Annotated in this window: 39 protein-coding genes and 2 pseudogenes (2 of these 41 only partly in view); 30 read left to right on the forward strand and 11 right to left on the reverse strand. The window is 44.7% G+C overall.

Features of this window, described 5'->3' with window-relative positions; translation table 11 throughout:
• From ACESPU_RS08070 to ACESPU_RS08095, 6 genes are all read left to right on the forward strand, one after another.
• Nucleotides 1-906, forward strand: the 3' portion of a protein-coding gene (locus ACESPU_RS08070) for a S28 family serine protease (protein WP_349194702.1). The gene continues 384 nt to the left of window position 1, outside the view; only the last 906 of its 1,290 coding nucleotides appear in the window; the start codon falls outside the window, past its left edge; its stop codon occupies nt 904-906.
• A gap of 139 nt (nt 907-1,045) precedes the next feature.
• The gene (locus ACESPU_RS08075) at nt 1,046-1,864 is read left to right on the forward strand and encodes an FkbM family methyltransferase (protein WP_227793785.1); all 819 of its coding nucleotides are present in this window, start codon (nt 1,046-1,048) and stop codon (nt 1,862-1,864) included.
• Between the two features lie 70 nt (nt 1,865-1,934).
• Nucleotides 1,935-2,819, forward strand: a complete 885-nt coding sequence (locus tag ACESPU_RS08080; protein ID WP_373133253.1) for a metal ABC transporter solute-binding protein, Zn/Mn family — start codon at nt 1,935-1,937, stop codon at nt 2,817-2,819.
• Nucleotides 2,803-3,564 (forward strand): metal ABC transporter ATP-binding protein, encoded by a 762-nt coding sequence (locus tag ACESPU_RS08085; protein WP_373133254.1) that lies wholly within the window; start codon nt 2,803-2,805, stop codon nt 3,562-3,564. Before ACESPU_RS08080 ends, ACESPU_RS08085 begins: the two co-directional genes overlap by 17 nt.
• A gap of 27 nt (nt 3,565-3,591) precedes the next feature.
• Nucleotides 3,592-3,798 (forward strand): hypothetical protein, encoded by a 207-nt coding sequence (locus ACESPU_RS08090; protein ID WP_005860253.1) that lies wholly within the window; start codon nt 3,592-3,594, stop codon nt 3,796-3,798.
• Nucleotides 3,795-4,811 (forward strand): NAD-dependent epimerase/dehydratase family protein, encoded by a 1,017-nt coding sequence (locus tag ACESPU_RS08095; protein WP_373133255.1) that lies wholly within the window; start codon nt 3,795-3,797, stop codon nt 4,809-4,811. Before ACESPU_RS08090 ends, ACESPU_RS08095 begins: the two co-directional genes overlap by 4 nt.
• A 3-nt stretch (nt 4,812-4,814) precedes the next feature.
• Here the strand turns inward: ACESPU_RS08095 and ACESPU_RS08100 are convergent, their stop codons facing one another.
• The 5 genes from ACESPU_RS08100 to ACESPU_RS08120 all read right to left on the reverse strand — a co-directional run bounded on the left by ACESPU_RS08100 (nt 4,815) and on the right by ACESPU_RS08120 (nt 10,498).
• Nucleotides 4,815-5,615: a head GIN domain-containing protein gene (locus ACESPU_RS08100; protein ID WP_368309076.1), complete on the reverse strand. Its 801-nt coding sequence runs from the start codon at nt 5,613-5,615 to the stop codon at nt 4,815-4,817.
• A complete protein-coding gene (locus tag ACESPU_RS08105) occupies nt 5,612-6,400 on the reverse strand; it encodes a head GIN domain-containing protein (RefSeq protein WP_048926976.1) in 789 nt (262 codons plus the stop codon). The genes ACESPU_RS08100 and ACESPU_RS08105 overlap by 4 nt, the downstream gene beginning before the upstream one ends.
• Before the next feature lie 151 nt (nt 6,401-6,551).
• Nucleotides 6,552-7,376, reverse strand: a complete 825-nt coding sequence (locus ACESPU_RS08110) for a head GIN domain-containing protein (RefSeq protein ID WP_005863610.1) — start codon at nt 7,374-7,376, stop codon at nt 6,552-6,554.
• A 20-nt stretch (nt 7,377-7,396) separates the two neighbouring features.
• Nucleotides 7,397-8,206 (reverse strand): head GIN domain-containing protein, encoded by an 810-nt coding sequence (locus ACESPU_RS08115; RefSeq protein ID WP_008773133.1) that lies wholly within the window; start codon nt 8,204-8,206, stop codon nt 7,397-7,399.
• 87 nt (nt 8,207-8,293) lie between these two features.
• Complete coding sequence (locus ACESPU_RS08120) at nt 8,294-10,498, reverse strand: alpha/beta hydrolase family protein (RefSeq protein WP_373133256.1); 2,205 nt, start codon at nt 10,496-10,498, stop codon at nt 8,294-8,296.
• Nucleotides 10,499-10,603: 105 nt separating this feature from the next.
• Here ACESPU_RS08120 and ACESPU_RS08125 point away from each other — a divergent pair, with 105 nt between their 5' ends.
• The 10 genes from ACESPU_RS08125 to ACESPU_RS08170 all read left to right on the forward strand — a co-directional run bounded on the left by ACESPU_RS08125 (nt 10,604) and on the right by ACESPU_RS08170 (nt 25,330).
• The gene (locus ACESPU_RS08125; RefSeq protein ID WP_005860241.1) at nt 10,604-11,083 is read left to right on the forward strand and encodes a pyridoxamine 5'-phosphate oxidase family protein; all 480 of its coding nucleotides are present in this window, start codon (nt 10,604-10,606) and stop codon (nt 11,081-11,083) included.
• 13 nt (nt 11,084-11,096) lie between these two features.
• Nucleotides 11,097-12,305 carry a hypothetical protein gene (locus ACESPU_RS08130; protein ID WP_034531731.1) on the forward strand — a complete coding sequence of 403 codons (1,209 nt, stop codon included), beginning with the start codon at nt 11,097-11,099 and terminating at the stop codon, nt 12,303-12,305.
• Nucleotides 12,306-12,774: 469 nt separating this feature from the next.
• Entirely contained in the window at nt 12,775-13,911 is a 1,137-nt protein-coding gene (locus tag ACESPU_RS08135) for a 6-bladed beta-propeller (protein WP_057317246.1), read from the forward strand.
• Nucleotides 13,908-14,903, forward strand: a complete 996-nt coding sequence (locus ACESPU_RS08140) for a hypothetical protein (RefSeq protein WP_036614523.1) — start codon at nt 13,908-13,910, stop codon at nt 14,901-14,903. Before ACESPU_RS08135 ends, ACESPU_RS08140 begins: the two co-directional genes overlap by 4 nt.
• Before the next feature lie 118 nt (nt 14,904-15,021).
• Nucleotides 15,022-16,584: an ATP-binding protein gene (locus ACESPU_RS08145; protein WP_373133257.1), complete on the forward strand. Its 1,563-nt coding sequence runs from the start codon at nt 15,022-15,024 to the stop codon at nt 16,582-16,584.
• A 69-nt stretch (nt 16,585-16,653) separates the two neighbouring features.
• Complete coding sequence (locus tag ACESPU_RS08150; RefSeq protein ID WP_122144854.1) at nt 16,654-17,553, forward strand: serine O-acetyltransferase; 900 nt, start codon at nt 16,654-16,656, stop codon at nt 17,551-17,553.
• A gap of 130 nt (nt 17,554-17,683) precedes the next feature.
• Nucleotides 17,684-19,234 (forward strand): class I SAM-dependent RNA methyltransferase, encoded by a 1,551-nt coding sequence (locus ACESPU_RS08155; protein ID WP_005863595.1) that lies wholly within the window; start codon nt 17,684-17,686, stop codon nt 19,232-19,234.
• Nucleotides 19,215-21,416 carry a S9 family peptidase gene (locus tag ACESPU_RS08160; protein ID WP_048926983.1) on the forward strand — a complete coding sequence of 734 codons (2,202 nt, stop codon included), beginning with the start codon at nt 19,215-19,217 and terminating at the stop codon, nt 21,414-21,416. The genes ACESPU_RS08155 and ACESPU_RS08160 overlap by 20 nt, the downstream gene beginning before the upstream one ends.
• 35 nt (nt 21,417-21,451) lie before the next feature.
• Nucleotides 21,452-22,723: a phosphoribosylamine--glycine ligase gene (gene purD / locus ACESPU_RS08165; protein ID WP_008773120.1), complete on the forward strand. Its 1,272-nt coding sequence runs from the start codon at nt 21,452-21,454 to the stop codon at nt 22,721-22,723.
• A 24-nt stretch (nt 22,724-22,747) separates the two neighbouring features.
• Nucleotides 22,748-25,330 carry a family 78 glycoside hydrolase catalytic domain gene (locus ACESPU_RS08170; protein WP_227154382.1) on the forward strand — a complete coding sequence of 861 codons (2,583 nt, stop codon included), beginning with the start codon at nt 22,748-22,750 and terminating at the stop codon, nt 25,328-25,330.
• 63 nt (nt 25,331-25,393) lie between these two features.
• Here the strand turns inward: ACESPU_RS08170 and ACESPU_RS08175 are convergent, their stop codons facing one another.
• The 3 genes from ACESPU_RS08175 to ACESPU_RS08185 all read right to left on the reverse strand — a co-directional run bounded on the left by ACESPU_RS08175 (nt 25,394) and on the right by ACESPU_RS08185 (nt 31,010).
• Nucleotides 25,394-26,371, reverse strand: a complete 978-nt coding sequence (locus ACESPU_RS08175; protein WP_005863587.1) for an endonuclease/exonuclease/phosphatase family protein — start codon at nt 26,369-26,371, stop codon at nt 25,394-25,396.
• Between the two features lie 74 nt (nt 26,372-26,445).
• On the reverse strand, nt 26,446-27,957 hold the full coding sequence (locus ACESPU_RS08180; protein WP_227154381.1) for a RagB/SusD family nutrient uptake outer membrane protein: 1,512 nt from the start codon (nt 27,955-27,957) through the stop codon (nt 26,446-26,448).
• Nucleotides 27,958-27,971: 14 nt separating this feature from the next.
• On the reverse strand, nt 27,972-31,010 hold the full coding sequence (locus ACESPU_RS08185; protein ID WP_005863583.1) for a TonB-dependent receptor: 3,039 nt from the start codon (nt 31,008-31,010) through the stop codon (nt 27,972-27,974).
• 896 nt (nt 31,011-31,906) lie between these two features.
• Between ACESPU_RS08185 and ACESPU_RS08190 the strand changes: the two genes are divergently transcribed.
• Nucleotides 31,907-32,923 carry a hypothetical protein gene (locus tag ACESPU_RS08190; protein ID WP_154397043.1) on the forward strand — a complete coding sequence of 339 codons (1,017 nt, stop codon included), beginning with the start codon at nt 31,907-31,909 and terminating at the stop codon, nt 32,921-32,923.
• Nucleotides 32,908-33,357 carry a YqaA family protein gene (locus ACESPU_RS08195; RefSeq protein ID WP_005863579.1) on the forward strand — a complete coding sequence of 150 codons (450 nt, stop codon included), beginning with the start codon at nt 32,908-32,910 and terminating at the stop codon, nt 33,355-33,357. Before ACESPU_RS08190 ends, ACESPU_RS08195 begins: the two co-directional genes overlap by 16 nt.
• Nucleotides 33,358-33,453: 96 nt before the next feature.
• Here ACESPU_RS08195 and ACESPU_RS08200 read toward each other — a convergent pair whose 3' ends face one another.
• From ACESPU_RS08200 to ribF, 3 genes are read right to left on the reverse strand one after another with little or no spacing between them, the layout of a single operon-like run.
• Nucleotides 33,454-34,728 (reverse strand): lipopolysaccharide biosynthesis protein, encoded by a 1,275-nt coding sequence (locus ACESPU_RS08200; protein ID WP_005863577.1) that lies wholly within the window; start codon nt 34,726-34,728, stop codon nt 33,454-33,456.
• A gap of 3 nt (nt 34,729-34,731) precedes the next feature.
• Nucleotides 34,732-35,787, reverse strand: a complete 1,056-nt coding sequence (locus ACESPU_RS08205; RefSeq protein WP_122268116.1) for a M20 family metallo-hydrolase — start codon at nt 35,785-35,787, stop codon at nt 34,732-34,734.
• Between the two features lies 1 nt (nt 35,788).
• Entirely contained in the window at nt 35,789-36,709 is a 921-nt protein-coding gene (ribF, locus tag ACESPU_RS08210; protein ID WP_005860214.1) for a riboflavin biosynthesis protein RibF, read from the reverse strand.
• 203 nt (nt 36,710-36,912) lie between these two features.
• On the opposite strand from ribF, the gene ACESPU_RS08215 reads away from it, so the two are divergent.
• The 12 genes and pseudogenes from ACESPU_RS08215 to ACESPU_RS08270 form a co-directional block, all read left to right on the forward strand.
• Nucleotides 36,913-40,992, forward strand: coding sequence for a two-component regulator propeller domain-containing protein (locus tag ACESPU_RS08215; RefSeq protein WP_195283776.1), 4,080 nt, complete (start codon nt 36,913-36,915; stop codon nt 40,990-40,992).
• Between the two features lie 230 nt (nt 40,993-41,222).
• A complete protein-coding gene (locus ACESPU_RS08220; protein WP_122144850.1) occupies nt 41,223-44,069 on the forward strand; it encodes a TIM-barrel domain-containing protein in 2,847 nt (948 codons plus the stop codon).
• Between the two features lie 107 nt (nt 44,070-44,176).
• A complete protein-coding gene (locus tag ACESPU_RS08225; protein ID WP_195283762.1) occupies nt 44,177-46,705 on the forward strand; it encodes a sugar-binding domain-containing protein in 2,529 nt (842 codons plus the stop codon).
• Between the two features lie 22 nt (nt 46,706-46,727).
• Nucleotides 46,728-48,926: a glycoside hydrolase family 3 C-terminal domain-containing protein gene (locus ACESPU_RS08230; protein ID WP_158532743.1), complete on the forward strand. Its 2,199-nt coding sequence runs from the start codon at nt 46,728-46,730 to the stop codon at nt 48,924-48,926.
• A gap of 148 nt (nt 48,927-49,074) precedes the next feature.
• Entirely contained in the window at nt 49,075-50,025 is a 951-nt protein-coding gene (locus tag ACESPU_RS08235) for a Dyp-type peroxidase (protein WP_005860205.1), read from the forward strand.
• A 1,054-nt stretch (nt 50,026-51,079) separates the two neighbouring features.
• A complete protein-coding gene (locus tag ACESPU_RS08240) occupies nt 51,080-51,985 on the forward strand; it encodes a transcriptional regulator (protein ID WP_121962567.1) in 906 nt (301 codons plus the stop codon).
• Between the two features lie 387 nt (nt 51,986-52,372).
• Nucleotides 52,373-52,936 (forward strand): annotated as a pseudogene (locus ACESPU_RS08245) (RNA polymerase sigma factor); the annotation flags it as partial.
• A 219-nt stretch (nt 52,937-53,155) separates the two neighbouring features.
• Nucleotides 53,156-53,971 (forward strand): annotated as a pseudogene (locus tag ACESPU_RS08250) (BF3164 family lipoprotein); the annotation flags it as partial.
• A gap of 18 nt (nt 53,972-53,989) precedes the next feature.
• On the forward strand, nt 53,990-54,415 hold the full coding sequence (locus ACESPU_RS08255) for a hypothetical protein (protein WP_227154506.1): 426 nt from the start codon (nt 53,990-53,992) through the stop codon (nt 54,413-54,415).
• Between the two features lie 136 nt (nt 54,416-54,551).
• Nucleotides 54,552-55,535, forward strand: coding sequence for a transglutaminase-like domain-containing protein (locus ACESPU_RS08260; protein ID WP_227154508.1), 984 nt, complete (start codon nt 54,552-54,554; stop codon nt 55,533-55,535).
• Nucleotides 55,536-55,610: 75 nt separating this feature from the next.
• The gene (locus tag ACESPU_RS08265; RefSeq protein ID WP_057328494.1) at nt 55,611-56,615 is read left to right on the forward strand and encodes a FecR family protein; all 1,005 of its coding nucleotides are present in this window, start codon (nt 55,611-55,613) and stop codon (nt 56,613-56,615) included.
• A 224-nt stretch (nt 56,616-56,839) separates the two neighbouring features.
• A protein-coding gene (locus ACESPU_RS08270) for a TonB-dependent receptor (protein WP_158532741.1) crosses the window boundary here: on the forward strand, nt 56,840-57,671 show its start. Its footprint extends 2,732 nt past the window's final position; 832 of the gene's 3,564 nt are visible here — the first part of the coding sequence; its start codon is at nt 56,840-56,842; the stop codon falls past the right edge of the window.

Genomic DNA, 57,671 nt, shown 5'->3' on the forward strand with positions numbered 1-57,671 from the left:
AACTGGGATTATCTGACCGCCGAGAACTCTGCGTACGATTTACATAACGTCCGCAATACATTCAAGCAGATCTATCCGGAAAAATGGATCAGTACCGGTATCAGTAAGGGGGGACAGACTACAATGCTTTACCGTGCCTTTTTCCCGGACGACGTGGATTTCTCCGTTCCTTATGTCGGTCCGTTATGTAAAGGCGTAGAGGATGGCCGCCACGAACCTTTCTTACGTAAGGTAGGTACGAAAGCGGAACGCAAGAAGATACAGGATTTTCAATTGGAAGTCTTGAAACGTAAGTCCGATATGCTCCCTTTATTGGAGAGCTATTGTAAGAATAAGAACTTGACATTCCGTATCCCGATGCCCGAGGTATTGGATTATTGCGTACTGGAATATTCATTCGCTCTTTGGCAGTGGGGAACTTCGGTAAGTACGATCCCTTCCAAGTCTGCCGACGATCAGGCGCTCTTCGATCATTTGATGGAAATCAGCGGTCCTGATTATTTCGCCGAGAACCAGCCGAATATCTCTTTCTTCGTACAAGCCGCCCGTGAGCTCGGTTATTATGGCTATGACGTAAAACCTTTCAAGAAATACCTTACGATCGATAGTGCCCACGGATACTTGAACCGTATCATGCTTCCCGGGGAACTAGTCGATAAAGTAGACTTCCGTCCGGCTCTGTACCATAAGATCTATAACTTCTTGAAAGACAACGATCCGAAAATGATCTTCATCTATGGCGAGATCGACCCGTGGAGTGCGGCCATGGTTCCCGCTTTCAAAGGCAAGAAGAACGAGCAAATCTATATCCAGCCCCGAGGTAGCCATCGTGCCCGTATCGGCAATATGCCGGAGGATATGAAGGAGCGGATCCTTACACAGATGAATAAATGGCTGGCCGAGTAAAAATAGAGTAGCCTATTTTTTCCCTATAAATCCCCGTATTATTACTTATCGGTTGTAATACGGGGATTTGTTATGTATATTAAGATATTTCTCGTATATTACGCCCTATTAAAAACTAGATGAAATGTTTACCGGTTCGATGATGAAGTTGAAAAGCATATTATATGGGACGTTACCTTTTTACTATACCAAGGTGTTTGAGCCCTCTTCTCCTAAATTAGCGTATTATGATTATTTTCGAAAAAGAGGATATACACGTTATCCTTATGATTTCGCTGCGGAATATCTGGAGATGTCGATTGCCGTTCTGTGGGATAAGGAGAAAGAATTGCCTTATGTGATGCACCGGGGAAGTAAACGATTATATTTTCCGAGAGAGTATAGCACATCTAAGATCGAGAAATGCTATCGGGCTTTGTTGATCGAGCAAGACGTGAGGCATCCCCATCATTATGCGGATTCCGTGGAGGAGTTTAGGGGAAAGACACTCTTGGATATTGGTTCCGCTGAGGGATTTACCGCTCTGGATACCATCGAGGTTACTCGTTTTGTTTATCTTTTTGAATATGAGGATAAATGGATCGAGGCGCTTCAGGCTACTTTTGAGCCGTGGAAAGAGAAAACGATGATCGTAAAGAAATATATCAGCGATCATGACGATGACGTTAATGCTGCTTTGGATAATTTCTTGAAAGACAAGTCTCGAAAAGATATCTTCTTAAAAATGGATATAGAAGGTGCGGAATGTATGGCTTTACAGGGCTGTATGGAATTATTCGCGAAAGCGGATCACTTGGATTTCGCGATCTGTACGTATCATAAAGAAACTGATGTCGTCCAAATCCCGGCTTTTCTGGACCGGTTTAACTGTTCCTATTCATTTACCGATGGCTATATGTTCGTAAAACATAGTTTACGCAAATGCCTTGTCCGGGGAAGTTGTCAAGCTAGTTCCTGATAACTTTGAATCGTCTCCTTGCTGCCTTATTACCCGATATTCGTTACCTTTGCGAAAATATATATGTGGTATGAAAGAATTTAAGGTATTGATATCGGCTCTTTTCGTCTTGATACTTATGGCCTGCGGCGATAAGCGGACAGATGAGAGGATCGTTTCCGTGACGATTGAGCCGCAACGGTATTTTGCGGAGAAGATAGCCGGAGATAAATTTAAGATTAATTGTGTGGTTCCGGCGGGGCAAAGTCCGGAGACGTATGATCCTACACCGCAGCAAATGGTGCAGGTGGGTAAAAGCCAAGGCTATTTAAGGATCGGATCGATCGGGTTCGAACAGGCTTGGATGGATAATATCTGGAATAATAATCCGGGACTCAAGATTTTTGACCTGTCCGAAGGAATAGATTTACTTAAAAGCCCCGAGGAAGAAGAGGAACATGATCACCACCACCATCATCATCCCGGAGGCGTCGATCCGCATACGTGGAGCTCTATCTCTGGAGCGAAGGTGATCGCCAAGAACACTTTGGATGCTTTTGTGTCTTTGGACCCGGAGAATAAGGAATATTACCAAGCGAATTATGAACAACTGACGAAAGAAATCGGAGAAACGGAAAAGACCGTTTCAGGTTTGTTACATTCTCTTGACAATAAGACATTTATTATTTACCATCCGGCCCTGACCTATTTGGCTAACGAATATGGCTTGACCCAGCTTTGCATCGAGATGGACGGAAAAGAACCGTCTCCCGCACAATTAAAGGAACTGGTCGAGACCGCACGGGAACATAATGCGAAAGTCGTGTTTATCCAACGGGAGTTTGACCAGAAGAACGCCGAGTTGATCGCGAAAGAAACAGGTTGCCGTCTGATCCCGATCAATCCGCTGGATTACGATTGGGGTAAGGAAATGATTCATATCGCAAAATCGTTAGCCGATGGACAAGCTGATTGAGTTGAGAGAGGTTACCGCCGGATACGGTAATAAGATCGCCTTACGTAACGTAACGCTGGATGTGTGGAAAAATGATTTCTTGGGAATTATCGGACCGAATGGCGGCGGGAAAACGACGCTTTTAAAGGTGATATTAGGTCTATTGCCTCCTATTTTCGGAACGATTCGTTTTTACGATGAAAATGTAGAGGTTCCTTCCTTGAAGATCGGTTATCTACCCCAAATGAGCCAGATCGATAAGAAGTTTCCGATCTCGGTACGGGAAGTGATCTCTTCCGGTTTATCCGCGGAGAAACCTTTGTTCCGTCCATTCAATAGATCCCAGAGAGAGCGTGTAGACGAGGTGATCGTACAGATGGGATTGGAGGAGTTGGCGGGCAGGGCCATCGGTGAGCTTTCCGGTGGCCAGTTGCAGCGGGTCTTATTGGGGCGTTCTATTGTCTCCCGTCCGCAGGTATTGATTTTGGATGAGCCTAATTCGTATGTGGATAAACGATTCGAGTCTCGTTTTTATCAGCTCTTGGAAGAGATCAATAAAGAGAGCGCTATCATTTTGGTTTCCCATGATATCGGTACGGTTTTGACGATGGTGAAAAATATCGCTTGCGTAAACGAGACTTTGCATTATCACCCGGGAGCGAATGTCTCCGAGGAATGGTTGGGCGAGAAATACGCTTGTCCGATCGAGTTGGTGGGGCATGGTGACTTGCCGCACCGAGTCTTGAGGAAACACCAACACGAATAATTCTTTTTCACGAATAACTCTATTTTTATGATACCACAAATCATTTGCTGGATAAGCTTGCCGGAGATCGGTTATATCGTAGGTATTGCCGTAATCCTGTTCGGATGTAAGGCCGTATCGCAAAACCCTTTCATCAGTAAGAAACAAAAGATTCTTTGGATGCTGACGATCCTGTTCTTGAATTGGATCGGGTTGTTGTGGTATTATTATACATTTTATATGAAAGAAAAATGAAGGACAGAAAGATATTGATAACCGGAGCGAGTGGTTTTATCGGCGGTTTCTTGGTAGAGGAGGCGCTTCGCCGTGGCTATGAAACGTGGGCGGGTATCCGTGCGGGTAGCAGTAAAGCGCATCTGCAAGATAAGCGGATTCATTTCATCGACTTGAAATATGGCGATCAGGAAGCGCTTACGGCTCAACTCTCGGACTTTGCCCGTGAGCATGGGGCATGGGATTATGTGATCCATAACGCCGGGTTGACAAAGACATTGGATAAGCGAAACTTTTTCCGTGTGAACGCTGAGAATACGCATCGATTTATCGAGGCTTTAGCCGCCGCCGGTTGCAAACCGAAGAAATTCCTCTTGATGAGCAGCCTAAGCAGCTATGGGCGAGGCGACGAGAAGACTTTCCGCCCGATACGCTTGGACGATCCGCAGCGGCCGGACACGGCTTATGGCCAAAGTAAGCTAGAGGGGGAGAACTACATCCGTAAACAAACCTATTTTCCTTACGTGATCTTGCGGCCTACAGGAGTATACGGGCCGGGTGAGAAGGATTATTTCATGGAAATACAAAGCGTAAAGTCGGGACTCGATTTCGCCGTAGGCGCTATTCCCCAGCGAATCACGTTTATCTATGTAAAAGATTTAGCGACCGTGGCCTTCCTTTCCCTTGAGAAAGAGGAGATAAAGAACCGGCATTATTTTGTAGCCGACGGAGATGTCTACACGGATGAGTCTTTTGCCCGTATGATACAAGATATCTTAGGAAAGAAGCGGGTATTGCATGCCCGTATACCGCTGGGATTGGTGCGTATCGCTTGCCACTGTTCAGAATGGATCGGTAAGTTGTTGAAGAAAAGTATGACGCTAAATAGTGATAAATACATCATCTTGAAGCAGCGTAACTGGATTTGCGATGTCACGCCTCTTCAAGATGATTTAGGTTTTATCCCGGCCTATCCTTTACGTAAAGGCTTGGAAGAAAGTATCGAATGGTATAAAAAGGAGGGGTGGTTGTAAGAATCACTCCACCTTCTCGATCTTACCGGAGCCCATTACCTTTTTTTGGATATCTTGGGGATCTCCTTTGTATTTTACGGAACCGCTACCGGCTATCTCTGCCTTGATTTTGTTTACGACAGAGGCTTCTATGTCTCCACTACCGGCAATCTTGCACTCAAGCTCATCCATGGTACAATCGAAAGCACGTACCGTACCGCTACCGGCGATCGAGAATTCAGCTATGCCTACGGTTCCCCCTAGAACGATCGTGTTGGATCCCGCCATATCCCCATTTAATTCCTCACAATAAATTTTACGGCCAACGAAATCTCCGCTACCGGCAATCTCTATCTTCAGGTTTGTAAAAGAGGCCGTATCGTGGAATTGGATAATCCCGCTACCGGCTAATCCTGCCTCGAACTCCTCGGCTTGTAGAGGGGAATTTATATTTACATGGGTACTGCCTGCCGCCGCTAGTTTCTTTAGATTGCGGGAGTTGGCCGTAACCATGAACTCGGTCGGACGGAAATTCGTATGTTTCCTGAATTCTTTTCTCGGACGGATCTTAAGCTTATGGTTCTCTACATTAAACTCATATTTCTCGAAGATATTCCGGTCTGTCTTTATTTCCAAACCTTCAGGAGCGTCGGATTGCGTGTAATTCACGACCATGCCTCCTCCCTCTAACTCAAGACAGTCATACTCGGAAACCGGGATGTTTTCCGTGGTGATATTGCCGTCTCCTTTTATGGTTTGTGTAGGGATACAGCCTGTCGTAGAAAAGATCACCAGCAGACATAGGTATATAATTCTTGTTTTCATTCTTTTACTTCTTCTACGGTACCTTTACCGATTATTCTCTGTTGAACTGCTGTCGGGCCTTTATAACGGATATTTCCTTTACCGATTACGTTGGCCTTTAAATTATCGGTAGCATGTACTTCCGCTAAGCCATTGCCTGTTACTTTGCAACTTAGCAGAGGAACCGCTAACCCAAAAGCGTGTATATCACCACTGCTGACGATACTGTAGTCTCCTTCTTTTGCGTTACCTTTCTTGATTGTTATAGAGCCGGAGCCATCGATATCACATTCGATCTTGTCGGCTTCCAGATGATTGACAACCATATTTGCGCTACCGGATACATTCAAATCCAGTTTACCGACCGTAACTGTCTCTTTCAGTTGCACCAAGCTATTGGCGTTCGCCTTAATAACGGTCTCGTCTCCGGTAAGCGGACTGTTTACCATGAAGTTGGCATTTCCGGAAACTTTTGCGGCGGCAAGCCATTTAGAATTCGTCTTTACGATAAACTTCGTGAAATGATCTACCTTCGCTCCTTTGAAAGCGATGGTTAAGACACGATCCTTCACCTCGATATTGACATAGGGATGAAGATTCTGGTCTACGGTAACCTCCACGGTGGAAGGATCATCGGATTGCTCGTAATTGAAATCAATTACGCCATCCACCTTAATCTCGTTATAATCGGCGACAGAAATCTTTTTCGAGGTCAATTTACCATCGCCTTTTACATGATCTGCGGCCCAACCGGTAGTGACCCATCCTAGGAAAAATACCATTAATAAGATAGCCTTTGTTTTCATAAGTATCGTTTTTTATGATTCGACTTTTAAGTTTAGACTCTATAAATAAAGAGTTGGTTACAAAAATAGCAAGAAAAAGCTACCGGATATCACATCTAGTAGCTTTTTTAAATTTGATAATGTGTGTATTGAAAAAAATGTGTGTGTTCGATCAATTCGCACCTTGAATGGATCCAGAGCCGGACTTTGATTTATTCACGTTCGCCGGGCCTTTATAGCGGATGTCTCCACTGCCTGAAACTGATAGATTCATGTTATCTTTGGCATAAACACGGGCATCTCCACTACCGCTTACCGAGCAACTCAAATCATTGACAGATAAGTCGTATGCTTTTATATCTCCACTACCAGATACGGAATAGCGGGCTTCGTCCGCCTTACCTTTCAAGGTGATGTCTCCAGAGCCTGAAACCTTGCTGGTAAGATTCTTGCAGTCCAAATCTTCAAAAACCAGATCGCCGGAGCCGGATACCGAGAACTCACCTAATCGTAATTTCACGTTATGTGGGAACTTTACGTCGCTGGAGCCGGAAATCTTGATTTCCAGTTGATCCTCGGAAAAAGCGTTCTGCGCCTCAAAATCCATCGGGCCGGAAGTCTTTAAATATTTCAGAGTCTTCGAGCTTCCTTCGATTACATACTGGGTCGGTTTGATACGGGTCCCGTCTTGTATGCGGATAGCTAACCGTCCGTTATTGGATTTGATCGAGAGGAGTGGGAATAGATTCTCGTCGATCGTAATTTTCAAGGAAGCGCTTCGTCCATGCGTATATTTGAATACCGGGAATTTCTTGTTGCTTCTATTTCCCCAAAAATTATTGCCGGAATATTCGATATTTCCACCCAGTTCGATCTCGCTATAGTTATCTACCGATATCTCTTTCGTAATTATATTCCCATTTCCTTCTACTTTACTAGCCTCTGCCATGAAGGCACAAAAGATGAGGGCTATTACCGCTACTAATTTTGTTTTCATCGTTCGTATGTATTAAATGTTTATTTGACTTTGTTGATCGAGCCGGAACCCATGATAGACTTACTGATCTCCGGATCTCCTTTATAATGGATCTCGCCACTACCTACGATATTGGCATCCAAGATTTGCGTGGCATATACGCTGATCTCGCCGCTGCTGGCGATATTACACTCCGCTTTACGTGCTTGGCAGTCAAAGGCTTTAATCTCACCACTTCCCGCTACATTGAATGAGGCACGATCTACGGTTCCTATTACCTCGATTTCCCCGCTGCTGGCGAGGCTGCAAGATAGGTTGTCCAGCTGTATATCCTTGGCGATGATATTTCCGCTACCGGCCATGTTACATTCAAGCTTGTAACCTTTTACGGGGCCTCTCAACTCAACGTTTCCACTACCGGCCATATTGATCTCCATCCGGTTTACTTTCGTCGGTTTGCTGATAATGAAACTGCCGGAACCTACCGTATTCAACTCTTTTAGTTCCTTGGAGTTGGATTTTATCTTGTAGACGGTCGGCCTCAAGTCGTAGGAGTTATTATTAAAACCTTTCTTGATAGATTTCGGATAGATCTTTAACGTACCGCCTTCTACTTCGGTCACGAGGTAATCAAATAAGTTCTCATCGATCGTTACGGATAGATAAGGCGCTTTATCCGACTGTTCATACTCGAAATCAGCGGAGCCAACGAACGTAATCTCGTCGTAATCGCTAATCTTTATCTCCCGGGTTTCCGGATTTCCATTTCCATCGATACGTCGGTCGGCGGCGAATCCGCAAACCGCGATCATCTGTATGCAGAATATAAAAAGTGATACTCTCGTCTTCATCGTCTTTAATTTTTTAGGTTCTTTTCTTAATAGACGAGCGAGTATCTGTAAGGGTTGCAGAAATAAGGGACTTTTTTCGAATAAGGATCAATTTATTCCGATTCTATCTAAAATGATTTCCCCTTTATCCTTTTTATTGAAGATAAAGCAGATTTCCTTCAGTTGGTCGATGGATAGGCTATCTCCTTGATTGAAGGAGGATAACGGAATCTCTACATACTGTAGTACTTTCTCAGAAACCTTCTCTTTTCCCAGCGAGAGTAAAGTACTACATTTCGTTAGCTCTGGTTTTAATAACGGAGGAAGCACATAGAATGAAGAGAAATCTTTTTTTACGCTTGTCTCGCCAAACGTTAATTCAAGCGTGAAATCTACCGTATCGATTGTATCCGAGTTATTCCCGATAAAGAAGAACAGATTCTTCACCGTGTAGATATCCAAAGAGGCTAAGGCCGCTGAATCTATTTGAAGCGTATATTCGGCCTGTTGGAGGGAATTCGTATCCTTTTTCTCCCATCCCAGATAAACAGCGGAGGTTAATTGGGATGTGCTCCCATCGTCCTTCAGTATTAAGGCATCTTCTTTCCACGTTTTTAAGTTTTGCCCATGAATGCTACAATCTTTCAATGTAGCTGTAGTTACATCCAGATCTTCTTCGTAATCGGCTATATATTTAAAACCGGAGTCTTCGTATTGGTTGAAATAATATCCTTTGGGAATGATAGCTTTCGCTAGGCGGTAATCTTTTAAGATCGATAGATTTTCTTTCTTGCCTTTTAATGAGGCGTCGAGAAATGCGGATATATAGGTTTGGGCGATCTTGCGTTGACCCTCACCGTCCATTAAAGGGGTCAGATTGAGGAGTGCCGAATAAGGGAAGGGTATATCTTTCCGCCCCCATGCGGTGCTGAATTGTCCATGATTGGCCGCATAGATATATAATACGGACTTGAAATGGAAATTCGTATCCGTGAAGTGAAGGTTGTTATATTTTCGGCTTCCTGCCATGGAAAACACATCTTGATCATACCCTCCCTGTAAAAGTAGATAATCGATATTCTCCAGCTCCAAAGGCTTATCTTTGTGCATGCTATAAAATGCGGTTGGAGCGATCTCTACGATTCCTTTGATGGAGAAATTGAAGTTGAAATCCTGATTGGCATCCTTGTAATATCTTTTTTGCTTGTTGATCACGATCGCTAGAGGAGCGGCTTGCCCTCCTCTGGAATGTCCGACAAGCGCTATATTATCCATATCAACCGTTTGGTAAAAGGGGGTGTCTTCTTGTTGGTTCCATTCTCTCCAGCATTCCAGATGCTTTAGGATTAGCCAAGCTCTGGTGAATATCTCATTATGGCTATAATCCCCACTCCAATTGCTGTTTAGGAAATTCTCGTCTATCGAGGCGGCGATGTACCCTTTGCTTGCTAATAAAGTGGCGATATATTCGTAGCCGGGGTCTGAATATTCTTGCATAAGATGGTTACCGTGTACGAATATAACCAGCGGGAAAGGGCCTTGGCCCTCAGGATACCATACTCGTCCGTTGATCGGGTAATTGGAGGCGCCGAATCCCCAAAAGATTTCTCTTATCCAATTATCGAATCCGGAAGTCTGGTCGAAAAAGGGAGTGGCATCTACAGAGGAGGTTTTTATATCGCATGAGTTTGCGTATTCATCCCTGTTTTTATCATCCCCATTTCCATATGTCAATGTTTTTACTGTATAGGTTCCTTCGATGGTAGGATCAGGAGCGTTGAATGTAGGGGCTTTTTGGTTCCAATAATTTTCCGAGACCGGGGGCGTATGATCAAATCCTTCATTAGCCAAGAAGTAAACAACGCATGTGTTTAGCCCTAATACGATCAATATCAATGTGATTGATACTTTCTTCTTGATACCGATGTAAACAGAGTATCCTATTAAAGCACCACAAAGCAGTTCGAATCCGATAAACATCCGGATAGTATCCGGATAAGGAAGAAATCCGACTAATATATAAGTAGATAAACAGATTCCGACAAACCAAGGATTGAATAATCTTATGATCTTAAAGCCCCATGTGCTTAGTAAGGCGAGCAGGCTTGATAGAATGCCCACGGTTATCAATGCGATACTAAGATCCGCTATAGGCGATATTCCGATTTTCAGATAAGATAGGCTGATAATTACGAGGTATAAGGTAAAAGTAGCCAATGCTCCTATAGTTGCTCCTTTCCATGATTTTTGGGCGGTCTTGATCACGGTGGCTTCGCAAGCCTGTAAAAAGGAGAAGATTGTGTTTTTTGTCATTCTAATTTGATTTTTTAATTTAGACAGTGAAAGTAGAGAAGCCGTTACAAATATAAGAGGATTTTTTTTATAATTTTGTGTTTGATAAGAATCAAACAAAGGAATATGAAGACACTTATACACACGGACAAGGAACAGATCGAATCGATTATCCGTCAGAGCGATGTTTGTTTTGTGGGCATGGCGGATACAGATGGAACGCCTTATGTATTACCGATGAATTTCGGTTATAAGGATGGCGTGATTTATTTACACTCGGCGCAGGATGGACGAAGCATCTCTATATTGGAACGTAATCCGAAAGTCTGTATTACGTTTAGTATTGACCATGCCTTGGTTTTCCAGCACCCGGAGGTAGCTTGTAGCTACCGTATGCGTTCGAAGAGCGTGATCGCTTGGGGAAAGGTCGCTTACGAAGAGGATTTCGACAAGAAGGTGGAAGCCTTGGATATTATCATGAAGCAATATTCCGATAAGACTTTCCGTTATAGCGATCCGGCGGTCCGTAACGTGAAGATTTGGACGGTAGATATAGACGAGGTCAGCTGTAAGGAATTTGGCGCTCCTCATAAGAAATCTTATTAAATCAATAAATGATATGAAAAAACTACTTCTTTTATTCGTTCTATGTCTTTGTTTTCCGGTGGTTGACAAGGCTTGTACCTCCATTATAATCACTGGAAAGGCTACTCCCGATGGCCGTCCGTTGATGTGGAAACACCGGGATACCGGCGCTCCGTATAACCATATCGGTTATTTTGACGAAGGTGGCTATCGTTTTCTGGGGCTGGTAAATAGCGATGATCCGGAGGGAGCCGTGTGGACCGGAAGCAATGAGACGGGCTTCTCTATCATGAATACGGCTTCTTATAACTTGAAAGACGATGATATAAAGGAGATGGATCAAGAGGGAAACTTGATGCGAAAAGCCTTGAGAGTCTGTAAGACGGTGCAGGATTTCGAGCATTTCTTGGATACCTTGCCTCGCCCGATGCGTGTGGAGGCTAATTTCGGAGTGATCGATGCTTATGGTGGCGCGGCTTATTATGAGACGAATAATGAGCGATATTATAAGAAAGACGCGAATGATCCGAATCTGGCGCCGGAAGGTTACTTGATTTATACGAATTTCTCTTTCGAGGGGCGTACGGATGAAGGCAAAGGGTATGTACGTTATGAGAACGCGAAAAAGATCTTTAAGGAAATGCGGGACGGAGGATTTACTCCTCAGCGTATCTTTCAACAGGCTTCCCGCTCTTTTTATAATAGCTTGCTGGATATCGATTTGATGGACAAGGGACAAAGTCCGAACAATCGTACGGGTTGGTTTGTGGAGCAGGATTTCATCCCTCGTCTGGAAAGTACGGCCTCTATCGTAATCCAAGGCGTGAGATCCGGCATGAATCCGGAATTGACAACGATGTGGACTGCCTTGGGATATCCTCCTACCTCTGTCGCTATTCCTCTTTGGGTGAAAATGGGAAAGGAGCAAAGCGCTTTAGTTACTTACGACGCATCCTATAAAACAGCCCTATTAGATTGGTATTCCGTTCAATTACAGAAGAATGTCTACTCCATACATCGTGGTAACGGCCAAAAGTATTTGCATTGGCAACTGTTATGGAATGATGACCAATCTGGTTATATCCAACAGCTTCGTGCGGTAGAGAACCGGATTTTCGATTTATTCGACGCTCATAAGACGGAGTGGGAGCAAAATGGATTGGATACAAAGGAAATACAACGGCTGTATAAGGAAGTCGATAAGCTCGTAAATAAAGCCTTCTTGGGGCTTCAAAAATCATAACCATAAGGTATTTTGTTGATAGTGAAAAATACAGTAAGTATTTAAAATATACGTATTGATAATGTCTTTATAATCAGATTGATAAAAAGTTGATGATGTTTCCGGAAAAACATGTACGTGTTTTTCCGGAAACACGTACGAGAATTTGTGAAAACACGTACGTGTTTTGGGAAACAGATAATGAGGTTTTAAATGCATTTGGAAAAATGTACAATAACTATGTGGAAAATAAGCACTGTATCCCCTTCTAATTATCGAAAGTTTTTAGGGTTATATCCCAACAGGCCTTTTTCCCAGTACTACTCCTTCCTTTGTAGAATATATACTTCAAGTGCTCTAGGAGATATACTTCATAGGCCAAGGAAGTAGTACTTCTCGTGAATTCCGATTGTGCGCTTAGGAAAACTTGTGCAGTTGGCGTATTTCAAAAAGTTACGTATATTAGCGGTCTGAATCTAATATGAAAAACATGAGAAAACTATATTATTTAGTGATGATAAGTGTGGCTTCCATTTTGACCGCATGCGAGAATCGATCGGAAGAGTGGGACGTGGTGGATTTCGGAAACGATTGTGCGGTTGGCTTGCAGGAACATTTGGAATGCAGATTCATTCCTTTGGAGACGAAGGATAGCGTGCTGTTAAAAGATCTCTACCGGGTTTGCTGGGTGGACGATCGTATTTTTGTATTCGATAGAAGTGATGAGATAAATGCGCTTTTTGTATTCAGTGATCAAGGAAATTTTATTACTCGTGTAGGCTTGCGGGGACAAGGGCCGAAAGAGTATCTTTATCTAACTCACTTTTTCGTGGATGAGAAAGAGCGAATCTTGACATTGGTGGATTTTGGTGGGACGGCCTTATTGCGTTATGATCTGGATACCTATCAATATATATCCACGCAAGATGTAGCTGATTATTTTGTGGACTGCGCCCCTTTGGATAAGGAGAATTGGATTTGGTATTATCCTTTGGGATTTGCGACACCGCAAAGGGAAAACTTCTATCTGAAAGCCACGGACAGGAAAGGAGAGCAAGACGCATTGTTGGGATCGGCTTATTTCACGTCCGGCCATACGATCAATGGGAGCAAGACGTTGCATGCCTTTGCTGGGGATTGGTATGCGCATTTCCCCTTTACCCCCGAAGTATGGAAAGTGAAGGACGGGATGTTGGAGCCTGCTTATAAAGTTCGCTTCGGAGATAAAAGTATGCCTCCTATCGAGTATGTCAAGGAGAAAGGGAGAGGCGGGAGAGATTTCTCTGGCGATCTGTTTCGCTCCGGCTATGTAAATTCTTTTGGGCTGCTGGAGACCGAACGGATCCTGCATGCGACCTATATGTGCGATAAGGTAACTTACTTCGGATTTTATGACAAGGATAGGAAAGAGGCATTCTCGTATGCGTTCCCCAACTTCATAAGGGCTACGGGGTTGACAGGCTTTTACGGTATTTGCGGAGTGTATAAAGATTATTTTATCGGGAAGATCAGTTCGACGGTGCTGTTGCGTAATCAGATACATTATGAGGATTTGAGACGGATAGCGGAGAATCGTACACAGGACGATAATCCGATCTTATGTTTATTTAAAATAGAAAGGTCATGAGAGTATTGTATGGGATTATTGTATTCTTCGCTTTGTTTCTTCTCGCTTGTTCCGATGCAGAAAGAGAAGAAAAACGGCTGGAGGGAAATTTGTTAATGAAAGGGGATTCTGGTGTATGCTATGATGGGATTGGTCTTACCGAGTCTTATTTGGTGTTGTTGGCTCGTGGGTGTGATACGATCATTCAAGTATTCGACAAAGATGATTTGTCGCACCTGCATGCGTTTGCGTTGAAAGGATATGGTGCCACTTATTTCTCTAATCCGGAGTTTATGAAGTCAAATACAAAAGAACCCGCCGGAAAGGATGAGTTCTGGATCGTGGATAACCAACTTACATTTAATAAGATGCAGGTGCTGGCGGATTCTTTGCGTTTTGATCGGAAATATATACTAATACCCGAACTTGTTCCCTCTACGCATTATAATGTCACCACGAAAGAAGTTTATGCGGTTCCGATCGTAGAGAAAAATGTTTATGGTCCTTTCTGTTATGCGAATCGGGAAGAGGGAATTTATTGGGTGGAGCCACCAAAAGTAGCAAGAACGTATCGTTCTTGTAAGCACGTCGCTTATTTGCCTAATCTTTGTGTGAATGAGCGGCAAAACAGTGTGGTTGCTGCCTTGCGTTTCTTCAACCAAATTGATTTTTACGATTTGAAGGGAACTTATCAAAGGAGCTTTACGTATGGGAAGGAGCCTATCGTGCCTTTACTGAAGAAGAATGATACCCAAGTGGATGTTCTTGGAACGACAAAATGCTTTATCGATATATTCGGTACGGATCGGTATGTGTATTGCTTGTACGATGGTTCTGTGGATTTTTCGAATTTATCCACATTGCTGGTTCTTTCTTGGGACGGCCAATTAAAGAAACGATTGAATTTTGATCGTTCAATAAAGAGGATTGCCGTAGACCCTTCCGATGGTTTTCTGGTCGCCTTGGCTCTTGATGAAAGTGGAGCATTGGATGTGGTAAAATACCTGTTGTAAATGATATTCTTGACAGGCTGAAACTCCGTTTTCTCGAAAGCGAGTTTCTGATTGGAGATGTAAATAACTTGTGGAAGACAAGAATAGTAATTATCTTTGGAACAAAAGTGAAAAGATAATGACAAACAGTATCGTACGCAAACTGCCGATAGGTATACAGACCTTCGAGAAGATAAGGGAAGGGAATTATGTATATGTGGATAAGACGGAATGGGTGTGGCGGATGGCCTCGTTGGAGACACCGTTTTTCCTAAGTCGTCCCCGTAGGTTTGGAAAGAGCCTTTTGCTTTCTACTTTTGAGGCTTATTTTAAAGGAAGAAAAGATCTGTTTAAGGGATTGGCTATCGAACGGTTGGAACAGGATTGGATTGAGTATCCGGTGATCCATTTGGATTTGAATGCCAAGAAATTTGATACAGGGGAGGATCTGATTCGTCTTGTGGATAGGCAGTTGCTTGTTTACGAGGCTATATATGGTTCTAGTGATGCGGATGAGACGATTGATGACCGTTTGTTTACCTTGTTACGCTTGATTTGTGAACAGACAGGAAAACGGGTGGTCGTTTTAGTGGATGAGTATGATAAGCCTCTTTTGCAATCATTTGATAATGAGAAATTGCAAGAGGAGTATCGCCTAATGTTGAAAGCGTTCTATGGGGTGTTGAAAAGTGCGGATCGCTATTTGCGCTTTGTATTCCTAACCGGGGTGACAAAGTTCTCTCAAGTTAGCGTGTTTAGTGACTTGAACCAGTTGAACGATATTAGCATGGACTGGCAATTCGCAACGCTTTGTGGCATAACACGGGAAGAGTTAGCGACGAATTTTGTACCGGAGATAGAAGCCTTCGGGAAAAAGAATAATTGGTCGTTTGTTGAGGTGGTAGAGCGGATGGAACGTAATTATGATGGGTATCATTTCCATCAAGATGGAGTGGGAGTGTTTAATCCGTTCAGTGTACTGAATGCGTTCAATAAGCTGGAGTTGGAGAGTTATTGGTTTCAGACGGGTACGCCGACCTTTTTGGTGAGCCTCCTCCGTAAAAGTAATTATGATTTACGGCTTTTGATAGATGGTATCGAGGCGCCTGCTGCTTCATTCACTGAATATCGAGTAAACGCCAATAATCCGATTCCGTTGATTTATCAGAGTGGATATTTGACGATAAAGGATTATGATCGGGAATTTCGTAATTATTTATTGGAATTTCCGAACGAAGAAGTAAAATATGGTTTTATTAATTTCTTAGTCCCTTACTATACCTCCATTTCCAAGGAAGAGCAGAGTTTTTATATTGGTAAATTTGTACAAGAATTACGGACAAAGGATATAGATGCTTTCCTTTCCCGTCTCCAAGCTTTCTTCGCTGATTTCCCGTATGAGTTGAACGATAAGACCGAACGTCATTATCAAGTGGTTTTCTATTTGGTCTTTAAGTTGATGGGGCAATTTACTGAGGCGGAGGTGCGAAGTGCCAGAGGACGTGCGGATGCGGTGGTTAAAACACCAAAATACATTTACGTCTTTGAGTTCAAGTTGAACGGAACCGCCGAGGAAGCCATATGGCAAATCGATGAGAAAGGTTATTTGGTTCCCTATCAGGCGGATGGGCATAAGTTGATAAAGGTTGGCGTGGAATTTAGCGCTATAGAACGTAATATTAGCCGTTGGCTGTATTTTTGATGCTTCTTCGTGAAGGTGTTCTCAAATAAAATACTATTTTTGCGCATTATAAAGAATATTCCGCAAATAATGGATATACAGAGGCATAGTAGCGTATTGGGCGATACGGTGGAGAAGCTGTCGGATGAGGCATCGTATAAACAATTGTTCCATGCGTACAGGGATGAGGAGGCGCTGCCCTCGGGCGAGGTGCTGAAAGAGATCATCGATCTATGCCGTGCGATCCTGTTCCCCGGTTATTATGGGAATGCCCGTATCAGTAAACAGACGATCCGTTTTCATACGGGCGTAAATGTTGAGACTCTTCATTCTTTATTATCCAAGCAGGTTTATGCGGGACTTTGTTTCGCGGATACATCTTGCGTGACTTGCCCGGAAGAAAAGATCTCCGCTGAGGCAGAGGCTATTTCGAAGGCTTTCATCTCTACGCTTCCGGAGATTCGCGGTCTGCTGGCTACGGATGTGGAGGCGACTTTCAATGGCGATCCCGCCGCTCAAAATCTAGGTGAGGTCATATTTTGTTATCCCGGTTTCCGGGCGATCGGTAATTACCGGATCGCCCATCAATTGTATAAGCTCGGGGTTCCTTATATTCCTCGTATGATTACGGAGATGGCACATTCCGAGACCGGTATCGATATCCATCCGGGCGCGAAGATCGGTCATCATTTCTCGATAGACCACGGGACGGGTACGGTGATCGGCGAGACGAGCGTGATCGGCAATTACGTCCGAATCTTTCAGGGCGTCAGCTTGGCGGGAGAGAAACTTCCCCCCGATGAGAACGGTAACGCTATCCGTGGCGTAGCCCGTCATCCTATCTTGGAAGATCATGTGACAGTATATTCTAATTCCACCTTAATCGGTAAAATCCGGATTGGCAGAGGGGCTACGATATGTGGTAACGTCTGGATAGCGGAGGATGTACCGGCAGGGAGTACGGTTACACAATTGAAAATTGAGAATTGAAAATTATCAAGAGGGTAGCTGGAAGGAGATCGAAGCATGTCAGAGAGCGAAATGAGAATAATTAATAATAAACAACGTAATACGCAATTGGGAATAATTTTCAATTCTCAATTCTCAATTTTCAATTAAAATGAGCGAGACATTTGAAATGGTGGCCAAAACCCTATACGGGTTGGAAGAGATCTTGGCCGAGGAGTTATTAGCTTTAGGTGCCAACGACTTGCAGATCGGTCGTCGTATGGTTTCCTTTACGGGTGATAAGGAATTGCTTTATAAAGCGAATTTCCACTGCCGTACTGCCCTGCGCATTCTGAAACCGATTTATCATTTCAAGGCCAAAGATGCTGATACCGTTTATAAAGAGGTGAAAAAGGTAGAGTGGGAGAAGTATTTGTCGCTGGACAAGACGTTCGCGATCGACTCGGTGATCTATTCCGAGGATTTCAATCACTCGAAGTTTGTCGCTTACCGTACGAAAGACGCTATCGTGGATTATTTCATCGAGAAGTTCAAGAAGCGTCCGTCCGTTCGTGTCAATAACCCGGACTTATATATCAATATCCATATTTCGCATAACGATTGTACCTTATCTATCGATAGCTCCGGCGAGTCTTTGCACAAGCGTGGTTATCGGGTGGATCAAACGGAAGCTCCGTTAAATGAGGTGTTGGCTGCCGGCATGATCCTAAAAACCGGTTGGAAAGGAGAATCTAATTTCGTAGATCCGATGTGTGGTTCCGGTACATTGTTGATCGAGGCTGCCATGATCGCCTTGAATATCGCTCCGGGTATCCATCGGAAAGAGTTCGCTTTCCAGAAATGGGTGGACTATGATGAGGAATTGTTCGATCGTATTTATAATGATGAGAGCGGGGAGCGTGAGTTCGCTTTCCATTGCTATGGCTCCGATATTTCCCAAGCCGCTATCGATATCGCCTTGGAGAATATCCGTAGCGCTGGCTTGATGAAATATATCGATCTGAAGGTGAAACCGTTCCAACAATATACAGAGGCTCCGAAGCCGGGTATATTGGTGACGAACCCACCTTATGGAGAGCGTATATCATCTCGTGATCTATTGGGATTGTATAATATGATCGGCGAGCGTTTGAAACACGTGTTCATGGGATATAAGGCTTGGATTTTGAGCTATAAAGATGAATGTTTCGATAAGATCGGCTTGCGCCCGAGCGAGAAGATCAAATTGATGAACGGTTCCTTGGAGTGCGAATACCGTTGCTATGAGTTATTTGAGGGAACTAATAAGGACTTCAAAAAGGCATTGAATGAGGATGGAGAGGAGCGTCCGCACAGATCGGAAGGCTCTTTCGAGCGTAGAGGCAATGATCGTCCAAACTTCCGTACGGGTCGTGTGGATCGTCCGGAGCGTCGTTTCGCCGCTGCCCATAGCGAGGATGATGAGGAGCGTTTCGCTTCCATTCCGGGGAAACGTATCTTTGGAGAGGATCGGGGAGAGGACCGTCCGGTCCGCAAGAAATTCGTGGATGCCCCGGTTCGTAAGCCGATCAAGCCAAAAGGAGAACGTCCTGTGAAAATGCGTTATCGGGATGAGGATGACCGTAAGAAAGGGTTTGGCGATCATAAGCGGGATGGAAAGCGCCCATTTAGCAAACCTATAAAGCCTATAAAACGGAGAGGGTATGATGATTATGAGGATTAAATCATCTTTATTCATAAGCCTATGTCTGATTTTATTAACGATGTCGATTACCGCCCAAGATAAGCAACTCTCCTTGCACGACTTGATTCCTGGAGGGAAGACGTATAGCCGCTTCGTACCTCGTGACTTGAAACAGTTACGATGGTGCGGGGACGAGTACTTATATGTTAAGGGAGATAGCGTGTTAGGAGCTAAGCCGGGGAAAAAAGAAGAGGTCCTTTTTTCGTTGGAAAGACTGAATGGGGCCTTGACGGCGGCAAATCTGCAGACGGTTGGTTCCTTGCCTAGCTTTTTGGTACCCTATGAAAGTGGTTCGGTCTTGGCTTTTACTAGCAAACAGCACCGGATTCATTATGACTATAAGAAGAATAAGGTAGTCGCTGATTATGCTTTGAAGAATAACTGGGCGAATTATGACTTTTGCCCGGCTACGAATAACTTAGCTTTTACGGAGGGAAACAATGTGCATATTTTATCCCCGGATGGACGAAATACGATTGTTACACGTGAAACACAGGATGGAATCGTATGCGGACAGGCTGTCCATCAACGGGAGTTCGGGATTACGAAAGGTATGTTTTGGTCTCCTAAAGGCTCGGCTCTAGCGTTTTATCGTATGGATGAGCGTATGGTGACCGCTTACCCGCTGGTGAATATCGATACTCGTTGCGCTACGCCGGTTCCTCATAAATATCCGATGGCTGGAATGAAGAGCCATGAGGTTACGGTGGGTGTCTATCAGGTAGCTACCGGGCAGACGGTTTGGTTGGAGACAGGCTTGCCGAAAGAGAAATATTTAACAAATATCGCTTGGAGTCCGGATGAGAAGAGTATTTATATCGCTGAGTTGAATCGTGAGCAGAACGAGATGCATTTGGTGCGGTACTCTGCCTTGACGGGAAAGAAAGAGGCTGATCTGTTTACCGAGACGGATCGTTGTTATGTGGAGCCGCAGCATCCCGTGCTTTTCTTGCCGAACGATCCGGATAAGTTTATCTGGCAGAGTGAGGCGGATGGCTATAACCATCTATATCTGTATGATACGACTGGAAAGGAATTAAGGAAGCTAACCGGTGGGGAATGGGTGGTTACCAAGGTGCTAGGCTTTAGCAAAGACGGAAATAAGGTGATTTTCGAGGGAACGGCACCTCATCCCGTATCTCCGAATATGCAAGGAACGGGGATGCAACGTTATATTTGGGAGACGGATTTGAGAACGGGTGATATCATGAATTGCTTGAGTTGGAAAGTGGGCGTGCACCGTTGGTTGCTGAGTCCCTCCGGCGAATATGCGATTGATTATGTAAGTTCTCCTTCTACCCCGAGGGATATCGATTTAATCCGTGTAAAGGACGCTAAGGTGATTTCTACCTTACTTTCCGCTCCGGATCCCTTTAAATTGTATCGGATGCCGCGGATCAAGGTTGGACATATCCTTGCTGCCGATGGTAAGACTCGCTTGAATTACCGGTTGACTTTACCGCCGGATTTGGATGAGACGAAGAAGTATCCTACGATTGTCTATGTATATGGAGGCCCTAAAGTACAGCTTGTTACGGGCGACTGGCAAAACGGGGCTCGTGGTTGGGACCTCTATATGGCACAGAGAGGTTATGTGATGTTTACCGTGGATAGCCGCGGCTCGGCAAATCGTGGACATGCTTTTGAGAGCGTGATTCATCGTAATTTGGGTATCAATGAGATGGCGGACCAAGTGAAGGGTGTCGAGTTCCTAAAATCTTTGTCTTATGTGGATGCCGACCGTATCGGGGTACATGGCTGGAGTTATGGCGGTTTTATGACAACGAACTTGATGCTGACTTATCCGGAGATCTTTAAGGTGGGCGTGGCCGGAGGGCCGGTTATTGACTGGAGCAATTACGAGATTATGTATGGCGAGCGTTATATGGATCGCCCGCAGGATAATCCGGAAGGTTATAAGAACGCGAACCTGAAACTGAAGGCCGGTAATCTGAAAGGCCATCTGTTGATGATACATGGGGATATCGATCCGGTGGTAGTGTGGCAACACAGCCTTGGTTTCTTAAAGGCTTGCGTAGAGGCTGATACGTATCCGGATTACTTTGTGTATCCTCGCCATGAGCATAATGTGACCGGTAAGGACCGTCCGCATTTGCATGAGAAGATTACGAGGTATTTCGATGACTACCTTGGGAATTGAAAATGGAGAATTGAGAATTGAAAATTAGAAGAGATATGAATATATTGTTATTAGGCTCTGGTGGGCGTGAGCATGCGATCGCTTGGAAGATCGCTCAAAGCCCGAAAGTTGATAAGTTATTTATCGCTCCCGGTAATGCGGGAACAGCGTTGGTAGGAACCAACGTGGATATTAAAGCGGATGATTTTGCCGCTATCAAGGATTTTGCGTTGGCGAACCAAGTGAATATGGTCGTGGTAGGTCCCGAGGATCCATTGGTGAAGGGTGTTTATGATTATTTCAAGAAGGATGAGGCATTAAGCTCCATCCCCGTGATCGGCCCGAGTGGGGAAGGTGCCCAATTGGAAGGTAGCAAGGATTTCGCCAAGGCGTTTATGATGCGTCATCATATCCCGACCGCTCGTTATAAGAGTATTTCCACTGAAAACCTAGAGGAAGGCTATGCGTTCTTGGAATCTCTTTCCGCTCCTTATGTATTGAAAGCGGATGGATTGGCTGCCGGTAAAGGGGTACTGATTATCGATAACTTGGAGGAAGCCAAGAAAGAGTTGGGAGATATGCTGGGCGGAATGTTTGGCGACGCGAGCAAGACGGTCGTGATCGAGGAGTTCTTGGATGGTATCGAATGCTCCGTATTCGTCTTGACGGATGGCAACGATTACAAGGTGCTTCCGGTAGCGAAAGATTATAAGCGTATCGGCGAGGGCAATACGGGTTTAAACACAGGTGGAATGGGAGCTGTTTCCCCGGTTCCTTTCGCTGATGAGGTCTTTATGGCGAAGGTGGACGAGCGTATTATCCGTCCTACCGTAGAGGGATTGAAAGCGGAGCATATCGATTATAAAGGTTTCATCTTCTTGGGTCTGATCAATGTGAAGAATGAGCCGATGGTGATAGAATACAATTGTCGTATGGGCGATCCGGAGACAGAGGTAGTCATGCTTCGTATCCAAAGTGACTTGGTGGATTTGCTGGAAGGGGTAGCGGAAGGTAATTTAGCGGGCCGTACATTGGTACAGGACCCTCGCGCGGCGGTTACGGTTATGTTGGTAAGCGGCGGTTATCCGGAGGCTTACGAGAAAAATAAGGTAATCACGGGATTGGATGGCGTATCCTCGAACAATATAGTGTTCCATGCCGGAACGAAGCTGGTAGACGGCCAGATCCTGACGAATGGCGGCCGTGTGATTGCGGTCAGTTCGTATGGGGCTAATAAGGAAGAGGCTTTGGCCCAATCTTTTGCCGGAGCTAAGCAGATCGATTTCGATAAGAAGTATTTCCGTCGGGATATCGGATTTGATCTGTAAATGACAATTAGAGAGAATATGCGTATGAAAAAACGAAAACTATTGCTTTTAGGGGTTGTTTGTGCGGCTCTCTATGCATGTTCGACCGATCAGACGAACGAATCGGGGAAGCGTGTCTCCGCATTGGATGATGCCGCTTGGAACCATTCCGAATGGATATCCGTGGCAAATGCACCTGTCATAACGGGTGAGATCAACGGATCGAATGAGCGTGCGGCCGATGGTGCCGCTTGGTTCGTGAGTGTCGTAAAGAATGAAAAAGAGATAAACTCGGCACGCTGGATGACCACGGGCTTGGGTGTATACGAGTTATACGTGAATGGGAAGTTGATCGGAGAAGAGATTCTCAAACCGGGTTTTACGCATCCCTACAAGACGAAGCGTTCGTTTACGTATGAGGTAAGCAATGCCCTGTCGAAACAGGCGGGAGCGGAGAATGTTTTCGCTGTGCAGGTGACACCGGGATGGTGGGCCGATAAGATCATCACATACAGTGGCCAGCAAGGAATGGTGGGTACCAAGGTCGCTTTCCGTGGAGTGCTTGAGCTTACCTATGCGGATGGTAGCAAGGCGTACTTAGGTTCCAATACGAGCGATTGGAAAGCCGGGATCGCCGGACCGGTCAAACATGCCGCTATCTTTGATGGTGAGGAATATGATGCCCGTGAGTTACCGGGATACGATACGCTCGATAAGCTTTCGACACCGGAAAAGAATACGGAATTTGAGGGAGAGATACTTCCTTCAAATGGAGGTGAGGTCTATTTTCGTGAAGATTTGGCGCTTTCTCCTCAAAAAGCCTATCTATGGAAAGGGGTCACCGGAGAGAGTGAAGATGCTTATGGAAAGGTTGTTATAACGAAAGAATATGCGGCTGGCGAGGAAATGGTAGTTCATCCGGGCGAGACACTTGTCGTGGACTTTGGCCAGAATTGTGCGGCGGTTCCTGCTTTCGAGTTCATGGCAAAGGAGGGTACCCAACTAAATTGTCGTCCTTCTGAGATATTGAACGATGGAAATGGTGCGAAGAGCCGAGGAATGGATGGGCCTGAAGGTAGTTGCCATCGCTTGAATCTACGCACTCCGGATACCGGGATGTTACTCGACTATACCTTTGCGGATCATAAGGACTATACGACCTATCGCCCTCATCGCACGTTCTATGGTTATCGCTTCGTATCGATCACGGCCGATCAGGAGGTACGTATCCGGTCGATCCAGTCGATTCCTGTCTCCTCGATTACCCAACAGATGGAGACCGGATCAATAACGACCGGCAACAAACTGGTCAATCAGTTGATCTCAAATACCCTATGGGGACAACGTTCCAACTACCTCTCGGTTCCTACCGACTGTCCGCAGCGCAACGAACGGCTGGGATGGACCGCCGACACGCAGGTATTTGCTGAGACTGGTACTTTCTTTGCCAATACCGCTGATTTCTTCCATAAATGGATGCGTGATATGCGTGACACACAATCACCAACCGGTGCGTATCCCGGTGTCGCTCCATTGGCTCAATACGGTGCGTCTCCTACTGATATGAACCGCTTGGGCTGGTCGGACGCGGGAGTTATCGTGCCTTGGGTTGTCTGGAAACAATTTGGCGACACTCAGATTATCGATGAGAACTGGGCGGCGATGGAGAAATATCTCAATCATATCAACGAGACCAAGTATGACCATCATGCCCTCAGCGCGGAGAATGGCAATTACCAGTGGGCCGACTGGCTCAGTTACGAGCCGCTTGAGAGTTGCAGCGGCAGACATACAGCGAAGGATGGATCCGGAACGCTTCCGGAAGCCTATGATTATTGGAATTATCTAAGTGCGAATTACTGGCTTATAGATGCCGGAATGATGAGCGATATGGCTCGTGCGACGGGACGGGATGCCGAGAAATACGAAGCGATGGCTGCTCAAGCGAAACAGTATATATTGGATAAATTCTTGAATGCTGACGGAGAATTTAAGACGGCGATATTCAATACCATGCAGACGCCTGCCCTATTCGCCTTGAAGAACAAGCTGGTCGAAGGGGTAGCCAAGGAGAACATGATGAAACGACTGCGTGACAACTTCGCCGAGCATGGCAATTGCCTTCAGACAGGTTTCTTGGGTACTTCCATCCTGATGCCTACGCTTACGGAGAATGGAATGAGCGATATCGCTTACGAGCTTCTTTTCCAGCGCAAGAATCCGAGTTGGCTGTATTCGGTAGATAATGGGGCGACAACGATTTGGGAGCGTTGGAATAGCTATATGCTTGATAAAGGCATGGGACCGCAAGGCATGAACAGCTTTAATCACTATGCCTATGGATGTGTATGTGAATGGATGTGGGAGACCATGGCTGGTATCTCTGCGGATACGTCGGAGCCAGGATTCAAGCGCATTATCATGAAGCCGATTCCCGATAAGCGTCTGGAGTTCGTAAATGCGGAGTACAATTCGGCGGCAGGAATTATCAAGAGCTCTTGGAAGTATGAGGGAGACCAGTGGATTTGGGATTTCACCATTCCCGAAGGAGCGGTCGCTCTCGTGACACTTCCGGGCGAAAGCCAAGCTCACGAGTATCGTGCGGGTTCGTATCAGATCGTTAAATAAGTAGCTTATACTTACCCAAGTTTACATTGAAGTTTGTAAGCTTGGGTAAGATTATTGATAGTATTATTTTAATTTACTCAGATCAAAATCAATAATAATCGGACGATGATCGGATGGCCACCAGAAATTAGATAGCTCTTTCGGGTCACGTACAGGCTTCGTGTACTCATCTGTAATTACGTCTGCATACTGGATTATGTCAAACAAAGGCTGTGTACAATATACGTAATCAATGCGGGCTTCTTTACCGGTTGTTGTCTTAAATTCATTTGGATACTTCTTAGCGATGACATCTACATAAGGTGTTTCTTGAGCGATATAGTCTTGCGTCAAAAACTTAGGACTATCTTCCGGATATCGATAGATGGCGTTGTCTGTGCGATTGCGGCTGTTGAAGTCACCCATCATCATCCAATATTCGTTGGTAGCATTCGTGCTAGTACCAATGGTGTGCTTACAAATATACTCTATTTCCATGCGACGGTATTTATCACCACCGTTTTCAGCTTTACTTGCTTCTTGGTCTTCAGTGCGAAAAGCCCATTGTTGTGGCCATGTGTGTAGTGTTACTATATTTAAAACCTTTTCGTCTACAATGATCTTTGCCCAACCGGCACCGTGGGTTACTACTTGGTTTGGCTCCTCACCTATTATTTTTTTTATATTTTCGATCGGATACTTAGAGGTGATGACCTGCGGGTAATTATCCCGATGTCCGCCTATGTACCAGTAAGGGTGTCCGTACCGTTTGGCTAATACTCCCCAATTATCTACCAGAAAACGTTCTTGGGAATCCAAAGGATCCGCGGTACCATTTTTATAGATGCTTTGAGCCTCACACCATACGCAAATATCAGGATCTTGTTGTTTTACCCAAGTCGTGAATTTCTCGTAATTATCATCTTGTCCACACCACATACCGTTTTGTATATTCCAGTAGAGTAGACGTAATGGTTTCTGTTCTTTTTTTTGTCCGCAAGAGATTAAGAGAGTGGAGATGCAGACTGCGGATAATGTCTTTAAAAATTTGTTTCTGTTCATAATATATCTGATTTGTTTTGTCCCGGGCGTAAGTAACCCGGGACTGGTTTGTTACAAATTTATCTTTTTCTTTTTTAATTGGAGCTGGTATAACCCGGATTCTGATCTTTAACTTGATCCATTGCTTTGTTATAATTGAATTCGCTGTCTGGTATTTTCCATAAATAATGACGTTCTTGAATCTGTGTATATTCACCGGTCTCCACATTAAAGTACTTACCTACCAGTTCTTGAGCACGACCTTGACGGACTATGAAGTCCCAGTGCTTTGCCTCATTGAAGTGTTCATAAGTCTCTTCTTTTAATAGTAAATCCATATAAGCGGTCATACTGGCGTAATCACTCAACTTATAGTCCAGTTCAGCATTAGGTACTTTAGGATCTTTGCCATAGGCACGTCGGCGCAATTGGTTTAACATTTCAATGGATTCCATAGTTGGGGTATTGGCAACACGGGCACAAGCCTCACTGTAGATCAGCATAGCATCTGTATAGCGGATCAAAGGAATAGATACATTTGCGCCATTACCTTGTGCGTTCGGATCCGTATATTTTGTGAGTAGACAAGTATATTCACCGTAAGCGTCTTTGCCGAATACATAAAAACCTATGTTCATACCGTAACGTAGGTCATTCGTGTCCCAGCTCTTGATGATATGGTTACGCAGGTCTGTATAGTGCGTGTAATAGCCGTTACCATTTAACATGGTTTTACCGGGAACGAACTCATACTTTGGATGTGAGGTATAGGATAGGTAGTCCCATGTCTTACCATCAATACGTGAAGTCTTGATGTAGAATATCTCCTCTGTAGAGGTGGTCAAGTCTGCGCCAAATACCTTGTCAAAGTCACGTGGTTCCGCAACTTGTACTAATTGGTATGTACCACTGTTCACCACTTCTCCACTTAGCTTTTTTGCCTCGATGTAATCTCCTGTATGCATATATACATCTGCTAGGCAGACCCGTACGGTATTTTTATCTGGAGTAGCCAAATAACGTTTTTTGTCAGGACAATTATCTAAAGCATATTTTAAATCTTCGATTATGAAGTTGTATACTTCTTCTTTGCTACTCTTGGGAATATTCCACTCTGTGATATTTTTATCTGTTTTCAAAGGTACACCACCCCAGTATTTCACGAGATTAAAGTAGTTGAAGCCTCGTAAAAAGCGTAACTCTCCCAGATAGGCCAACTTTTCCTCTTCGGTCATCTTTGTAGCGTTAGGTATCCGCTCGATAGCGGTGTTACAGAACATAATAGCCTTATAGAGGCTCTGCCAGTTTGAATCACTCCGGTTCATATGTGTTGCGTTCACAAAGCCATTGTATTGTTTGTATGTTTGATAAACTCCTTTTGGATAACAATATTCTGTATTGATCTCTAATGTGGCGAAGAAGTTTGAATTATAGGCTGACCGCATTGCGTCTAACGGTGCTAATACCGCAGCATTTGCTTCTTCTACAGTATTATAAAATGTCTCGCTTGAGATCGAATAAGTATAATCGGTCTCATTTAAGGCGTTGTCACAAGCTGTTAGTAGAGTAACTCCGGCCATTGCGCTTATTATTATTAGATGTCTCATTGTTTTCGCTTATTTTAAAATTTAACACTCACACCCATGGAAAGGGTTTTACTGTTTGGATAAGTCAAATGGTCTATACCTGCATTCACGTCGCTGCCTTTTGAGCTAACTTCAGGATCTACACCTTTATACTTCGTTAATGTCAACCAGTTCTGTGCGCTAACGAAGATACGAATACCGTTTAGCCAATTTTTGGTAGCCCACTTGTCACATGGCAGATTGTAAGCTAAACTGATGTTTTTTAGACGCAGATAGGAACCATTCTCGATAAAGCGGTCAGAGTATTTCAGTGAACCAACGGCATTGATCTTGGGATAGGCAGCATGACTGTTGTCTTGACCTTCTCGCCAACTCTCGTAGTATACTTTACGCTCAATATTCATGCCTTGGCCATAGCTGTAGTTTCGCATCTCACTCAAGTTAAACACGTCGTTACCTTGACTGCCTTGTAAAAAGAAGTTGAAGTCCCAGTTCTTATAGCGGATACCACAGTTCAAACCATATGTAAAATCAGGGAAAGGAGAACCTGCGATGTAACGGTCTTCCGTATCGGTGTACTGGCCATCTCCGTTCATATCCTCATAAGATAAAGAACCGTTCTCGTCTAAACCAGTGTCTTTGTAGACATAGAAAGCTCCTAATGGCTCACCTTCACGGATAATTGTGATGGAACCAGATCCATAGTTGCTATAAGTTGTGCCAAGGATATCTTTACCATCAGCTAATTCTTCGACGCGATTCTTATTATGAGCTATATTGAACTGTAAGGTTAAGCCAAAGTCCTTGTTTTGTACCACATCACCCTCGATCAATAATTCGACGCCTTGATTGCTTATACTACCGATGTTACGTACGGTGGACTTGTAACCGGATGATGAAGGAAGTGATACTGTATTCAGTAGATCCGTGGTTTTCTTATAATAGTAGTCTGCGGTAATACGTAGACGTTGTTTAAAGAATCCCAAATCCACGCCGGCATCCCATTGCGAGGTCGTCTCCCATTTCAGATCTTCTGGATAGGTACTGCTGGGTGAGTAGTAAGGTACGTTCTCGCTTCCAGTAGCAGTCTTACCTGTGGTTAGTAGATTTTGTGTCATGTAGGGATCAATAGCTGTTGAGCCTGTCTTTCCATAGCCAACACGCAACTTCATGTTTGAAATACTTTCAAATTCTTTCATGAAAGGCTCTTCAGACACACGCCATGCCACAGCACCAGAAGGGAAATATCCCCATCTTGATCCTTCCGAATAGCGGCTTGATCCATCAGCACGGAAACTGGCTGTTACGAGGTAACGTCCTAATAAACTATAGTTGATACGCCCAAGATAAGACATCAAGACCCATTTGCTGTAGTTTGTACTTGGTGTGTTGGCTGTTCCTGCTGATGACAGGTTGTTCGTTTCTTGAACGTCACTCAAGAAAGTGTTGCCTGAGGCTGCGATCGATTTGTAAACATTTTGTTGGTAAGTAAAGCCGCCCATTACGTTAAAACTGTGGATGTTGTTTAACGAAAAATCGTAGGTCACGATATCTTCGTTAATGATGTTCGTACTACGCTTGTGGTTGACATCGGCAGTATTATTTTTGTAAATATACTTTTTGGTGGTGTAACCATCGTAGCGGGCATCAGATCCTTCCAATCCGAAACTGGTCCGTATGCTTAAGCCTTTAATCGGATTGAAGTTCAAGGCGGCGTTGATGTTGGTCAGATTTGTCACGGTTTTATAAGTGGACTCATAAGCCATACATAAAGGGTTCTTGATCTCATGGCTAGACCAGCTGTACCAAGAGCGTAGATCTTTATAATCTCCATTCTCATCATAAGGATAAAAGTTTGGTGAGGCGGAGTAAGCAGCACCAATCATAGATGAACCGCCATTACCACCTCCATCAGACTGGTTCATCTGGTTAATCATACTGTAGCCCATACTGACGGAAGCGGTTATCATCTTGCTCATAGTCATATCCAAACTACTACGCAAATTGTACTTGTTATAATAACTGTTCGGGATCAAACCATCTTTAGTCATGGCAGAGCCACTGACAAAATATTTTAGGTCATCGGTACCTCCAGATACATTGATGTTATGATTCATAATGGGAGCATTTTGAAAGAACTCTTTTTGCCAGTCCATACCTTTCCCCATGGCGGTTATGTCAGCTTCACTAAAGGGAGCGGTTTCCAGTATCTCTGCGTTTACAAGGTATTCGTTATAAAAACGGGCCCACTCTTGGGCATCCATCAAATCCAGTTTCTTGATTTGCTTTTGGAATCCATATTCAAAATCGTATGAGACTTTCGCTTTTCCACTTTTCCCTTTCTTGGTCGTGATCATCACGACACCATTAGCACCACGTGAACCATAGATGGCAGTAGCGGATGCGTCTTTCAAAATTTCCATAGATTCAATATCATAGGTATTGATAGAGGCTGTGCTGGCAGGAATACCATCGATAATGTATAGGGGTGAGTTGTCACCTTTGATAGAGTTTACTCCACGTATCCTAATAGAATAGTCTCCGGAAGGATCACCTGTATTTTGGGAGAGTACTACGCCGGGAACTCTTCCTTGTAAAGCCTGTACTGGGTTGGCTACGGTAAAGGCTGTCAGCTCATCTGCCTTCACGCTACTCACAGAGCCGGTTAGGTCTTTCTTCTTCATTGTCCCATAACCAACTACCACTACCTCATCTAAAGATTCCACATCTTCTTTCAGGGTAATATTAAGTGTATGTTGGCCTTTGACTGCCACTTCTTGTGAATTATAACCGATATAACTGATTTGTAGAATGTCGTTTGGCTTTACTTGTAAACTGAACTTTCCATTTAAGTCTGTTACTACTCCATTCGTTGTTCCTTTTACCAATACATTGGCTCCAATTACAGGTTCACCCATTCCATCGAGGATGGTACCGGTTAACTGATAACTGCCTTGTTGCTGGCTGATAGGTGCTAATGAAGACTCTGCCCAAGCTTCCTTTGGCATAAAGGATAAAGATGCCATCAAGCAAAAGGCTCCCAGAATAGGGACTACATGTTTGCAATTTTTCATAAATCGTTTTAATTTTTAGCTATTACAAAGTACGACTATTCATGTGACAAGTAGATTACATTAGAGTTGCATAGTAAGAAAGATTTTGAATCTAAGCGCTTTTATATGGTTTTCTCTATATTAAATCTTGCTCATAAATAATCAATTTAACATACGTTTAAGGGCTTATTCTTAACGTTAACAAAGTAGCCGTGAGGGCTTTGAGCAATTGTTTACATGAATTGTTAGAGGGAGTACCTCTTGATCCTGAATTACAAGTGGGATACGTTGGCTTGGATCTCATAACACCGACGTTGTGTACCCATAAGTCCTTTCCTGAATAAAGTTCCCTCTGTCTCCTATGGGTAATATAAATTTTTAGGTTTAAAACAAAGTAAGCGTGAGACTTGTTTTCTATTCATCTGATTCGGGTGTCTGGAAATACCTTGCAAGGATGAATAAGTAAACAATATTCCCACGCTGTAAAGTTATGTATTGGCATAGCGAATGCTTGCCGTGTACATGCACTAACAGAATGAGCGCTACATTGTCTTCATCCTCCTTGCTTGAAATTTTCCAGACTTCGAACCAAGGATAAAGCAAAAAACGCTTTCTTTTTATTTTTCTGACCGCTCTTTAGCCAGACAACACAAATATACGTTTCTTTTTGAACAATGCAACGCTCTGTGAGAATATTTTTCAAATGTAAATATAATATTTAAGTGATATGGTAAAAAGACATAGCTAATTTGCAGTTGGCTGCATTGACCAAGTCTGTTAGCTGCATCGGCCAAATCAGTTAATTGAAATGACAAGGTTAGTAAACTTTGTTGGCCGATGCAGTTTACTTGTTATATTTTCATACCTTTGCCACTTATTTCATTCCTTTAGGATGTGAATATGAAAGAATAAGGTATATGGCAAGAGGAACAACTTCATATTACGGACGTAGATATACTATAGCGACACCTATGACCCATTTGTACATGCTTTGCGCTTGTATTTTTTGTTGGATCGTGGGGTATGTGGATTCGGTAGGCTATCCCGTGTATGGAGAGGTGACGGCTCCTCCTTTATGGAATGCCCTTTGTCTGGTTCTTCCGGGAAAGTTGTTTACCTATTTGATCGGTTTTTTGCTGATGGCCGGTGGTGCGTTTCTGGTGCATCGGGTAAACTATGCGTTGATGTTGATTCGTGAGAAGACATTGCTTCCCTTTCTCTTCTATGCCTTGTTGACAAGTACAAACCCGGATTTCTTTCCCTTGAAATCAACATCTGTCGGGGTGTTTTGTTTGATATTGGCCCTTTATCAGTTATTTACCTCTTATCATGACCCGGACGCTACGGATAAGGCTTATAACGCATCCTTGATTATCAGTATCGGAAGTCTGTTGTGGATACACATCCTTTGGTTCTTGCCGCTGTTTTGGTTGGGGATGTATAATTTCAGGACATTGAATATCCGGACCTTTGTCGCTTCCTTGTTCGGAATCTTGACGGTTTATTGGTTTGTTTTCGGATGGTGTGTCTGGGAACGGGATTTCACGGCATTTACCATACCTTTCACCTCCTTATTCAAGATACGTTTCCTTGCGGTACTAGGGACGGGAATTATAGATTGGATACAGATCGTTTTAGTGGCGGGATTAACGATCATTGCCTCATTAAACATCGTTACACATGAGTATGAGGATAATTTGCGTACTCGTCAGTTTCTTTCTTTTCTGATTGTCATGGCCATTTGGTCGTTTGGATTGTTCTTTATCTATGAGCAGTCGTCCGAGGAATTTCTGGAAATGGCCTGTGTACCGGCGTCTATCTTGATCGCCCATTTTTTTACGGTGAACCGGGGGAAATATATCTTTTGGCTGTTCCATTTCTCGGTAGTTATGTTTATCGCATTATTAATGATACGTATATGGAATTTCTTATAGCCTACGGGTATATCGGGGTGTTTATCGCTTCTTTCTTAGCGGCTACGATCTTGCCGTTTAGCAGTGAGGTCGTATTGACGGGTGTATTATTGGCGGGTTCGGCTTATTGGCCTTGTATGATCGCCGCTACGCTTGGTAATTTCTTAGGTGGAATGAGCTGCTATTGGTTGGGGATGCTGGGAAAGGTAGAGTGGATCGAGAAATACCTCAAACTCGATCCGGTAAAACTACAGAAGGTGCAGGATTGGATCAAGGGAAAAGGCTCTTGGATGGGCTTCTTTGTTTTTCTTCCCGGTATCGGTGATTTTATCGCTGTCGCTCTAGGTTTCTTGCGGGCTAATATATGGGTCGTGGCGATCTCCATGTTCTTAGGAAAAGCGATCCGTTATTGGGTTTGGATGGAGTTTGTTTATAAGGTACAGTCCATGTTTTGATAACCCGAGACCTGTACCTTGCACGAAATCATTTCAAGCGTAATTGTCCCCTTTTCCGTGAACTTGATAGCGTTATCGATAAAATTCGTGATAGAATTACAAGGATTTTTGTATATGAATTCTGCAAGCTTGGAAGTCTTTTTTGTTCGGAAGGAACTCATTCCAGCGTGTAAGTGTTTGCCGGGAGAAGACCGTCAATGAGAAAACCAGCATAGAGGTAAAGGCGATACTGGTCGTGATAGCGGAACCTACGACCCCGTAAGACGGGATGAGTAGAAAGCCGGAGATTAATAAGGCAATAAGCCCTACGCACGAGCTTGCCGTACTGTACCGGATCTTTCCGCTGCCGATGAAATAATGGCTGATGATGCTGTTGCAGCCTAACGCTACGATTCCGATCGATAATCCGCCTATCACTTTACGTATGCCTTTGAACTCGGCGCTGAAAAGATAATCCGTATATATCCATTCCGGTACCAATAAGATACATCCCATCACGAGGGCTAAAGCGCAAAAGGTCAATTTGAAAAGCTGTAAGGTAATACGTTTTTGTTCCGTTGCCTCTGAGGTCTTGGCCACGCTACTGTATTCGATGAAACTTACGCTGCGACTAATATTCCATACACTCTCGGAGATCTTGGTCCCAGCGTCTAGCAAGCCTACGCTTCCCAACCCGGCGAAACGTTGTATCAAGAAATAATTGAGTCGGGTAGTACAGGTTTCCGCCAACCCGTCCGCACCGGCCCACAGGCCGTAGGCAAACATTTCTTTTAATAGACCGTAGAGTGATTTGCCGGAAGACCGGGATGTCTCCTTTAAGAAATAAGGAACAAGCATCGATAGGCTGGCAATAAAGGCTATGCCGTTCGTGACATATAATCCCCAGACATACGACCGTACGTCCGGGCGCTTCAATATATAATAGAAATAGAGTAAGACGAAAAATAGCAGTCCTCCTTGCAATATAAACGTGAGATTAAACCCTTTGATATTGTCTTTACCCAACAAGAAGCGGGCATTGGCGTTTACCGTAGAGCTCAAGATCGCCAACAAGAAGATATCCAGCCGATAGCCGGTGGGTAAAAGCCCGGTAAGATACATGAAGCCGCAAGCTAAGGAAGAGCCGATAGGGGTCCACAGATATGCGGGAAGGAAAATTGTCCGCATGGAGTAACGGTTCATGAAATAGACAATCGTATTCCCGCATAAAATCCCGTTGACGATTACCGCTATATTTACCGAGGCCACGATCAACCCGATCATCCCCACGCCCTCGATTCCCAGCACCTTCGCATTGATGAAGATCAGCGCTAGGTTAAGGAAAGCTATCAGATAACGCGAGCCTATTGTCCCCAGTATCTTTTTTAACATAAGCTATAGTTGTAATCCATTCAGTAACCTTACATAGGTATCGATCGCTTCCCGGATCTCCGGTCCCTTGATGTATTCGTCTGCGGAATGGGAACGTGCCGAGTTTCCCGGCCCTATCTTTACGGAGGGGAAACGCATCAAGGCTTGGTCGCTAAGCGTAGGAGAGCCGAAAGGCTCTTTTCCCATCAAGATCGCCCGTCGCACAAAAGGATGATCCAGATCCGTGCGGGTGGAGCTAAGGCGGAAGCTGCGGGCCTTGATCTCGCAATGAACCTTTTCCTTGATTAGCTCGAATAACTGTTCGTTCGTATAAAATTCGTTGGTGCGGATATCTACCGTGAATTCGCATTTATCGGGAACGACATTGTGCTGCGTACCGGCATGGATGATGGTGACAGTCATTTTCACCGGTCCGAGGAAGTCGCTTTTCTCCGGGAATTGATAGGTGCTGAACCATTGTATATCCTTCATCGCTAAAGTGATGGCATTGATGCCCTCATTACGTGCGGCATGTCCGGCCTTTCCGATAGCGGTGCAATCCAGTACCATTAGCCCTTTCTCGGCTACGGCGGGTTGCATACCCGTAGGTTCACCTACGACAGCGAAGGAGATAGGAGGAAGCTCGGCCAATGCGCTTTCAATGCCATTCTTCCCGGATACCTCTTCCTCACAAGACGCAAGGAAGATTAGATTATAAGGTTGTTCTTTCTCGCTTAAGATACAGAAGGCTTCATAGAGGGAGACTACGCTCGCCCCGGCATCGTTACTGCCCAGTCCATATAATTGATCATCCTCGGTCTCTTCGGGAGTGAACGGGTCTTTGGTCCAACCGGAAGCGGGCTTGACGGTGTCTATATGGGAGTTGAGTAAAAGGGTCGGTTTACCGAAATCGAAATCCGGGGCGATGATCCACAGGTTGTTGCCTTTGCGGAACACCTTTTGTCCGGCCTTTTGCCATTCTGCTTGCAGGAAATCCGCTACGGCGGTCTCGTCCCGGCTGAAAGACGGACGGGAGATCATGCCTTTTAATAAATCAATCGCTTCGTAATATCTTTCCATATTATAATAAATTATTTACGGTGCATCTGTCTTTCTCCAGTTGGGCTTTCAATTCTTCTAAGGAATCGAATTTGATGTCTCCGCGTACGTATTGAACGAATGAGACACGAATGCTATCATTGTAGATATCTCCGGAGAAATCCAGAATATTGACCTCCATGGATATGTCCTTCCCATTATTGAGTGTCGGACGGTCACCGATATAAAGCATTCCCTTATATCGTTCGCCTTCCACCTCCACCCATACGGCATATACGCCAATACCCGGAATGACTTTAAAAGGCTCATCTACCCGTATATTCGCCGTGGGAAATCCTAGCGTGCGTCCCACTTTATAGCCGCTGACGATATGGCCCAGCAATTGATAGGGATAGGTCAGTAAATAAGCGGCTTCAGCTACATTTCCGGCTTGAAGTAATTTCCGGATCTCGGAAGAGCTGACGGCCGTATTTCCTTCGTCATAGGGAGATGCCTTCAGCACCTCGATACCACATTCGGTGCCATAAACGACATATTGCTCGAAGCCATCCGTCCGATCGTGCCCGAAACGATGGTCATATCCGATCAATAAGGTCTTTACATGCAGGCTCTTCGCTAAAATAGAGGTAATGAATTCCTTGGCCGAGAGCCGGGATAGCTCGATCGTAAAATCCAATACGATGCAATAATCTACTCCGGTAGTCTCTAATTGCTGTAACTTTTCCTCGAAAGAATTTAATAGCTTCGGTTGGTAATCCGCATGCAATACGGCCCGGGGATGTTCCGGGAAGGTGATTACGGCCGATGGCAGGTTACGTGCTTTGGCAATCTCTTTCATCTCGTCGATTAAGAAACGGTGTCCTAGATGCACACCATCGAAAAATCCGATCGTAGCCACCAGTTCCTTTCCTTTCAGTCTGTCAAAATCTCTTACAACAATCATTGCGCCTTATTCATTTCTATTCCAATCGAAAGACAAATGTACGGGATAATTTTTAATAATCATGTTCTTATATATGGATACTTTACGTGTATGTTTACTGCAACCCGCATTGCAGCAGAATTAGATACCGGTTGGTTTGGTTCGTTCTCGGGAAATATCTATATTTGCTAAGTATGAAAACGAAAACTCTACTCTGTATCATAATGATCCTGTCTTGGGGAATATTGGGATCCGGACTTGCGGCGGAAGATATTCTTTTCAACCGTCTGGGAGTACAGGACGGTCTGTCTTCCAATGAGATCACTTGTATCCTGAAAGACCGGAAGGGGTTTATGTGGTTGGGTACCACTTCTGGGGTAAACCGTTTTGATGGGTATGAGTTTAAGCATTATAAATACAAGGAAAGCGGGTTGCCTTTTAGGGAGGAGCATGTCTCCGAACTTCAAGAAACCGCCGATGGGCGTATTTGGATTACCTATAATACGAACCAACTTTGCGTATATGAGCCCGGTAATGACCGTTTTATTCCGGAGAAGGAAATATTAGATAGCTTACGTCTAGAGAATCCTCCCGCTAAGATATTCGTCGACAATGATAAACAACTCTATTTCGCTACCTATACGAATGAATTTTGCCGTTATGATCAAGCGAGGGGGAAGATTTATTCGTATCCGCTAAATAAAGAGGATGGCCGGGTTTGTGATATGAGTGACGTGGGCGATCGTCTATATGTAGTCCATACCTCGGGAGTGGTAGAGGGGATCGATAAGGCATCCGGAGAATCTGTCTATCGGGATGAGTATCTGACTCAATATGCGAATGCCCAGTTATTCTATGTGTTCGCCGATAGTGACGGGGATCTGTGGTTTTTCTTAAATCCCGGATATAGTAGAGGTCTCTTTCGCCTAAATCCCAAAAGCAAGGAGTGGAAACATTATACGACCGAAACCCCGGTCGCTTTATCCTCTATAATGGTGCGTGACGTGGCGGAGGATATGAACGGTAATATCTGGATCGCTACCGATCATGGCGGTATCAATATCTTGGATAAACGTCTGGACCGGATGCGTTATATACGAAATAACCCGTTTAACCAAACGAGTTTGAGCCAGAATAGCGTGATCTGCTTGTATCGGGATGATACGGGGATTATGTGGGCCGGCACTTATAAAAACGGCTTCAACTATTATCATGAGAGCATTTTTAAATTCCAGACTATCCGGTACCCTTTGGAGTTGATGCGGGATATCTTTAACAATGACTTTAATTGTATCGTAGAAGATAAAGAAGGGGATCTGTGGATCGGTACTAGCGGAAACGGCCTATTACGTTACGATCGGGAAACCGGGGAGTATGTCCGCTACCGGGCGGGGCGGGAAAGCGAGAACGCTATCTCCGGCGATGTCGTGATTAGTATGGCGAAAGATTTGGATGGCAAGTTATGGCTGGGTACTTATATGGAGGGGTTGACCGGTTTTGACGGGAAACGTTTCAAGCATTATCGGGATATCCCGGGCAGTAAGGACGGCTTATCCAATAATAGCGTGTATAGTTTGTATGTCGATGCCAAGAATCGTTTGTGGATCGGCACGTTGGAAGGCGGCCTGGATTGCTTGGATCAATCTACCGGGAAATGGACGTATTATCGTATGGGGGATAAGGAGAATGCGATTAACTCGGATATCGTATATAGCCTTTCCGGGGATGAGAAGGGGAATATTGTCGTTGGAACTTCTTTAGGAGTGAACTGGATCAACCCGGAGACGGGGACTGTTACTTCTTTTAATGGCACGAAGGATGGACGTTCCGTGTTTGAGGATCAAATCATCAATGTCGTATTTTGTGATAGCCGCCAATGGGTATGGATCGGGAGTAATCATGGGCTACATATATATGATAGGTTGAATGATAAGATGTATCGGTTGAACCATTCTTCCGGATTACCGGATAACAGCATCATGTCTATTCTGGAGGATAAATATCATACGGTTTGGGTGGGAACGAAGAACGGCTTATTGAATATCGTTCCGAATCGGGATACGGATAATAATTATACGTTCGATTGGAATAGCTATGATGAGAATGAGGGCGTTCAAGGACGTGTGTTTAACGTGAATAGCGCTTGCGGACTGGAAACGGGTGAGTTGGCGTTTGGCGGGACAAACGGTCTTACCTTCGTTGATCCTGCCCGGATACGTTATAATAGCTATGCTCCACCGGCGGTGATAACCGGACTTATGGTGAATAATGTCCCGATAACGGCGAGAGAGGCGTATGACGGGCATGTGATTTTGGATAAAGATATCACCTGTACCAAGCAATTGAAACTGAATTATACGGAACGTAATTTCTCCTTTACCATCTCTTCTTGTTGCTATTTCCTTCCTTTGAAGAATAAATATGCTTTTAAGATGGAGGGCTTCGACTCGGAATGGACTACCGTAAGCGCCTTGGAACGTCGTATTACCTATACGAACTTGAACCCGGGAACTTACACTTTCAAGGTAAAGGCGATGAATAACGACCGGATTTGGAGCAAGGAGATCACGAGCTTGCAGATCACGATCTTGCCTCCGTTCTGGGCTACCGGATGGGCAATAGCGTTGTATATCATAGCTGGTATATTATTGGCGTATGGCGTGATACGTTTTATTTTCCGTATCCAGCAAAAGAAGTTGGAGGAGGAGCAAGAACGGGCTACTGTGCGTCAGCAGCATGAGGTGGACGAGATGAAGCTTCGTTTCTTTACGAACGTAAGCCATGAGTTCCGTACGCCGCTAACATTGATCATGACTCCTTTGGAGAAGTTGATGAAAACGGAGAAAGACATGGAATCCCAGCAAATATTGAAGTTGATCTACCGGAACGCCGACCGGTTGCTTAAATTGGTGAACCAGTTATTGGATTTCCGCAAGATCGATATGCAAGGGGATAGCTTGGTCTTGTCTACCGGCGATATTGTCCCGTTCGTGCGTGACGTGGCTTATTCCTTCAAGGAGCTTTCGGAGCAAAAGCGGATTCATTTCTCTTTCTCCTCGGTCTTCACGTCTCTCCCGATGAAGTTTGACACGGATAAGGTCTTCAAGATCGTCTCTAATCTACTGAGTAACGCTTTTAAGTTTACGCCGGAGGGAGGTACTATCTCGGTGACGCTTAGCTTGCGGTTGGAGAAGGAGGGAGAGAACAAACTGGTTATCGAGGTGTTGGATAGCGGTATCGGTATTCCTGCGGATAAACAAGGAGCTATCTTCGATCGCTTTTATCAGGTGGCTTCCCCGGATAAGGGAAATCCCGTGGTAGGTACGGGTATCGGCCTGCACCTATGCCGGGAATTCGTGCGGATGCATCATGGGACGATAACCGTGAAAAGCGAGCCGGGAGCGGGTAGTACGTTTACGGTTACGCTGCCGGTGATCCCCTTGGACAACCAAGATATTATCTCGGCTCCGGAAGGAATTGCCGAAGGGGATATCTTGCCTCCGGTTGAGGAGCATCCGGAGATCGCTGATAAGGATGCGTCTCCGGCGGAAAGACCTACGTTGCTGGTCGTAGACGATAACACGGATTTCCGGGAATTTATGAAGTTAAGCTTGAGTGGCGTTTATTCGGTACTCACGGCGGCGGATGGAGAAGATGCGTGGAAGCTCATTCCGGAGGAGCTGCCGGATATGGTGATCAGCGACGTGATGATGCCTATCACCGACGGTATCACCTTATGCCGTCGGATCAAGGGAGACATCCGGACTTCCCACATCCCGGTGATCCTACTGACGGCAAAGTCCGCTAAAGATAGCCAACTGGTTGGTCTGGAAGCCGGTGCGGATGATTATATCAGCAAGCCATTCAATATGGAGATGCTTCTCTTGAAGGTGCGGCATTTGATCGAGATGAAGAAGAAGATGCAAAAGGCCTTTATGCAGTCCTCTACCATGGGCATCGCCTTGACGGAGGTACAAGCTAGCTCCATGGATGAGGAGTTGATGCGTAAGGCCATCGGCTATATCGAGGAGCAGATCGCCAATCCGGAGTTGTCCGTAGAACGGTTGAGCCGGGAGATGGGCATGAGTCGTGTGAACTTCTACAAGAAATGCCTTTCCATCACGGGTAAGACTCCGGTGGAGTTGATCCGTACGGTGCGCTTGAAGCGTGCGGCGCAGTTATTGGAGAAGAGCCAGATGCGGGTCAACGAGGTTGCGCTGGAGTGCGGTTTCAATGATGTGAAGTTATTCCGGAAGTATTTTAAGGATGAGTTCGGAAGGCTTCCCTCTGACTATCATAAATAAACTTCTTCTAAATAAATGCCACGTAATTAGGGGATATAACAAAATATCCCCTTAAAATAAACATTCTTCCCCTACCTTTTTACGGTTCTCCCCGTAACCCAAAACATTTATGGCTTCCTGTCCGCCGCGAACCCTTTAATTTTGCCAACGAATGAAGAACCATTTTTCTTGTATGGAAAAACCTGTTCGGACTCATTGCTGATCGGAAATAATTAAAGAATCTATAGAATATGAAACAACACATCGCGGTATTCACGTTAGGGCTTTCCCTGCTGACTTCCTGCATGACTGATTCCGCTTACCGGAAGGTCGAGAATGGCTTGGTCGCCGATATCCGTTCCGGACAGGCGAAGGCTGTTAAATTGGAAGTAATCTCTGATGATATTATCCGGGTAATCGCCTCTCCGGATGGTAAGTTTTCCAACCAAGTGAACTTGATCAAGGACACGAAATCGTTACCCGCCCCATCGTTTCAGATAACGACCTCGGGGGATACGATCATCGTAAGTACGCAAACCACACAGGCCCGTCTTTCACGGGAGACCGGAGAGGTTCGCTTTACCGACGCCAACGGACACACGATCCTTCGTGAGAAGACAAACGGAGGCAAGGAATTTACGCCGATCGAGGTGGAAGGAACCAAAGGCTATACCTTACGTCAAGTATTTGAGAGCGAGGACGAGGAAGGGCTTTACGGCCTAGGACAGCATCAGAGCGATGAGTTCAACTACAAAGGCAAGAACGAGGAGCTTTTCCAATATAACACGAAGGTGAGCGTGCCGTTTATCGTTTCCTCAAAAGGGTATGGTGTACTTTGGCATAACTATTCCTTGAGCCGTTTCGGCGACAAGCGTCCATACGCCGATTTGGGCGATGTCTTTGGCCTATACGGAAAAGACGGGAGGGCAGGGGCGTTGACCGCTACCTACTATACGGATAAGGCGAAGAATTCCGTTTTAATCCAGCGGGATGAAGATAAGGTAGATTATGAGAATCTGAAAACCATCAAGAACCTGCCGGCAGACTTCCCGAAGCCGAGCGCTTCCGCTACTTGGGAGGGCGAGATCGAGGCGAAAGAGACGGGTACTTATCATTTCAAACTACATTACGCCGGTTATACCAAGGTATTTGTGAATAACGAGGAGATCATCCCGGAACGTTGGCGTGCGGCATGGAACCCGAATGATTACAAGGCTACGGCCGATCTGGAAAAGGGCAAACGTTATCCGATCCGTATTGAATGGTTGCCGGATGGCGATGTCTCTTATATCGGCTTGAAGGTATTATCTCCGCTACCGGAGGAGGAGCGGGAGCGGTTGGCTTTCTGGTCGGAAATGGGGGATGATATCGATTACTACTTCATCAACGGAGAGTCTTCCATGGATAAGGTGATCAGCGGTTACCGCACGGTTACGGGCAAGAGCCAGATCATGCCGAAATGGGCGATGGGATTCTGGTTGAGCCGTGAGCGTTATAAGACGCAAGAGGAGCTATTGACCGCCTTGAACGAATACCGCCGGCGGCAGGTTCCCTTGGATGTGATCGTACAGGACTGGAGCTACTGGCCGGTAGACGCATGGGGTAGCCACGAGTTTGATAAGGAACGCTTCCCGGACCCGAAAGGTATGATTCAGGAGATCCACGATAAGGATGCCCGTATCATGATCTCCGTATGGCCGAAGTTCTATTATACGACAGAGCATTATAAAGAGTTGGACGCGCTGGGTGCTATGTATCAGCAGGCGATTAAGGATAGTATCTGCGACTGGATTTATCCGGGTTATATCGGTTCTTTCTATGACGCGTACAACCCGGAAGCCCGCAAGCTTTTCTGGGAACAGATGAACGAGCATCTGTATTCCTTGGGCATCGACGCTTGGTGGATGGACGCTTCCGAGCCGAACGTACAGGATAATACGGATATCGAGTATCGCAAGGCGCTTTGCGGACCGACTTATCTGGGCCCGTCCACGAAATACTTCAACGCTTACGCTTTGGCTAACGCCGAGGCGATCTACGACGGACAACGTAGCGTAAACCCGGATGACCGTGTATTCCTATTGACCCGTTCCGGTTTCGCCGGCCAGCAACGTTATTCTACCGCTACATGGAGTGGCGATATCGGTACTCGCTGGGAGGATATGAAAGCGCAGATCAGCGCCGGCTTGAACTTCGCCATGTCCGGTATCCCTTACTGGACGATGGATATCGGTGGCTTCAGCGTGGAGAACCGTTATATGGCCGCTAAGGAAGGTAGCGAGGATTTGAGGGAATGGAGGGAGTTGAACAACCGTTGGTATCAGTTCGGAGCTTTCTGTCCGTTGTTCCGTAGCCACGGGCAATATCCTTGCCGCGAGATCTATAATATCGCTCCGGAAGGATCGCCTACGTACCAATCGATGAAGTATTATACCGAGTTGCGCTATCAATTGATGCCGTATATCTATAGCTTGGCCTCCAAGACGCATTTTGAGGATTATACGATCATGCGTGCCTTGGTGATGGATTATTCGGACGATGAGAAGACTTACGATATAGACGACCAGTTTATGTTTGGCCCGGCCTTCATGGCATGCCCGGTGTATGAGTATAAGGCTCGCGACCGTGAGGTGTATTTCCCGTCAGGCATTTGGTACGATTACTACAACGGCAAGCGTATACAAGGCGGGACGACAATGCATGTGGATGCTCCTTATGAGCGTATGCCTTTGTTCGTGAGAGCCGGCTCTATCGTACCGAACGGAAAGGTAATCCAGTCTACGAAAGAGGAGCAGAAAGACTTAATCGTCTCTGTTTACGCCGGTGCCGACGGCTCCTTCACCTTATATGAGGATAATGGCGTGACCTACGATTACGAGAAAGGAAATTACGCTACCATCCCGTTTGTTTATGATGATGCGAGGCGAACGCTCACGATCGGCGCACGGGAGGGCGACTATCCGGGCATGATCCGCGAGCGTCAGATCACGGTACGTCTCATCACGCCGGAGAACCCCGCTGGCAAGGACGTGACAATATCTTACCAAGGTAAACCTCTAGTTGTAGAGACGGGGCGTGCCCCGTCTCAACCCCTCTAAATGGTAACTTTAAATAATACCCATCAGTCTGTGCTAAGACGGGGCACGCCCCGTCTCTACAACTGGGTAGTATCAATTAAACTATATAATCACTAATGATACCACTGATGAATCGGCCACTTGCGTGGCTTCTGGGCCTATTGCTCACCGCCTGTTCCCCCACCGGGGAGCAGGTGCGTGAACGTAGCTCATGGAATGACGATTGGAAGTTTGCCTTGTCGGATAGCGTTCAGGATTATTCATCCCCGGACAGCGATGATTCCACTTGGCGTATCTTATCTTTACCGCATGATTGGAGTATCGAGGGGGATTTCTCCCTCGATAACCCGTCTACCCCGGGCGGCGGCGCGCTACCGGGCGGGATTGGTTGGTATCGAAAGACATTTACCCTTCCGGAGACGGATCGGGGTAAGGTTGTTTATGTTGATTTCGACGGGGTTTACCGGAATAGCGAGGTCTGGATCAACGGTCATTCGCTGGGATTCCGTCCGAATGGTTATGTATCGTTTCGTTATGACTTGACGCCTTATTTGAGGTATGGAAGCCAACCGAACGTGATTGTCGTGAAGGCGGATAATAGCGAGCAGCCGAATTCCCGCTGGTATTCAGGCTCGGGGATCTACCGGAACGTATGGTTGGTAAAGGTGAATCCGGTACATGTGGACAACTGGGGTACTTTCGTGCATGATATGAGGATCTCACCGGAGGAGGCTACCTTCTCCTTGGAGGTGAGAATAAGGAATAGCTCGGAGGCGGATAGGGAGGCCGAAGTCTCTACCTCTATTTACGATGACCGTAACAGAGTTGTTACGGCACCCGTAACAACTCTGTTACGGGTACCGTATACGCCCTGTTACGACGCCCGTATGCGGGAGACATCTGTCGATCATCAGTTCTCGATCCCAAATCCCAAACTTTGGAGTCCCGATTCTCCCTCGCTCTACACGGCCGTCACGGAAGTGAAAGTGGCTGGTAAGGTGGTAGATCGTTACGAGACGGTATTCGGCCTTCGCTCGTTCCGTTGGGATTCCGCTACCGGCTTTTATTTGAATGATAAGCCTTTGAAGATAAAAGGGGTTTGCCTGCATCATGATTTAGGCTGTCTGGGTGCCGCGGTGAATACACGGGCTATCGAGCGCCAGCTACAGATCATGAAGGAGATGGGTGTGAATGCGATCCGTACCAGCCATAACGCCCCGGCACCCGAGTTGCTGGATCTTTGCGATCGTATGGGCCTTCTGGTACAGGATGAGTCTTTCGATATGTGGGAACGCCGTAAGTCTCCGTACGATTACGCCCGGTATTTTGCGGAGTGGCACGAGCGGGATTTGACGGACGAGATCTTGCGTGACCGGAATCACGCCTCTGTTTTCATGTGGAGTATAGGCAATGAGGTACTTGAGCAATGGAGTCATGCCGACGCTACCGAGCTGGATCTGCAAGCGGCGAACCTGATCTTGAATGCCGGTCATGCCATCGATCCCGCTTTGCTGAAGGATACGACCCTTAGCCGTCAATCCTTGATCACCCGTCATCTGGCGGCTATCGTGAAACGTCTGGATACCTCCCGGGTCGTTACCGCCGGCTGTAACGAGGTAAACCCTGCGAATCATCTGTTCCGCTCGGATGCCTTGGATGTGCTGGGCTTCAACTACCATGAGCGATATTTCGAGCCGTTCCTCCGGAATTTCCCCGGAAAGAAACTGATCGTGAGCGAATCTACCTCGGCCTTGATGACCCGTGGCTATTATGAGATGCCGTCTGATCATATTTATATCCGTCCGGAATCGTGGGACAAGCCTTTCGAGGCTCCCGAGCATGTTTGCTCCTCTTATGATAATTGCCATGTACCTTGGGGCTCTACGCACGAGAAGACTTGGCATCTGGTGAAGACGCTTCCGCATGTATCCGGCCTGTTCGTCTGGACGGGTTTCGATTACTTGGGAGAGCCTACCCCCTATTGGTGGCCCAGCCGGAGCAGCTTCTTCGGTATCGTGGATCTGGCGGGTTTCCCGAAGGATATATATTATATGTATAAAAGCGAGTGGACGAATGAACCCGTATTACACATTTTCCCGCATTGGAACTGGAAGGAAGGCGAACCGGTGGATATCTGGGCCTATTATAACAATGCCGATGAGGTGGAACTATACCTAAACGGAAAGAGCCTAGGCGTACGACAAAAAACGGACAGTACCTATCATGTCTCTTGGCGTGTGCCTTTTACGCCCGGAACTTTGAAAGCCGTCTCCCGCTTAGGGGGTAAGGAGGTCTTGGTGAAAGAGATCCATACGGCAGGAGAGCCGGCCCGTTTGGTCTTGACCCCGGATCGTAGCGTCATCCAAGCGGATGGCTCGGACCTATCGTTTGTAACCATAGATGTATGCGATATCGATGGTAACCGGGTTCCCGACGCTACCCCGTTGATCCGTTTCTCCGTGGAGGGCCCGGGTGAGATCGCCGGAACGGATAACGGAGATCCGAACGATCCGAACAGCCTCCGTAAACCGAAACGGCAAGCTTACTATGGAAAAGCCTTGGTCGTGATCCGGAACAAGGGCGGACAAGGCGACATCCACTTAAAAGCCATAGCCGAGGGCTTACCCGAGGCGACGGTAACGATTCAAGCGCAATAATAAACCTATAAATAAAAAGGAAATGAAAAAGATAATAGGCGTGATCGCTTGCGGGCTATTCTTGAACGCGGCTGCCGCAAGCTCGCAGGTCACGGATAAAGAGAAGGTACAAATGGAGAAACGTATCGAGAAACTGATTAAGAAGATGGCCTTGGAGGAAAAGGTCGGATTATTGCATGGTAACTCAAAATTCTATGTTGCCGGAGTAGAGCGTCTGGGGATTCCCGAGTGGAGCTTGAGCGACGGGCCTCACGGGGTACGTGCGGAGATCAATCGCCACGACTGGGCATATGCGGGTTGGACAAATGATTCCGCCTCTTATTTCCCGACCGGCACGGCTTTCGCCGCCGCTTGGAACCCGGAGTTGGCTTATCGCCGGGGCGAGGTGCTGGGCGAGGAGGCTCGCTGGCGTAAGAAGGATGTGTTGCTGGGCCCGGGCGTGAATATCATTCGCTCCCCGCTTTGTGGCCGTAATTTCGAATATATGAGCGAGGACCCTTATATGAACTCCGTATTGGCGGTCGCTTATATCAAGGGTTTGCAGAGCCGTGACGTGGCTTGCAGCGTAAAGCATTTCGCCGTGAATAACCAAGAGACAAACCGTACGACTGTCGATGTGGAATGTAGCGAGCGTGCCTTGCGTGAGATTTATTTACCCGCTTTCAAGGCGGCCGTACAGGAGGGAGGCGCCTTGACGGTAATGGCCGCTTATAATAAATTCCGTGGGGAGTTCTGTGCGGAGAATAACTACTTGGTTCGCAAGATCCTTCGGAATGAATGGGGATTCGATGGCGTATATGTAACCGACTGGGGAGCCGCCCATAGCACGGTTCCTTCTATGGAGGCCGGCTTGGATCTGGAGATGGGCACGCTGATCGATAAATATGAGGATTGGTATTATGCCAACCCCTTGATCGAGGCTGTTAAATCTGGTAAGATTCCTATGAGCTTGGTGGACGAGAAGGTGGGCGATGTCTTACGTGTGATGATCAAGACGAATGTCTTGGACCCGAAAAAGCGTTTCGGTCCCGGCTCCATGAATACGAAAGAGCATCAGCAAGCCACTTACGACGCGGCTGCCGAAGCCATTGTCTTATTGAAGAACCAGAATAATCTTCTCCCGTTGGATTTCTCCTCGATCAAGAGTCTGGCGGTAATTGGCGATAACGCTACCCGCAAACATTCCAATGGTGGCTTGAGTTCCGAGATCAAGGCGGTTTACGAGGTAACTCCATTAGAGGCGCTTCGTGCGAAATGGGGCGATAAGGTGGATATCCGTTTTGCCCAAGGTTATGAGAAGCTATCTACTTTCGTGGAGGGTAGCAATAATGGGCAGAGCTCTGGTACTTTCTCTTCCAAGACACAGGAAAGCGACGCGTTATTGAAAGAGGCGGTAGAGGTTGCCCGCACGAGTGACGTGGCCCTTTTGGTTTGTGGTTTGAACCATGATTATGATACCGAGTCGTTCGACCGTCTGAATATGGATATCCCATACGGGCAGGTTGAGTTGATTCAAGAGGTGGTAAAAGCGAATCCTCGTACGATCGTGGTCATGATCGCCGGATCGCCGTTGAATATGGCCGCCGTAGATATTTGTTCCCCGGCTATCGTTTGGGCTTGGTTCAACGGCATGGAAGGAGGAAATGCCTTGGTAGACGTATTATCCGGCAAGGTGAATCCGAGCGGTAAGATGCCGTTCACCACTCCCGTGAGCTTGGATCAATCTCCGGCGCATGCGTTGGGCAACTTCCCCGGCAGGGATCTGAAAGTGAATTATGAGGAAGATATCTTGGTAGGTTACCGCTGGTTCGATACGAAGGGGCTTCCGGTCGTTTATCCGTTCGGTTACGGCTTATCCTATACGACATTCAACTATTCCAATCTGAATACGGATAAAAAGACGTATGATCAAGCGGACACGATCCAAGCGACTTTCACCCTAACCAATACCGGAGACCGTGAAGGAGCTGAGGTGGCCCAATTGTATGTAAGCGATCCGGTTTGCTCCGTGATGCGTCCGGTCAAGGAGTTAAAAGGCTTCAAGAAGGTATTCCTTAAACCCGGTGAGAGTCGGCGAATCACGTTGGACATCCCCGTATCCTCTTTAGCTTTCTATAGTGAGGTACAAAGCCAATTCGTCGTAGAACCCGGCGAGTTCATCCTCCAACTAGGAGCCTCCGTCTCAGATATCAAGCAGAAGATCAGCGTGGAGGTGAAATAACCATTTATTTGTAGAGACGGGGCACGCCCCGTCTCTACAAATAGATATTGAAAAATAACCGCTAGGACATTTTTCGTTACATTTCCTTGAACAAGAGCGCATCTATAGAGTTATATCCATATAATAACAATATAATTAAAGATGTGCTATGAACTCTCTACAAAATCCATTGAACGCTAACTATCCGCAAGATGTTACCCAAAAACCGGGCGAGAATGCGGTTTTCATTGTCTATGCTCTAAAAGATCTCCCCGACACGATTGATAAGGTAAAGGACGTGTGCGCTAATTTCTCCGCTTTGATACGTAGTATGCGCAATCGCTATCCTGATATGCAATTCAGTTGTACGATAGGATTCGGGGCGGATGCTTGGAAACGCTTCTTTCCGGAGCAAGGAAACCCCAAAGAATTGCAACCGTTTGAAGAGATCAAAGGAGTTAAGCTTACGGCTGTTTCTACCCCCGGGGATTTACTATTCCACATCCGCTGTAAGCAGATGGGACTGTGCTTTGAGTTCGCCTCCATTATAGACCAGAAACTGCGAGGTGTCGTGGAATCGATCGATGAGACCCACGGTTTTCGGTATAGAGACGGTAAGGCGATTATCGGTTTCGTGGACGGTACGGAGAATCCTGCCGTGGATGAAGACCCCTATCGTTTCGCGGTAATAGGCGATGAGGACCCCGAGTTTATGGGCGGAAGTTATGTATTTGTGCAAAAATACATTCATGATATGGTGGCATGGAATGCGCTTCCAGTGGAAGAGCAAGAGAAAGTCATCGGTCGCCGTAAATTCAACGATGTTGAGCTATCAGATGAGGAAAAACCGAAGAACGCCCATAACGCCGTGACGAACATCGGAGACGATCTGAAAATAGTCCGTGCTAACATGCCATTCGCCCATACCTCCAAAGGTGAATACGGTACCTATTTTATCGCCTATGCCAGCACGTTCAGCACCACCCGACGAATGCTGGAGAATATGTTCGTCGGTGATCCTGTAGGCAATACGGATCGTCTGCTGGACTTCAGCACGCCGATAACGGGAACTCTTTTCTTCGTTCCGTCGTATGAGTTGCTTGATAAGTTAGGGGAATAATTATTTATCCATCCTTAACTGTTTAGTTAACAGACTTCCACAGTGCCAATCATTTTCCATATCGTGGCACGGCTGTGCCATCAGCGTGGCATAGCTGTGCCTTCCTTATGGCAATGGTGTGCCACTAGGATGGCACAGTCGTGCCATCATGATGTGCTTATCTTTTAATGAAAGGCTTGTTGACTGATAAGGTTGGAGTTACGGATAACAGAAGTAAACCGCCTATTATCAATACTTCAAATATCCATAGCGGTTATATAGTGTTGGGAGTGTAGACGCGTGTTGTATGTCGTTTGCGGATTTCAACCCGGATTTATGAAGTTAACTTACTTTGCCGTTGAAGCTAACTTACTTTGAAATGTTAGTTAACTGGTAACTTTCTACCTAAAAAAGCCATTTGGCAATGTACCTAATCTTTTTTGCGCTATAAAAGTATTTTGTAAGGTCATTCCGTAGACTTTAGGGTAGTAGTCTTCGTACTGTTTGATGGATCGCCATCTTGATTTTTTCCTTAATAATCAATTATAATTAAAGAATATATCATATATTTGCCTAGCTAGTAATTAAGACAGAAAAGCAAAAGGTAAAAGCGTAGGTTTTTATCTACTTATTCTTTCTTTGTTGGTAGTAAAACAATGATAAAATAGAAAACGTATGGATTATCATAGACTAAAATATTTTTAATACGTATATTTGCGACAATAAAAGGCTTTTAAGTTAGAAGCCTTGTGTTGCGTGCGATATTTGTGCGAGTTGACAAAAATCGGCCAAATTTTTCGAGACACTCAATGCACAGAGAAAGCCCCGCAACCCTTTATTAGATATACGTGTTATCTATGCTACTGTATAGTATAGATAGATTATTGTATACAGATAAGGGGGGGCGTGCGGCTGACTTTATTGAGTGTTGAGGCTTGGCCGAGCCTTTGTCAACAATATTTTCAGCCAATCGCCCTTTCTTTATTTTATAATGAAAGGCCAGCTCTTCAATATAACGCCAAATAACGCCCTTTTTAAAGATAAATAGTATAAGTTTTACTTTAATCAAATAGTTATGCCTGAGTTTATTACTATTGAAGAAGCCGCTCGTATCACCGGCTTTCCATCTCAAGAAATCCAGCAATGGGCGATATCTAAAAAAATAACATCTTACGTCGTGAAGCAAGGTGTTCGCCTAGTCGATCTGACCAATTTGCGTGAATTCATTTCCCATATCGAGCGTATGGGAATACAAAAGCTATACCTGCAACTTATCATCCAAGACAAGGAAGAAGAGATAAACGAGATCATCTCCCAATTCGATGATTACCTTTTCTGCCTGCGATCCCTTAAAAACATCTCTCCCCTACTTAAACTCATTATCGCCGAACTATCAACATTCATACACGACAAGAAAGACCGACTTATCTTTACGGAAATAACTTCCGGAGCCAAGATAGAAGACGTAGCTAAACGTTGTGGTATATCCTATGATGGAATCTGTCGCCGATATAAGGTCATATCGCTCCGCTTGCAAGAAAACATGGGCTTCCTGACCGAATACAAGAAAACAATCACGAACCAAGACCTTGAGATAGAACGTCTGTGGATAGAGAACAGGAACATGGAATACGAATTGAGAAGATTATATAAAAAGGCGCTCCAAAACGGTCTATGTATCGAATCTCCCCGATCACTTACCCCCGTTCCCTTAAATGCCGCGAAACGGATATGCCAACCCATTACCCGTCTCACCTTAGCGCCCTATATCCGTAAATGCCTTACAACCTTGAAAATAGAAACCATAGAAGATATTCTACGTTACGCCCTCAAAAACGGACTCGACTCTTTATTAGACCTTCCCGGCTTTGGCGCTCTTGGTTTGGCCCAACTGAAATTCCAACTCGAAAAGCATAAGATAATCGATAAAACCGGGCATTCCGACCTTTATCAATATATCATTTGCGAAGCGGATAATTAGTGAGGACATTCTTTGTCCTCAAGTAGAATTTAACTAGATTTCAAGGATACTCATACTGTATTTACATTTTTTTGTATATTTGCGATATGTAATGATGCTTGTTTATATTTGGATATTTATTAGTAACCTTGTACTTGGTTCTGATGAGACCATGTCTTGTTTATAATATAAATATCTAAATAACAACCATCTAGTTCGTTTTTTCTTTAGTTCTCCACTACCATCGGTAATTTTACTATTTAGTTATCCGCTGATTATCTTTATCTTATCATTCATATCATCTACACTAACCGACATAGTTTCATCAGAACTCATGTATATGAAAACTGCAAATATGCAGAAAGGAGATAAGATTTGTATGGCGTGGATATGTAATATATATGTAATATGAAAGTGGATGGACATTTGCTTATAGATCTGAAGAATGGAGATGAAAAGGCTTTTGAGACTCTATTCTGGAAATATAATGAGCATGTATATCATTTTATTTACTCATTACTATATGAAAAATCTATGGCAGAGGACTTGACCCAAAACGTTTTTCTTAAGATTTGGGAGAAGCATGAGACGATAGATGTGGAGCAAAACTTTGACGCCTATCTATTCACCATCGCCCGTAACTTAGTTTATAAAGAGACAGAGAATCGGCTACTCTCCGAGAAACTGACGGAAAGCCTACAACGGCAACTATCAGATGCCGATTCTCTTACGGAAGAACGAATCGACGCAGAGTCTTTACGGGAATATATTAATAGCTTGATAGAAGAATTACCGCCATCACGTCGGGAGATATTCCGTTTGAGCCGTCATGAACATTTATCATATAGAGAAATAGCGGAACGCCTCTCTATCTCAGAAAAGACCGTGGAGACACAGGTAAACAGGGCTTTACGTTTTTTGCGGGATCGACTGTCTTCTGATGGCTTCCTTCGTGTTATATCATTCTTTATTATTCTTATATCTCTTACTTCTTGTGGACAGAAAAAAGAAGTAGATCCTCAAGAGCATTTCCAACTAACAATTGCTATAAACGCAAATAAACTTAATGTAGATACTTATAAGTTAAGTTCGTTTGGTAGGATGATCTTATTTGAGGATGAGCAATGTATAATTAAAGAGAACTATTTAAGTGAATCTCCTTTGGATAAAATATATTATACAAAAGACAGTATCCTATCTTTTGCCCAAACAGGAGAAGGACCGGATGAGAACATCATGCCTCGTTTAATGCAAAAAAAGGATGAGTCAAATGTGAATATATTGGATATACAGAAAAAACAAATTATAACAAAGAGTTTACCAAAGGATATCTCTTCCAACGTAAATTTAGACTATATGTTTCTCTCTGCCATACAAACGAAGCATGGATATGTTGTTTCTGGACTGCTTGATAAAGAGGAACCCAATACTAAGAGATATGCTTTATTTGATTGTGAAGGGAAATATGTGAAGTCTTTTGGTGATTTCCCTAATGACGGAAACAATAGTGGAGGTAAAAGTAAAACATTTGCTTATCAAGGTTATATGGCTTATAATTCATTGTTAGACAGATTTGCTACAGTAGCGTCATCAGGTGCTATATTTGAGCTATATCAAATAGATACGATTCCGACGCTCATAAAATGTTATCATGATATTTATCCTATATATACTGATGATCGTAGATCTGGGAGAAACGGTATAAAGCATGGTAAAGAGAATGTAATCGGTTATACGGATATATATGCGACCAATCGTTATGTCTATGCCTTATACTCAGGGAAAAAATTAAATCAACATACTAATGCGGGGATGATAGACGCTATGTTAAGTAATGATGTCTTAGTCTATGATTGGAGTGGAAAGTGTATCTGTCGATTGGTTTCTGATATAAAACTATTCAATATTTGTGTGGCAAACGATGATAAAGAACTGATCGCTTTAGGATGGGATGATGATTATCATCTATATTCTTTTGATCTGTCGAAGGTTATATCTGCATGGTAGTAAATAAACACTTTAGTTATGGTCGTAAAATACTTTTTTTTCTTTGCTCTCTTAACTTTTTATGCTTGTTCTTCGGGAGAAAATGGCCTATTAGAATTAGCCTTGGACAAATCGGGGGAAAATAGATCGGAGTTAGAAGTTGTTCTAGATCATTACAAGGATGATCTGAAAAAACTGGAAGCTGCCCGTTTTTTAATATGTAATATGATAGGGAAACAAGTGTTAGACAGTAACTCTGTGAAAGGAAATCAAGTATATTTCGATGCTTTCGCTAATTATCGAGAGACATACGGTTCTTTTTTATACGATATCCAGTACGCCATATATGATAGTATAAATAAATCGTATTCTCATATAAAAGTGAATCCTCGTTTTTTATTCGATTTGAAAGAGTTATCTTCCGATTATCTTATACATCATATTAGATCAGTGTTTCCAAAATAAAGAGCGATTCCCTTGGTGCAAGAATATGGATTGGGCTACTTTTTTGAATTATCTACTACCCTATACTACTGATAATTGCCATTGGGAACACGCTTGGAGCTATTTTGATCGGAAGTATGCTTCATTGCGAGACTCTATGTATACATGCTCGTATGAAGAGATTGGTAAAGCTATATCGGATGAGGTAGAGCAAGGCTTTCTTAATGAATGGATAATTTTTACTGGTAAATATCAAGGATTACGTCCTATGACCTTTCAAAATATAGTAGCGACTCAAATAGGAACCTGTTTAGAAAAGTCTACTTATAAGATAGCGGCATTGAGGGCGAATGGCATACCAGCTGCATTGAATATGGTGCCTTGTTGGGGGAATTCACAATATCCTCATTCGTGGGTAGAGATTATCGGTAGTAAGCAATCCGGTTCTATATATGATAATACACAAAGACCTTTCCTTACTAAAGAGGACATTAAGATAGACGGGATGTTTTGGAGGGATGTCTATCAACCTAAAATAGATCTGCTTCCGTCTACTATCACTGTCCAATATTGTAGGACTGCTCCTAAAGTTTATCGGTATAACTATCGGATACAGCTTCACTCTCTAGCTATCTTGTCAAAAGAGGAAATACCTGCTTTATTTAAAAATCCGGGACTTGAGGATATCACTGACCAGTATGTCGTATGTAAGGATATAGAGGTTCCGCTTTGGAAAGAAAAACATCCTAAAGAATATGTTTATTTATGTTGCTACGATGTTATTGGTTGGAATCCGGTATGTTGGAGTCGGGCTGAAGGGACAAAGGCATACTTCCCTAAGATGGGTGTCAATATGCTCTACCTTCCCGCTTATTATAATAATGGAAGTATACAACCGGCGGGAGATGCGTTCATCTTGACTAGTGAAGGAAACTTACGTAAGTTATTGCCGGGTTTTGAAAGAATGGAAAGTTCTGCTACATTCTATTCAAAAGTTCCATATAGAATGAATACGGCGCTTCAAGCCGCAGGAACGATAGGAACCCGCTTTTATGTTTGTAACTTTCGTATTCATAACCATACACGAGGAAAAGAACATCGCCCGTTTACTTATGAAGGCGGAAAACAAGTGTGGTATTAATTTGTGTTAAATCAAGGCTTTCTTGATTTTTCCGTGTAAGGGTAAAGTTCTTTTTCGGGATATACTTATTACACGATGAGAAAAATGCATACACATATCGAATTATTGGATCGCTTCATGAGTGGTAAGACTTCACCGGAAGAAGAGCGAACTCTTTTGGCGTGGTTTAGAGATCCCGATCATAAGGAAGAGATCATGGCTTTTTATAAGTCTAGATGGGAAGAATCTTCCGGGAAAAAGCTTCCTCCTAAGCTACAAGGACAGATGTTCTGTGAGATTAAAAAGCGGATAAGACAAGAGGAGAAAACTTTGGAGATAAAGAAGAAACCGCATACCTTATGGAAGTGGCTTTCTTATGCGGCGGTGGCTTTAATATGTATAGGCCTTGGAATTGGCTCCCATTGGTATAATATGAGACAGGTTCCACCACCTGATCCATTGGATTATGTGGTGTTGGCAGATAATGGGCAACGTGCTAGCGTGGTTCTTCCTGATGGGACGAAAGTATGGTTAAATTCGCATACTAAACTTAATTATAAGAGTGATTATGGCGTGAAAGAAAGATCAGTTTCTTTATCTGGTGAGGCTTATTTTGAAGTTTCGAAAGATACATTGCGCCGTTTCTTGGTAAATGCGGGGGATATGGAAGTCGAGGCGCTAGGCACAGCTTTTAATGTGAAGGCGTATGAGGAAGATGACGAGGTGGTTACGACCTTGTTTGAAGGCAGTGTACGAACAGCGGTTGGAAAAGAGTTTGTGATTCTGTCTCCGGATGAGAGTGCGGTTTTTAATAAGTCTAGTCATATATTATCTGTTAATCACCCGACAAATGCTTCTTATGCCCGTCTTTGGCGTACGAATGAACTGGCCTTCTCTGGCGAGTCGTTGGAGGAGATTGCGGTATTGATGAATCGAATGTATAATGTTGAAGTTCGTTTTTTGTCCAATAAGATTAAAGGCTACAGTTTCTCGGGGGTGATCCGGAATAATAGTCTGGATAATGTATTTGAAATAATAAGCCTTACGGCTCCGATTACGTATGTGTCGGTAGGTGATACTATTTATTTAAATGAGAAATAGAAAGTTGAGTGTTAACCTAATAAAGAAGAAGCCTATGAGATGAGCTAGATGATTGTAGTAAAAAAAGAAGAAAGGCAAGGCCCTTCTTCCTCTTAAGCAAAATCACTTGTATATAATATCTTCAAGGAAATAACTAGCCGGTTATAAATAAGATAGAATATGTAAATGATTTGCTTGTAAAGTTACCTGTTTAAAATCTATGTATTATTAAAAAACTTTTAAAAATGAGTAATTTCAAGCACTCTTTTTTCCGGACACTTTTGTATGCCCAATTATTGTCGGGCTTTTCCGGAGTTGCGATTGCCGCCCAGATATCGTTGTCGGTAAAGGATAGACCGATGCGGGAGGTTATTAAAGAATTAGAGGAAACGACTGAATATCGTTTTTTCTATAATGATGGGATCAAAGGTCTGAATTCTCCGATCTCTGTTGACGTGGAAGATGCGGATATTAATGCTGTAATGGATGCGATAGCAAAGCAAGCGAATGTGGCTTATGTATTGAAATCGGGTCATCAGATCGTTTTATCATCGGTAAAAACTGTTCAGCAACAAGGTAATAAGAAAGTTACCGGTACGATTACAGACCCGAAAGGGGAACCAATCATCGGGGCGAATGTGGTCGTGAAAGGATCTACCAATGGTACCATCACGGATATAGATGGTCATTTCTCTATTGAGGTAACTCCGAATGCGATACTTCAGGTTTCTTATATTGGTTATGTGGCTCAAGATGTTCCGGTAGGCAATAAAGATAATTTGGTTATATCTATTCATGAGGACACGCAGAAGCTGGATGAGGTAGTCGTGGTGGGTTATGGTTCCCAGAAAAAAGTGAATTTGACCGGTGCGGTAGAGCAAGTGACTAGTGATGTATTCGAGGGGCGTCCTACGGCTAACGCTACTCAGATGTTAGAAGGAGTTGTCCCGAACTTGAATATTTCCTTGTCTGATGGTAAACCGGGGCGTACGGCGGATTTTAACGTACGTGGCGCCGGTTCTATCAATGGGGGTAGTGCTTTGGTGTTGATTGATGGTGTGGAAGGAGACCCTTCTA

Origin of the sequence: Parabacteroides sp. 20_3, from assembly GCF_964238835.1 — a bacterium.
In the GTDB taxonomy this organism is placed as follows: domain Bacteria; phylum Bacteroidota; class Bacteroidia; order Bacteroidales; family Tannerellaceae; genus Parabacteroides; species Parabacteroides distasonis.

Excerpts from the sequence above, each read along its gene's own strand:
- ACESPU_RS08075 (WP_227793785.1), top strand. The coding sequence starts at position 1,046 with ATGATGAAGTTGAAAAGCATATTATATGGGACGTTACCTTTTTACTAT.
- ACESPU_RS08080 (WP_373133253.1), top strand. The coding sequence starts at position 1,935 with ATGAAAGAATTTAAGGTATTGATATCGGCTCTTTTCGTCTTGATACTT.
- ACESPU_RS08085 (WP_373133254.1), top strand. The coding sequence starts at position 2,803 with ATGGACAAGCTGATTGAGTTGAGAGAGGTTACCGCCGGATACGGTAAT.
- ACESPU_RS08090 (WP_005860253.1), top strand. The coding sequence starts at position 3,592 with ATGATACCACAAATCATTTGCTGGATAAGCTTGCCGGAGATCGGTTAT.
- ACESPU_RS08095 (WP_373133255.1), top strand. The coding sequence starts at position 3,795 with ATGAAGGACAGAAAGATATTGATAACCGGAGCGAGTGGTTTTATCGGC.
- ACESPU_RS08100 (WP_368309076.1), bottom strand. The coding sequence starts at position 5,615 with ATGAAAACAAGAATTATATACCTATGTCTGCTGGTGATCTTTTCTACG.
- ACESPU_RS08105 (WP_048926976.1), bottom strand. The coding sequence starts at position 6,400 with ATGAAAACAAAGGCTATCTTATTAATGGTATTTTTCCTAGGATGGGTC.
- ACESPU_RS08110 (WP_005863610.1), bottom strand. The coding sequence starts at position 7,376 with ATGAAAACAAAATTAGTAGCGGTAATAGCCCTCATCTTTTGTGCCTTC.
- ACESPU_RS08115 (WP_008773133.1), bottom strand. The coding sequence starts at position 8,206 with ATGAAGACGAGAGTATCACTTTTTATATTCTGCATACAGATGATCGCG.
- ACESPU_RS08120 (WP_373133256.1), bottom strand. The coding sequence starts at position 10,498 with ATGACAAAAAACACAATCTTCTCCTTTTTACAGGCTTGCGAAGCCACC.
- ACESPU_RS08125 (WP_005860241.1), top strand. The coding sequence starts at position 10,604 with ATGAAGACACTTATACACACGGACAAGGAACAGATCGAATCGATTATC.
- ACESPU_RS08130 (WP_034531731.1), top strand. The coding sequence starts at position 11,097 with ATGAAAAAACTACTTCTTTTATTCGTTCTATGTCTTTGTTTTCCGGTG.
- ACESPU_RS08135 (WP_057317246.1), top strand. The coding sequence starts at position 12,775 with ATGAGAAAACTATATTATTTAGTGATGATAAGTGTGGCTTCCATTTTG.
- ACESPU_RS08140 (WP_036614523.1), top strand. The coding sequence starts at position 13,908 with ATGAGAGTATTGTATGGGATTATTGTATTCTTCGCTTTGTTTCTTCTC.
- ACESPU_RS08145 (WP_373133257.1), top strand. The coding sequence starts at position 15,022 with ATGACAAACAGTATCGTACGCAAACTGCCGATAGGTATACAGACCTTC.
- ACESPU_RS08150 (WP_122144854.1), top strand. The coding sequence starts at position 16,654 with ATGGATATACAGAGGCATAGTAGCGTATTGGGCGATACGGTGGAGAAG.
- ACESPU_RS08155 (WP_005863595.1), top strand. The coding sequence starts at position 17,684 with ATGAGCGAGACATTTGAAATGGTGGCCAAAACCCTATACGGGTTGGAA.
- ACESPU_RS08160 (WP_048926983.1), top strand. The coding sequence starts at position 19,215 with ATGATGATTATGAGGATTAAATCATCTTTATTCATAAGCCTATGTCTG.
- purD (WP_008773120.1), top strand. The coding sequence starts at position 21,452 with ATGAATATATTGTTATTAGGCTCTGGTGGGCGTGAGCATGCGATCGCT.
- ACESPU_RS08170 (WP_227154382.1), top strand. The coding sequence starts at position 22,748 with ATGAAAAAACGAAAACTATTGCTTTTAGGGGTTGTTTGTGCGGCTCTC.
- ACESPU_RS08175 (WP_005863587.1), bottom strand. The coding sequence starts at position 26,371 with ATGAACAGAAACAAATTTTTAAAGACATTATCCGCAGTCTGCATCTCC.
- ACESPU_RS08180 (WP_227154381.1), bottom strand. The coding sequence starts at position 27,957 with ATGAGACATCTAATAATAATAAGCGCAATGGCCGGAGTTACTCTACTA.
- ACESPU_RS08185 (WP_005863583.1), bottom strand. The coding sequence starts at position 31,010 with ATGAAAAATTGCAAACATGTAGTCCCTATTCTGGGAGCCTTTTGCTTG.
- ACESPU_RS08190 (WP_154397043.1), top strand. The coding sequence starts at position 31,907 with ATGGCAAGAGGAACAACTTCATATTACGGACGTAGATATACTATAGCG.
- ACESPU_RS08195 (WP_005863579.1), top strand. The coding sequence starts at position 32,908 with ATGGAATTTCTTATAGCCTACGGGTATATCGGGGTGTTTATCGCTTCT.
- ACESPU_RS08200 (WP_005863577.1), bottom strand. The coding sequence starts at position 34,728 with ATGTTAAAAAAGATACTGGGGACAATAGGCTCGCGTTATCTGATAGCT.
- ACESPU_RS08205 (WP_122268116.1), bottom strand. The coding sequence starts at position 35,787 with ATGGAAAGATATTACGAAGCGATTGATTTATTAAAAGGCATGATCTCC.
- ribF (WP_005860214.1), bottom strand. The coding sequence starts at position 36,709 with ATGATTGTTGTAAGAGATTTTGACAGACTGAAAGGAAAGGAACTGGTG.
- ACESPU_RS08215 (WP_195283776.1), top strand. The coding sequence starts at position 36,913 with ATGATCCTGTCTTGGGGAATATTGGGATCCGGACTTGCGGCGGAAGAT.
- ACESPU_RS08220 (WP_122144850.1), top strand. The coding sequence starts at position 41,223 with ATGAAACAACACATCGCGGTATTCACGTTAGGGCTTTCCCTGCTGACT.
- ACESPU_RS08225 (WP_195283762.1), top strand. The coding sequence starts at position 44,177 with ATGAATCGGCCACTTGCGTGGCTTCTGGGCCTATTGCTCACCGCCTGT.
- ACESPU_RS08230 (WP_158532743.1), top strand. The coding sequence starts at position 46,728 with ATGAAAAAGATAATAGGCGTGATCGCTTGCGGGCTATTCTTGAACGCG.
- ACESPU_RS08235 (WP_005860205.1), top strand. The coding sequence starts at position 49,075 with ATGAACTCTCTACAAAATCCATTGAACGCTAACTATCCGCAAGATGTT.
- ACESPU_RS08240 (WP_121962567.1), top strand. The coding sequence starts at position 51,080 with ATGCCTGAGTTTATTACTATTGAAGAAGCCGCTCGTATCACCGGCTTT.
- ACESPU_RS08255 (WP_227154506.1), top strand. The coding sequence starts at position 53,990 with ATGGTCGTAAAATACTTTTTTTTCTTTGCTCTCTTAACTTTTTATGCT.
- ACESPU_RS08260 (WP_227154508.1), top strand. The coding sequence starts at position 54,552 with ATGTATACATGCTCGTATGAAGAGATTGGTAAAGCTATATCGGATGAG.
- ACESPU_RS08265 (WP_057328494.1), top strand. The coding sequence starts at position 55,611 with ATGAGAAAAATGCATACACATATCGAATTATTGGATCGCTTCATGAGT.